This window comes from Bacillus sp. F9_6S_D1_P_5, from assembly GCF_054823925.1.
Window position 1 is genome coordinate 1 of sequence record NZ_JBTREW010000003.1, and the last position, 57,303, is coordinate 57,303.

The following is a 57,303-nucleotide window of genomic DNA, read 5'->3' on the forward strand; positions in this document are numbered from 1 at the left end:
GTACGTTGTTCAACTATAGAGCGAAGCTTTGCGGATGCCAAAGAGCTACATGGCTACCGCTATGCCCGGTTTCGAGGGCTGAAGTCTGTTCAAATACAAGCTTACCTCACCGCTGCTTGTCAAAACATGAAAAAAATAGCCCTCCATCTAACCAAAAAGGGGTTAGTGGCGGGCTATTTTTTTCATGTTTATGATTTTATATGGTTTTCTTTCATTAAAATCATAAATATTCCAGAGTGTTGGGAACCCTAAAGGGTTTCCCAACACTCTGAAAATAACCTCCTCTAGATGAGGAGGTTATTTCACATTCTCTCTTCTTTTCCCATACTCTTTTTCTTGCTTCGTTCCAAAACCGTCCCCATTTGCGACGATTTGATCTGTTGGAGCAACTATGCTTTCAGCAATTCTCCATTCTCCTCCTTGTTGAATAAACACTTGCATAAAATAATTCATACCATTTAACTGATACGAATTTTCTTTTTTCACTTCATAACGAGCTGCAACATAATACACTTGCACATTCTCAGCCTCAAACTTAGAAATATATTGTGATAATCTCGGGATATACTGTGACGCTTTTTGAAGTGGCAGTTGTTTTACTTTTACAAGAGAAGACTTTGTTACATTACTAATCGTATCTTCATGCCGAATGTTATCACTATGATGAAATAAAATAGCATTCTGCATTGAGCGAATCCATAGTTTTGAATATAAAACAGGTTGCTTATTTGAAATATGTTGTAATTCTTTTTGAACGACTTGAAGGGGCGTAGCGGCATCCGCGAATTGATTAAAGCAGAAAAAACTTCCAATCATAATGAAAAGCGTACAAATACGTTTCATAAATTTTCACTCCGATTCTTTTTAATTAAAGTATTGGAGTATCAAAATGTTTTTATTCAAAAGAAAAAGGATAGGAAAGCTTTCGCTTCCTATCCTCATTTATTATAATACGCGGCCAAATAGCTCTAATACCATTTCGATTTCTTGGTCGCTCCAACCTTTAAATCTCTCTTTATAATATTCTTTACGCACAGCTTCAAGTTTTTCAGTTACTTCTCTTCCGTGTTCTGTAATTTCTAGGTACACGATACGACGGTCTGAATTGGAACGCTTTCTTTCTACAAACCCTTTTCGTACGAGACGATCAGTAACAGCTGTAATATGACTGGAGGTTACGTTTACTTCACTCGCAATTTGCGAAGCCATCTGTGGACTGTTTAAAAATAAAGCGCGTAATACAGAAAATTCATTATATGGCATATGTTCTGCAAAACGTGTATTAATATCATTTTGTAATACACGTATCATCTTTCGAAATGATCCGGATAACTCTAAAATCAGTGTTTCTCTTTTTTCGTTCACTAGCCTCGTCCCTTTTTTATCATATTTACACATATTATAATCTATAAATACCCTCGTTGTATATGCTTTATTTCTCTAACATTCCCATTTATGTAACTTTTTCATACAAATTTCTTTTTTGTTCACACATATACATATAAATAAGGATGGTGATGGAACATGCAAGGTGGAATGAATCCTTATTTACACAACGTACGTACAACAAATACTGGTAAAGAAGCTACCATTACAGTGCAAGGTGAAGGTGTTGTAAAAGCAAAACCAAATGTTGTTATATTAACAATCGGTATTCGCACAGATCATAAAAATGTAAAACAGGCACAAGAGGAGAATGCAGTGCAATCAAAACAATTATTAGATGCACTGAAACAGCTAGGGATTGCCGAAAAAAATATAGAAACCATTTCATATACGATTACGCCACAGTACGAATATGTAAATGATAAAGCGTTGTTACAAGGATATCGTGTGGAACATTTGTATGAAATTACCGTTTTAAATGTACAAAAAGCAGGGGAAGTATATGATATAGCCGTTTCAAATGGAGCAAACTTAGCAAAAGGTTTACGTTTTCGAATATCTCACCCAAATAAATATTATGAGCAAGCTCTCATTCAAGCTCTACAACAAGCGGTAGAAAAAGCTCGTGCTATTGCGGGTACATACAATTTAAATATTAATCCTGTTCCACTCTCATTCGTTGAAGAATCTGCTCAATTACCACGAGAAGTTGCGTCCTTTGCTACTTTACATGCACAAGCAGCTCCTCCCATTCAATCGGGAGAATTAGAAATCATTTCAACAATACGAGCGATTTTTACGTATTTATAAATAATCTTATTTATAAGTAAACGTTATCATTTTCCTTGTTGTAAAAACATGATGTTCTGATATAATAAAGGACGGTGAGCTCTTACGAAAGAGATATCACGGGTGGGAGAGGGATATGAAAAAGAAGGTTTAACATGAAAGGAATACTTGAAAGAACATTTAAATTAGGTTTACACGAAACATCACCAAAACAAGAAGTTTTAGCTGGAGTTACGTCATTTTTCACGATTGTATATATTATGATTGTAAATGCGTCAATTTTATCCGATGCTGGCATTCCTCTTGAAGCTGGAATTTTAGCAACTGTTTTCAGTTCATTTGTCGGATGTCTGCTCATGGCATTTTGGGCAAATGCACCTGCTATTCTTGTCCCTGGTATGGGTGTAAATGCATTCTTCACGTACACTGCTGTGCATACGCTCGGATTATCTTGGCAGGAAGCATTAGCAGCTGTCTTCATCTCTGGTATTATTTTTGCAATTGCTGCGTTTACACCAATCGCTCGCGTGCTTTCAGTATCGATTCCAAAGTCATTAAAGGAAGCTATTACTGTCGGTATCGGATTATTTTTAGCATTTATCGGATTGCAAAAAGGTGGTTTAGTCGTTTCGAATCCAAATACTGCTGTTGCAATGGGTAAATTAAGTAACCCTGTCGTTCTTGCGACCGTGCTTACTCTTATCGTTGCACTTGTATTGTTTATTCGTAACGTACGTGGAAACTTTTTATGGACGATTGCAATAGGAACTGGTATTGCATGGCTATTTGGTCTTGTTGATACAAGTCAAATCGGAAATAGTTCATTCTCATTCGCTAATTACGGCGATGTGTTTGGAGCTATGTCATTTGGCAAACTTTCTTCCTTACCGTTTTGGATTGCAACATTCTCCTTAAGCATGGTGCTTATTTTTGAGAACATGGGACTTCTGCACGGTTTATTAGAAGATGACCGTAAATTCCCACGTGCTTACCAAGCCAATGCAATTTCAGCAATGACATGTGGTCTATTTGGCACAAGCCCTACCGTATCAACAGTAGAGAGTGCTGCAGGTATTACTGCAGGCGGAAAGACAGGTCTGACGTCTATCGTTACAGGGCTGTTATTCTTTGCATCACTATTTGCACTTCCGTTTGTCAAACTAATTCCTGATAGTGCCATTGCACCAATCTTAATTATTATTGGCGGCCTGATGATTACAAGCATTCAACAAATTCCTCTGAACGATTTTTCAGAAGGATTTCCAGCGTTCTTAATTATCGTCATGATCCCGCTCACATATAGTATCGCTGATGGAATTGCGTTCGGATTTATCGCTTATCCTATCTTAAAAATTGCTCTTGGAAAGCGTAAAGAAGTCGCACCGTCTATGTATATCGTTACATGCTTATTCTTAGCCATGTTCGTATTACATGCTATTGGTTAAGTAAAAACACCGAGGAATTTTCCTCGGTGTTTTTTACTTAAACCATCCTTTTTTATAAAACCAAGCCATCATGCCACCGCCAATTAGCGCCATTAGAAGTAGACAAATAAAATAACTATATTGTCCACCAAGCTCTGGCATATGCGTAAAGTTCATTCCATATACTCCCGCAATAAATGTTAATGGCATGAAAATAGTCGAGAATACAGTTAATGTTTTCATAATGTTATTCATATGATGTGAGTTTAATGAAAAATAGCTATCTCGAATATCTGCCGTTAACTCCCGGCTTGCTTCAATCATTTCTGTCAGTTTCAGCAAATGATCATGTATATCTTTAAAGTAAATCTCATGATCACTTATACCGTAAAAACGAGTCGAATTTAAAATACGATACAATAAATCACGCATCGGAATGATTGTGCGCCTTAGCTTCGATAAATCTGCACGTATATCAAATACTTCTTCTAGTACACTTCCTGCTGTCTCACCCGTTAAATTATCATCAATTGCATTTAAATGATCCTCAATGTAATATACAGGCGCAAAATAGTCATCTACAATTTGGTCAATAATAGTATGAGCTACATGCAAAGGACTGTTTTTAATACGCTTCTTTTCTCCAAGTGTTTTCCATACTCTTTCGATTGCATTGTTATGAGAAAAGTGGAAAGAAACAATATAACGATCACTAATAAATAAATCGATCTCATGCGGTTCTAATCCATCCTCACCAAATGCATGAAGAACTAAAAAGTTATATCCATCATAAAAATCAACTTTTGGCCTCTGTACATATTCTATACAGTCTTCAATTGCAAGGGGATGGAACTTAAAATGGTCTTGCAAAATGTATGTATACTCTTCTTTCGTTGGCTTATATAAATCTAGCCAATACCATACAATATGGTCTTTCTTTGTTTCCTCTAACGAAACATCATATAATACTTCATCTGCTTTTGTTATTGCACAAATTCTAATCATAATTTCACCCATTATTATTATAAACAAAAAATAGTAAAAAAAGCCAAGGAGAAATACTCCCTGGCCCTTCTTTATTATTCAGTAACGATGCCGTGCACTAATGTTGGTGCATCTACATGCTCTTTAGAGATCTTCATGTTCTCATAAATTTTTGCTTTTACATCTTCCACATTTTCACGGTTTGCGTAGATGGTAACAAGGGATTCACCTTTTTTCACGCTGTCCCCTACTTTTTTGCGAAGCATTAAGCCAACTGCTAAATCAATTTCAGATTCCTTCGTCGCACGTCCTGCTCCTAAAAGCATTGCTGCTGTTCCGATTTCATCTGCAACGATTTCTGATACATAACCGTCTTCCTTCGCTTCTACTTCAATTTTAAACTGTGCTTGTGGTAATTTAGAAGGATCATCAACAACAGATGCATCGCCGCCTTGCGCTGATAAGAACGTTTTAAATGATTCTAGCGCTTTACCGTTGTTCATTACTTCAATTAATTTCTCACGTGCATCTTCTAAAGATGAAGCTTGTCCAGCAAGGTATACCATTTGACTTCCAAGCGTTAAACATAACTCTTCTAAATCTTTTGGTCCTTTACCTTGTAATGTATCAATTGCTTCTTGTACCTCAAGTGCGTTACCAATCGCCTCACCCAGTGGTTGACTCATATCAGAAATAACAGCCATCGTATTACGGCCAACGTTATTACCAATGCGCACCATTGCTTCCGCTAAACGTTTTGCATCTTCATCTGTTTTCATAAATGCACCTGCTCCAGTTTTTACATCAAGAACAATTGCATCTGCACCAGCAGCAATTTTTTTACTCATAATTGAGCTTGCAATAAGCGGAATTGAGTTTACTGTTGCTGTTACATCACGAAGTGCATACAATTTTTTATCCGCAGGTGTTAAGTTTCCACTTTGACCAATAACTGCGATTTTGTTTTCATTCACAAGACGCATAAATTCAGCATTTTCGATTTCAACATGGAATCCTGGAACTGCTTCTAATTTATCGATTGTACCACCAGTATGTCCTAGACCACGTCCAGACATTTTTGCAACCGGTACACCTAAAGCGGCTACTAATGGACCTAATACAAGTGTTGTTGTATCACCAACGCCACCTGTTGAGTGCTTATCTACTTTTACTCCTTCAATAGCTGATAAGTCGATTGTATCACCGCTATTTACCATTGCCATCGTTAAATCAGCACGTTCTTGATCGTTCATATCTTGGAAGAAAATTGCCATTGCAAGTGAACTTACTTGATAATCAGGAATATCACCATTCGTATATCCTTCAACAATAAAGTTAATTTCTTCTGTCGTTAATGCATGTCCGTCACGTTTTTTTGCAATTAGGTCCACCATTCTCATTGTGAGGTCACCCCTTCATTTGTTTTACGATTGCTTTTACTAATGCTAAGAAATTAGCTTTAACACGTTCTGTCGTTTCGATTACTTCATCGTGGTGAAGCGGTTGATCTAAAATACCAGCTGCCATATTTGAAATACAAGAAATACCAAGTACTTTCATACCAGCATGACGCGCTACAATTACTTCCGGTACTGTTGACATACCAACTGCATCTCCGCCAAGTGTACGAAGCATACGAATTTCAGCAGGTGTTTCGTATACAGGACCTGTCATTCCAACGTATACACCTTCTTGTACTTTAATATTTAAGTCCGCTGCAACTTGTTTCGCCATTTCGCGAAGCTCTACTGTATATGATGTAGACATATCAGGGAAACGTACACCCATTTCAGAATCATTTGGTCCGATTAATGGATTTGTACCCATGAAGTTAATGTGATCTGAAATTAACATAAGATCGCCTGGTTCGAATGATGTATTTACACCACCAGCTGCATTTGTTACAACAACTGTTTCTACACCTAGTTCCTTCATAACACGAACTGGGAATGTTACTTTTTGCATGTCGTATCCTTCATAGAAATGGAAACGTCCTTGCATTGCTACTACTGTTACACCTTGAAGTGTACCAAATACTAGTTGGCCTGCATGACCTTCTACAGTTGATACAGGGAATTCAGGGATTTCACTGTAAGGTACTGTTACTGCGTTCTCGATTTCATCCGCTAATACACCTAGTCCAGATCCAAGGATTAGTCCTACTTGTGGTTTCTCTTGAAATTTCTCTTGTAAGTATGAAGCTGATTTTGTAATAAGTTCACGATTCATTTGTTTATCCCCCTATTTCTTTAGCTCGTTTAAGAAGCTTGTTCCGTATTCTGGCATTTTCACACCGAAGTTCTCTGCTACAGTTGCACCAATATCAGCAAATGTTTGACGAAGTGGTAACTCTTGTCCGCCTTCTTTCATGCTTGGGCTATATGCTAATAACGGTACATATTCACGTGTATGGTCAGTACCGTGGTGAACTGGATCGTTACCGTGGTCTGCTGTAATTAATAATAAATCATCTTCTTTTAGTTTTTCGAATACTTCTGGAAGACGTGCATCATATTCTTGCAATGCTTCTCCGTATCCTTGTGGGTCACGACGGTGACCAAATAGTGCATCAAAGTCAACTAAGTTTAAGAAGCTAAGACCTGTAAAGTCCATATTTAATGTATCTACAAGCTTATCCATTCCATCCATGTTCGACTTCGTACGAAGCGATTCAGTTACCCCTTCACCATCATAGATGTCAGAGATTTTACCGATAGCAATTACATCGTAGTCACTATCTTTTAATTCATTCATTACTGTACGGCCGAATGGTTTTAATGCATAATCATGACGGTTTGGTGTACGTGTGAATTTCCCTGGTTCTCCAACGAATGGACGAGCGATAACACGACCTACCATGTACTTCTCATCTAACGTTAATTCACGTGCAATTTTACAAATTTTATATAATTCATCAAGCGGCACTACTTCTTCGTGTGCTGCGATTTGCAGAACGCTATCAGCAGAAGTGTAAACGATTAAAGAACCTGTTTCCATTTGTTCTTGACCAAGCTCATCAAGAATCTCAGTTCCAGAAGCTGGTTTATTACCGATAATTTTACGACCTGTTTTTTCTTCTAATTCATCAAGTAATTCTTTCGGGAACCCTTCAGGGAACACTTGGAATGGTGTATCAATGTAAAGACCCATGATTTCCCAGTGTCCTGTCATTGTATCTTTACCAGTAGATTTCTCTTGCATTTTTGTATAATATCCAAGTGGTTTTTCTACTTTAGAGATGCCTTTCATTTCACGAATGTTACCAAGACCTAATTTCACCATGTTAGGCATTTGTAACCCATTCATATGTTCAGCAATGTGACCAATTGTGTCAGATCCTAAATCACCAAATTGTTCAGCATCTGGTGCTTCACCGATTCCAACAGAGTCCATTACGACTAGGAATATACGTTTATATTTATTCATAACTGCGACCTCCTATAAGTTCAGTTCTACTTCTTGTAGTATGTTCAAAACGCTATAAAGTGAAACTGTTCTCCATAAGAATTATCTTTCGTTCTCATTATCAAACAGTACTTCTTTAAATGATTTTCTAACCTATGTCGTTTACTTTGAAACGACTCAAAAACATTTCTAGTTTTTTCTAAGTCAGATGTCAGACATCTGATACTGATATCATAACATGTTTACGCTTTCTTTTTAATACATTTTCGTAGAATTTCTCATTTTCTTCACACTTCTATTGTAATCCATTATGCAAAGAAGTGCTAATGATTTTGTGATTTATTTCTTCATATAAAGTGAACTTTTAATCTCTCCTCAAATATCGAGATAAAAATAAAAAGCAGCTCTAAAGAGCTACTTTTTATTTTACTTCTACCGTTTCTTCTTTATGTTCATGCAGTTCACCTTTTTTAACGTGAACTTTCACTTTGTAAGAACCGTTTTCTTTGAAAGTATGTTTCGTTTCATACTCCCCTTTATTTCCTTCTTTCGCTGGAATAAATTCGTGTTTTTCAACACCATCTTTCCAAATCTCAAGTTGGACTTCAGCACCAGTTAATGCTTCTTCTTTTTGTTTTAAATGAACTTTCATTGTTGATTCAGCATTTGCTTTTATGTCACCAGCCATAAGATGGATCATTGTATCACTTTTATGATCGCCATGTCCTGCACCGTGATCACTATTTTCTTTTTTCGCATCTTCTACTTTCGCATTCCCTACAGCCACTTTTACTTCTGGCATAACATGCATTTCACGTGCATTTGTGTGAGCGATAATATGGTATACTCCATCCGTCTCGAACGTTTTCTCGACAGCATAAACACCTTTTCCTTTATGCTTACCATCTAACATCTCGTGCTTTTCGTCGCCAGCTTTCCAAATTTCAAACTTTACATCATCAGCATCCGTTACTTTTTCTTTTCCTTGTGTAACAAGTGCTTGTACTTCTGTTTTTTCACCAAGTTTAATTTCTTTCGGATTTGTTTGAACTGCTACTTTTACAGCTTCCAGTTTCTGTTCTTTTTTCGGTTCTTCCTTGTTTGTATTACAGCCAGCCAATGCTAGCATCGCGATAAATAAAGTCATAATAAGTTTTTTCATCATCATTTCCTCCTTCATACTTTATTTAGTATAGAGGAAATACATTGTAATATTCTAGTCTTCTGCTGAAAACAATGTACGAAATGTTTGTGAAGTTTCTGTGAAATACTTTAGCCTTTTGAATCTATGAAAAAAAGAGCATAGTAACTATGCTCTTGGATGAAACTGTTTATATACATCTTTTAATCTAGTTTTTGAAACATGCGTATAAATTTGTGTCGTTGAAATATCTGCATGTCCAAGCATTTCTTGCACAGCACGCAAGTCTGCTCCATTTTCTAATAAATGCGTAGCAAAAGAATGGCGCAACGTATGAGGTGTAAGCTCTTTTTCAATATTTGCTTCTTTCGCTAATCGTTTTAAAATTTTCCAAAAACCTTGTCTTGATAATCGATTCCCATGATGGTTTAAAAAGAGTGCATCTACTACTTTTTTACCCATCAATTCTCTTCTTCCCTTTTCAATATACTTTTGAATCGCTTCCGTCGCTAAACTTCCTAGTGGAATAATTCTTTCTTTATTCCCTTTCCCTATGCAACGAACGAACCCCATCGTTAAATGTACATCTTCTAAATTTAAGGCAATTAATTCTGAAACACGAAGTCCTGTTGCATACAGTAACTCTAGCATCGCTTTATCACGAACCCCAAAAGCACTCGTCATTTTTGGTGTCTGAAGTAACGCTTCTACTTCATCAACTGATAATACTTTCGGTAATTTCCGTTCTCCTTGAGGCGTCTCAATATGTACGGATGGATCGTGCTCTACCGCTCGTTCACGAAGTAAAAATTGGTGGAACGAACGAATCGATGCAATATGACGTGCTAATGTTTTCGAAGATTTCCCGTTTTCTTTTAAGTGCTGCAGAAAGTTAACAATGTGTAAGCGTGTCACTTCATGAAAACTTTTCGCTTGTTCTACATTTTGCAAATACTTTACATAACTTTTCAAATCACGTTCATAAGATACTACTGTATTTTTCGCTAGCCCTTTTTCGACAACCATATAATGAATAAAATCTTTTAATTGATCTTCCAATCTACACTACTCCCCATTTTCATAGAAAAACATCATTCTATTTACGAAAGCATCCTTTGCCGGCTCTTCATTCCCTGATACTTTTTCTACAGTCTCTTCTTTTGGCTTTTCATAACGATGATAGCTTTCATATTCTTCATTTATCCATAGTATAGCGAAATAAAACAAAATCGTACAACTTGTAAATAATAAAAATACTTTTATCCCATCAAAAGTTAATTTTAAAGCTCGGCGCATTGTAAATTCCTCCAAAATATAAGTTATTACAACATATGCCAAGCTTTCACCAATTTATACCTTATTTAAATAAAAAACCTCTTCCTAGTTAAATAGGAAAAGGTTATTTTTCATCCGTTTCATTTTCTTGACAATTTTTACAAATCCCATGGAATGTTAAACGATGATCCTTCACCTTAAAGCTCCAGTCATGTTCTACTTTCCTTTCCACTTCACCAAGTAAATCTTCTTGTATTTCTTGTACAGCACCACATTGTGTACAAATCAAATGATGGTGGAAACGCTGCGCACCTTCTTGGCGTAAGTCATAGCGTGAAACACCGTCTCCGAAGTTAATCTTATCGACAACTTTTAACTCAGATAATAGTTCTAAAGTTCGATAGACGGTTGCTAATCCGATCTCTGGCGACTTTTCTTTTACAAGGAGGTAAACATCTTCTGCGCTTAAATGATCTTCTTCATTTTCTAGCAGCACACGAACTGTTGCTTCACGTTGCGGTGTTAATTTGTAGCTCGCTGCATGTAATTGCTTCTTAATTCGTTCAATTCTTTCTTCCATTCGGTACTACTCCCTCCTCGCCACTCTTACACCATTATATCAGAAGAAGGGCTTCTGTCAAAAGAAAAACAATAAAAACAAATTGATAATTATTCTCATAAAGTATTTATTGTTTATTAATAGCCTCAACGACTTCTTTCATTAAAACTGGTGATGCATAAGCTTCTACACTAGAAGCAAGAGCTAACACCGCTCCAATGACAAGAAAGAAGCATGTGTAACGAATTAATAACGGTAATAGCGGCTCGGTTATTTTCCGAATAAATTGATGCCTAATCATGCGTAAGGAAAAGCTTGCCGCAATTGTTGTCATAACGAGAAATACTGGAATAATAATGAGGTTTTGTGGCAATACAGAAACGAATGCTAATAATAATCCATTCCATCCATGCTGACTGACTAAAAAACCTACTGTAAATCCGACAACTACTCCTTTTACAAATAATAAAATAAAAATAAGTGGCAAACCAATGATTGAAATCCCCAAAATCCAAATAAATCCAATGTATTTTAATTGCGAAAAGTAACTTTCTCGAAACATTTCGCTTGCAATAGCAAATTCTCCTTTAGAAACTTGTCCAAAAAAACGTTGTAAATAAAATGATAAATCTTGTTTTTGATTTAATTGTAGACTATTTACAAGTATGGCCCCAAATATGACTCCCATCAATAATAAAACAGCGTTAAATATATATAATGAAGAGTTTTCCTGTATGTGAGACATTACACGGTCTTGCCAAGTTTTTCTCCACATTTTTCTTCCCTCCGTTCACACTCTTACTAAAAATGTATGAAAGAAAGAAAAAAGTATGACGAATTAACATTGAAATTCCGCTCTACTTTGCTAAACTAAAAGTAGAGAATAGGAGGGATTTCTCTTGAAACCATTATTATTAGATTTTCCAACATTATTTCAAACTGAACGCTTACAAGTTCGTAAGCCATTTCCAGGTGATGGTGCAGAAGTGTATGAAGCAATCCAAGCTTCTCTAGAAGACTTAGTACCGTGGATGCCAATTAACGCTGAAACAGAAGAAAGTGCTGAAGAAATCGTTCGTAACGCTCACGGACAGTTTTTACTTCGTGAAACACTTGATTTTCACTTATACGATAAAGTATCGGGTACATTCATCGGAGCTATAACGCTCAAACCTGAAAACTGGGATATTCCAAAGTTTTCACTTCACTTCTGGCTGCATAGCGCTTATACAAAACAAGGCTATATGACTGAAGCGATTAAAGGCGCTATTCAATTTGCCTTTGATAAGCTAAGTGCTAGAAGAGTTGAAATTCGTGTTGATGCAACAAATACAAATGCATGTAACCTAGCAGAACGTTTAGAATTCATTCTAGAAGGTACAATGGAAAATGATTTCATAGCACCAGATGGTAGCTTACGTGATGCACGCGTATACGCAAAAATCAATTAAAAAACACTCGCCTTTGGCGAGTGTTTATTTTTGTAGTTGTAAATATTGTACTGCAAACATCGTCTTCGCATCATGAATACGAAGATCTTTCATAAGAGTAATCGCTTCTTCTAACGATACTTCCATCAATTCCACAAACTCATCTTCATCTAACGCAGCTTTATTTTCTTTCTTCGTCAAACCTGTCGCTTTATATACATATAAAATTTCATCTGCAAATCCTGGAGATGTATAGAAAGAAGTAATAAGCTCCATATTTTCACATACATATCCCGTTTCCTCTTCTAATTCACGAACTGCTGTCACTTCAGGTTTTTCACCAAGTTCTAACTTGCCGGCCGGAATTTCTATGATCGCCTTTTCAAGCGCTTTACGATACTGCTCAACAAGCACGATTTTCCCCTCATCAGTAATAGCAATAATAGCAACTGCACCAGGGTGATTTACAATTTCACGTTTACTCATTGCTCCATTTGGTAATACTACATCATCAACACGAACTTTTATAACTCTACCATCAAAAATCGGTTCAGTTTTTACTGTTCTCTCTGCAAGATTACTCATACTACTTCATCTCCCTGTTCTATTTCCTATTCTTTCCTCATACATTTTACCACAATGAAAGGAGCGTGATAGAAATGAAAGTTTATATTTTACCAAATCGCGTCACTTTAGTCGGAAAAGCATGGCAAATTCGCCATAAGCTAAAACAATATGGCAAAGAGTATACAACTGTACAAGAGTGGATTACAGCTAGTAAAAAGTAAAAGTTTGTCAACCTCTTTTCCCTTTCGTACAATAGGAGTAAGGAGGTTGACTTATGAAAAAACGTCAATTAGGAAACTCAGATTTATTTGTGACAGAAATGGGCCTTGGCTGTATGTCTCTTGGTACATCTGAAGCAGAAGCTATGCGTATTATCGATAAAGCAATCGATTTAGGAATCAATTTTTTTGATACAGCGGATTTATATGATTATGGATTAAACGAAGAATTTGTTGGCAAAGCATTAAAAGGGAAACGAGATCAGATTGTTCTTACAACGAAGGTTGGAAATCGATGGACAGAAGAAAAAAACGGTTGGTCTTGGGATCCTTCTAAAAATTACATAAAAGCTGAAGTGAAAGAAAGTTTACGTAGACTTCAAACTGATTATATTGATTTATATCAACTTCACGGCGGGACGATTGAAGATCCTATAGATGAAACGATTGAAGCATTTGAAGAATTAAAAAAAGAAGGTATCATTCGCCATTACGGTATTTCTTCTATACGTCCAAATGTCATCCGTGAGTATGCAAAACGTTCAAATATTGTTAGTGTACTAATGGAATATAGCCTTTTAAATCGTCGCCCCGAAGAATGGTTCCCACTTCTAAACGAACATCAAATTAGCGTCATTGCTCGTGGACCACTTGCAAAAGGAATTTTAACTGACAATAATGCAAGAAAGATAGAAAGGGTAAAAGAAAAGGATTACCTTTCTTATTCTTACGATGAATTATATGCGACACTCTCGGGTGTAAAAGAAATAACAAAAGAAAACTCCTTAACTGGAACAGCTATTCAATATTGCTTACATAACGAAACAGTTGCAGCTGTTATACCTGGTGCAAGCTCTATTGGGCAATTGCAAGAAAATGTACAGGCTAGTACACAAGTAGAGCTAACAACAGCAGAATATATACACATTCAGCAAATTGCTAAATGTGATACCTACGCTTTACATCGTTAAAAAGACGCTACCATACTGGTAGCGTCTTTTTATAGCGTATCATATTTATCAGGATTCGTTCCTACATGTAAATTACGATTTAACGTATTAATTTGAGTCATCTCTTCTTCCGTTAGTGAAAAATCAAAGATAGTAAAATTCTCCTTAATGCGAGATGGTGTAACAGATTTAGGAATCGTTACTACCCCGCTTTGAATATCCCATCTTAATATAACTTGCGCAGGTGTTTTATCATATTTAGTAGCAATGGCCTGAATAATCGGGTGCTCGAATACTTCTCCGCCTCTCATTAATGGGCTCCATGCTTCCATTTGAATTTGCTCACCTTGGCAGAAATTACGCAATTCAAATTGCGCTAACATCGGATGAAGTTCCACTTGGTTTACCATCGGCTTCACCTTACAATTTGGTAATAATAGTTCTAAGTGATGTTTATGAAAATTAGAAACACCAATTGCACGCACTTTACCTTCTTCATACAATTTTTCTAACGCTCGGTACGTATCGACATACTTCCCTCTTATTGGCCAATGTATTAAATATAAGTCTACATAGTCCATTTGTAATTTCTTTAAGCTTTTTTCAAACGCCGCAAGTGTTTCCTCGTATCCTTGATCGTCGTTCCAAACTTTTGTTGTAATAAATATGTCTTCTCTTGGAATCCCTGATTCACGAACCGCCTCTCCGACACCGCTTTCATTTTCATATACAGTTGCTGTATCAATCGAGCGGTATCCAACTTCTAACGCTGTTTTTACTGCTTGTTTTACTTCGTCGCCTTCTTTCGCTTTATAAACGCCTAGACCGATCATCGGCATTTTTACGCCATTATGAAGTGTAGTTGTTGGAATGTGCACAGTCGTCTCCCTTTCATTCTTACATTTTTTTATAAGCCACCACTTTATTTGAACAAGATTCAACCAAAAAGTCAAAACATATGTACAGTTTACATACTAATTTTATACACTAAAACGTGAACTCAATTATTCGCATTTCCTTCTCTCCATTCTTTCGCTTTTTCATCAACATTACGTACAAACTCAGTTTTCCCTTCCGAATATAACGTACCATCATATGTATACTTTTCAGCTAATTCTTTCTTTAAGGTTGCATATGCCTCAGCTTCTTCACAATGAGCCATCATGTAATCACGAAATGCTAAATGCCTTACTATTTCAGGATTTCCTCTTTCAAACACGTGTAAGTGATACGAGCGTTTTTCCTCAGTTCCATGAATAAAATAACGACGTCTTGAAATACCGTTTTCCCCTTTTGCGATATAGCCAAGCTCTATAAAACGTTCATTCCACCTATCTACTCTATCAATACTCTCTACTTCCATAATCATATCTATAATTGGTTTCGCTGCCAGTCCTGGCACTGATGTACTTCCAATATGATGGACTTTCACATTTTCTGGCATCGCGGCTTTTAATCTTTCGGCCTCCATGTGAAATTTTTCGTTCCAATGATTTTCATGCGGAACAACTACAATTTTTCTCATGTAAACTCCCCTTTTCTTACAAGCTCGTCAAAAAAATGACCAGTGCTATTCACTGATCATTTTTTGTATTATTTAAAGTCTTTCCAAGTAAGGCTACTTTCACTTAACAGTTCTTCAAATGATTTATTCTTTTCACGTTCTTTTTGTTCTTGGCGCTTTCTTTCCAGTTCAGCTGCCTCTTTTTCTTCTTCTCTCACTTGCAATTCTTTCTTCTTATTCTTTAATTGCTGCATGAGTGAATCATTTAATTGATCACCTAATGTAAGCGACTCTTTCTCTTGTTTATTCACTTGCGATTGTCTTTGCATTTGTCTTTGTTTCTTTTTCTTCATACTACTCACCTTTTACTTTTTTCTCCATTATAGTAGATACACAATGAACTCGACAATAAAAAAGGTTCTTTACTCTATTATTCACCTTTTGTAAACATGTTAATTTTTCGAAAAAACTAAATTTTTATATAGATATAATCCTATGAATCTATTAAAATTATGTCGTATGATGTCAGATTATAAAAAAAGGAGAAACCAATTATGTGGAAAAAAATCATTCCTGCTGTTGCCGTTTTAAGCACCATTACTTTTTCAACCGTATTTGCCGCTCCCCCATCCCAGACTCCAGCTGAACAAAACCGCTACATAGACGTACAAATGCTTGGTATTAATGATTTCCATGGACAACTAGATACTGTTAAAAAAATTAATAACAAAGAAGCTGGTGGCGCTGATTACTTAGCTACTTATTTAAAAGAACGTAAACAGCAAAACCCGAATACACTTCTCGTACATGCTGGCGATATTGTCGGAGCTAGTCCACCAGTTTCAGCGTTATTACAAGACGAACCAACGATTGAATTTTTAAATGACTTAAAATTTGATGTTGGTACAATCGGAAACCACGAGTTTGATGAAGGTATTGATGAAATGAAACGTCTCATTTACGGTGGATATCATGAGAAAACAGGCAATTTCAAAGGCGCAAACTTCCCTTATGTCGCTGCAAACTTCTATAACAAATCAACTGGCCGCTTATTTTTACCACCATTTACTGTAAAAATGGTAGATGGTGTTCCTGTAGGATTCATTGGCGTTGTTACAACTGATACACCAAATGTCGTGATGCCTACTATGCTTAAAAATGTACAGATCACCGACGAAGTAGAAGCAATTAATAAATCAACGCAACAATTAAAGCGTCTCGGTGTTAAATCCATCGTCGTCCTTGCCCATGTCGGTGGAACAACCGATGAGTCTGGCGTGACAAATGGCGACCTTACTCGAGTTGCAAATGAAACAGATCCGGAAGTTGATGTTATTTTCGGTGGACATAGTCACACGTATGTAAATGGTACTGTAAATAATAAACTAATCGTCCAAGCGAACTCTTACGGAACAGCTTTCTCAGACGTAGATGTAACAATTGATCGTAAAACAAAAGATATTGTAAATAAAAAGGCTGAAGTGATTACAACATATCATGAAGGTGTGGAACCTGATAAACAAGTAAAACAAAAAATAGATCAATATAAAGAAAAAATCGCACCACTTGTAAATGAAGTGGTAGGTAAATCCACAGCAGCTATTGACCGTAAACAAAATGATGCTGGTGAATCTACTCTTGGGAATGTAATTGCCGATGCACAGCGTCAAACGATGCAAGCTCAAATCGCACTTATGAACCCTGGTGGCATTCGAAATGACTTAGATGCTGGCGATATTACATGGGGCGAATTATACGGCATTCAACCTTTCGGAAACCAATTAATTAAAGTAGATTTAACAGGCCAAGATATTCGAGACATTTTAAATCAACAGTGGCAAAAAGGTACGACTCGTATGCTTCAAATTTCAGGTATTCAATATACTTGGGATGCCAATAAACCAAACGGTGAAAAGGTTACAAATATACGTTTAACAAACGGAGAAGAATTATCTCCATCTAAAACGTATAGCGTAGTTGCAAATGCTTTCTTAGCTTCTGGCGGTGACGGATTTGTATCATTTAAAAATGGGAAAAATGCAGAAACTGGTCCAAACGACTTTGAAGCGCTAGTCGATTACGTAAAACAATTAAAAGAACCAATTCAGCCCGTTATTGATGGAAGAATTCAAAAGGTAAATTAAGTAGTTTCCTAATATGCGATCCAGCTTTTTATTATAAAGGATACGCACTTATACTTACTTCACAATATTAGTAAAACCTAAAAAGGATACTCGTTCTTACAATGAACATAGTATCCTTTTCTTTAGTTATCAAAATGTGATGTGCTATTAAAATCATATTGTTGTAAAAATTGTTGTAGCGCCTCTTCTACAAGTTTAGATTTTTGAATTCCTTTCGATTCTGATAAAACGTCTAGTTTTGCTAATATTTCTTTATTAATAGAAAAGGTACGTTTCTTTTTCTCTGTACTTATACTCATAATGGGTGCAATTACTTCTTCTCTCTTTCTTAATAACTCATAAATACTTTGTAATTGCTCATAAATTAATAATTGATAATCTATTGTCGCATATTGAAGGGCTGTCGCTTCTTGGAGTTGTAAGTGACGTGGTTCTTCTCCATCCCCTACAAATATACGTTTCTTCTGTTCTCCATCATATTCGTACCCAATTACTCTTAGTTTCTTCGATAATGTATACGGGCTTATTTCAAGTCGTTTTGCTATAATAGCGATGGATTCACGTCTATTTAAACAATCTATAATTTCTCCAATCGTCACAATTTCCCTCCTCCCGTGTTGAAATGACACTAGTATGGTATGTTACAATGATTTTCTAACAGTATATGCAAAACGAATAGCCTGTGCGCTTCATACGATTTCAGAAAAGGAGGTTTTCAATATGCTTTTTCGTAGCTATACCCCACAGTTTTATAATGAAAATAAACAAATCATTCCTAATAGTATTGCTACGATGGAAAGCGTTATAATTAATGATCGAAAACAAACTCTCCTTATGCGCGGGCAAAACGTAGAGCAGCCTATTTTATTATGCTTTCATGGCGGACCGGGAATGGCACAAATTGGATTTATTCGGCATTTTCAAAAAGAATTGGAGAAACACTTCATCGTAATTAATTGGGATCAGCGCGGGGCAGGTAAATCCTTTTCAACGAAAGATTTCGGAGCAAATTTTACAATTGAACAATTCGTGTCCGATGCAAAAGAAGTGATTCAATATGTACTTAAAAAGTTCAATAAACAGAAACTATTTCTCGCTGGTCATTCTTGGGGAAGCATTATTGGGCTTAACATAGCACATCAATATCCACAGTATATCGAGGCTTACATCGGTATTGGACAGATTGTACATATGAAACAAAACGAAGAATTGCTATATCAGCATTTAATTCATTCTGCCAAAAAACATGATCATAAAAAAGCATTAGCTTCTCTTTTAAAATTAGGAAAACCACCATTTTTAGATACGAGACGTCTCATTATTCAAAGAAAGTGGCTTGGTACATTCGGAGGAGCAATCCAAAATGGATCTTCCTTTTCTTTCATACGAAAAGGCTTCTTTTCTCCCGAATATACGCTATTAGATTGGTTCAAGTTTCTGGCAGGAAATTTAAAATCTGGCGTTTTATGGGAAGAAATGCTAACAATTGATTTCTTTTCTTCTATTTCAAGTTTATCTATCCCGGTTTATTTTTGTTCTGGTCGCTATGATTATCAAACTCCTTATGCACTCGTTCAAGAATATTGTGATGTGATAGAAGCGCCCATAAAAAAGATGATTTGGTTCCCAAATTCAGCACATTCTCCCGATTTAGAAGAACCCGAATTATTCGCTCAATCTTTACAATCAATTAAACAAGAGCTAGCTTTTCAGCATTAGTAATAAAAGGCTCTTTTACATTTCATAGAAAACAAATTATAATAATATGTCGCAACTATGTATAAATATAGCAAGGCGCTTCATATTTACTTGCCTTAACACAATAAAATTTTGGGGAGATTACATTTATTATGAATGCTGTACTCGTCGCAGTAGCAGTTATGCTATTGCTTAGTTTGTTACGTGTCCAGGTCATTGTCGCCATCATTGTTGGAGCTTTAACAGGCGGAATTATCGGCGGACTCGGTATTTCAGAAACTATTAACACTTTTACAACTGGTCTTGGAAACAGTGCTCCAATCGCTTTAAGTTATGCAATGCTTGGCGGTTTCGCTATTTCCCTTTCCAAAACAGGACTTCCAGATGCCATGATTCAAACTGCATTAAAATGGATTGGCAATGAACAAGACACGAAAAAACAAGTTTATTCTAAAATACTTATTCTATTCATCATTTTAACGATGGCTTGTTTCTCACAAAATGTGATTCCTGTTCATATCGCTTTCATCCCCATCTTAATTCCAGCACTTTTAAAAGTATTAAATGAGCTGAAAGTGGATCGTAGACTTGTTACATGTATTATTACATTCGGATTGATTACTCCTTATATGTGGATTCCAGCAGGATTCGGAAAAATTTATCATGACGTATTGCAAACAAATGCTGCGCAAAGCGGTCTTACATTTGATGTCGCACTTATTCCAAAAGCAATGACTATTCCAGCTATCGGTATGATTATCGGATTATGTGTAGCGGTGTTCATTACGTACCGGAAACCTCGTACGTATGAAACAGAACAAATTCATACTACCGCAAATGAAATCGTTCCCTACACAAAAAGAAGCATTACTTTCGGATTATTATCTATCATCGCTACATTAACTGTTCAATTAGCAACAGAATCAATGATTTTCGGTGCTTTAGCGGGGATTATCGTCTTATCAGTAAGTGGTAGTCTACCTCTTAAAGAAGCAGATGCAATATTAACAAGCGGAATGCGCATGATGTCCTTTATCGGTTTTGTTATGATCGCAGCCGCTGGATTTGGCGCTGTCCTTCGAAAAACAGGACATGTTGAATCTCTTGTACAAACGAGTGCACATATAATTGGAAATAATAAACCGCTCGCTGCATTCCTTATGCTTGTGATTGGACTTCTCGTTACGATGGGAATTGGTTCATCCTTTTCAACCATCCCTATCTTAACAACAATTTTTGTCCCTCTTTGCATGCAGCTTGGATTTAGTCCAATGGCCACCATTGCAATTATCGGTACAGCCGGAGCGCTAGGCGATGCAGGATCTCCAGCATCAGATAGTACACTTGGACCAACATCTGGTTTAAATGCTGATGGTCAACACCATCATATATGGGATACATGTGTACCAACTTTTCTGCATTATAATATACCGTTACTTATATTCGGCTTTATTGCCGCTATTACATTATAAAAGGTGCGTTTTATACGCACCTTTTACTTTTTTATTTTCCGTTTTAATTGTTGCAACGCTATTTCCCCATTTTCTTCGACACAACTTTCAATTTGCAGGAATGACGGACCTACCCGCTCACTATCTATACTCCCGTTCAGCCCAATAATTTTCAATTTATCGGATATAGATATATTTAAATTTTTCGCTGCTCGAATTAACTCAAAAGTAATCTTATCACTTGAAGTTACAATTCCATCTATATACGGATAAGTTTGCAATAATGTAATAAACTGTTTATTCGTATACCCTTGTACACATACTTCTCGATAAGAGACTCCTTCCTCCCAAACAGCGTCTAGAAATCCTGATACGTGCTCTTCCATTTCTTCGCTATCTTCTCCCTCACCGAAATAAGCAAGAAAGTGACAGCCTTTTTCCTTTAATAAAGAAACCGCTCTTTGTCCACTTTCATAATAATTTGCATCGGATTTTTTTTCATCAATCACAACAAACGGAAGTGGCATTTCTCCTATACTTTTAAAAACGGATCTTGTCAAAATAACACCTGCAACGTTATTTTCCTTCAACATAGTTATGTATCTATCTTTATTCTCTATATTACAAATAATGGTTTGATATCCTTCTTTATATGCTATTTCCTCAATACAATGTAGCAAAGTGATGTTTGATGGTTCATATAAATTATCTACAAGTAATGCAATTATCGTTGAATTCTCTTTAAATAATGGCTTTGCTGTACTATTTGGCCTATAATGTAATTCCTCAATTGCTTCCTTTACTTGTTTTACTGTGTCCTCATGAACGTATCCTTTTTCATTAATAACTCGTGAAACGGTTGCGACTGAAACACCTGCCAATTTTGCAACATCACGTATAGTTGCCACATCGTCACCCCTTAATATGGTAATAGATTACAATTTTACGGTAACCTAAATTACAATATTCGTCAAGGTTAATAACTTATATTTCTGAAAATTGTTACATCATTACACTAAACTATATTCCAATTGAATTTCATGTAAAATCGGGATATTATCATACCCAATAAGCGGAATTTCTTTCTTTATTTTTCGTGCCTCTTCCACCGCATTCACATATAAATTTGTCATCAAAAAATTACGTTTTTGGTAAAAACGTAACGCATTCATATTGTCATTCGTTGTAATGAGCCAAACCCGACCGCACCGCTCTTCTTCTGCCATTTTTAATACACAATCTACAAGTTTTGTCCCTATTCCTTTTCTTTCTTCAAAGCTATCTAACGATACAATTTCGCACGTATTTCCGGTCACTTCATACGTTATAATTCCGATTATTCTGTCATCCGAGAGCGCAACAAATCCGGGCAACTCTTCTAATTGATGCCCCTTCCCACGTGAAACCATCAATGAACTCCCCCAGTTCTCACACATGAACATTCGGATTGTTTCTTTCATCGATGGCGTAATTTTTTGTATATACACCATTTCCTATTTCTCCCCTTTTCTATCATTGTGATACAATGTAAGTGTATCACATGTAACGGTATTTGGAGGATGAGGTAAAGTATGAAACGTTTTTTTGCAGCATTGTTTACTATACTAGGTGCAATAACTGCCCTTGGGATTTTCTTTACAAATAAAGTGATGTACTTAAAGAAAAAAACAGAGGAAGAAGTACTCGAAAGAGAAACGAAAAAACATTTTCGTATAGAAGATTTTGATGCTCTTCATAAAGAAGAAATTCATATTCCTTCGCAATTCGGATATGATCTTCATGGATATTACATTCCTGCTGGCCATTCCAACAAATTTATGGTTTTCTGTCACGGTGTAACTGTAAATAAAATGAACTCTGTAAAATATGCAAGGTTATTTTTAAACAGAGGGTATAATGTCGTTATTTACGATCATCGTCGTCATGGTAAAACTGGCGGAAAAACAACAAGCTATGGATACTATGAAAAACATGATTTAAAATCCGTAGTTGACTGGCTAAAAAGTCGTTTTGGAACAAATATAACACTCGGTATTCATGGTGAATCTATGGGAGCTGCAACACTTCTTCAATACGCAGGACTTGTAGAAGATGGTGCTGATTTCTATATTGCAGATTGTCCTTTTTCTGATTTTTACGGGCAATTACAACACCGTTTAAAGGTTGAATTCCATTTACCTAAATGGCCTTTATTACCTTTAGCAAATGCTTTTTTGAAAGTGCGTGACGGTTATACGATTCGTGAAGTTTCACCAATCGATTGTATAAAAAACATTAACAATCCCGTCCTCTTTATTCATAGTAAAGATGATGATTATATTTTAGCCGATATGACGAAAGCACTATATGAAGCAAAAGAAAACAATAAACAACTTTATATTGCAGAACACGGTGCACACGCTTGCTCTTATAACGAAAATAAAGAAGAATATGAAGCAGCCGTTGATCAATTTTTAAACTCATATGTAAAAGAAACAAAAAACAGGCTTGCATAAGCCTGTTTTTTTATTGCGCTAAAACGTCTGTAACTTGTTCCATATTTTCAGAAATCCATTGCATTGCATCATCTAACGTTGGAAATTCTGTCGTTTGAAATGTCACCTCATCTTGAAGTAACCAAACATCCTTTGACTCTTGTCCTACACCTGCAATGGACCAGTGTAACAAACTATATGGATGATTATCATTCAAAAATGATGCCCACGTGCGCTCATTTGCAATATTTCGTAATGTACGTAATTGTTTATCCATCTTTCGTCACCTTACTCTAGTCAGTTATAAAAAACATTATAACACTCTCTTCTCTCCCAAAGAAAGTGCTCTTTTCATATTGTCAAGTACTTCTCTTGATTATATGATGAAATTAAGCGTTTGGGAAGGAGGGATAGCGTTGGCTAAAGTACAAATTAAAGTAAATGATAATGGCTCTTTTCGCGTTACAGGGGACGTGGAATTAGTTGATTCACAAGGGAATGTATTCCCAGCAAAACCGGCATTTTCTTTATGCCGTTGTGGTTTATCAAAAAATATGCCTTATTGCGATGCTTCGCATAAAGGTAAATTCGAATCTGTTGTTAGAGCACCAGAAGCAGAATAATTTCACATGTGACATGCACATTTTTTTTGTGCATGTTTTTCTTTTTTATAACTCCGCTATACCCCTTCTCCTTACAACATTTCTCATACTTTTGACTCTATGCCAGGCCACCCATATTTTCACACAATTCTTCACATTCGAATATTTTTCACTAGCCTTTTTTCTTTTTTGTGCTATAATTTGAGCAAACAACATCCTTCGGGGTCGGGTGAAATTCCCAACCGGCGGTGATGAAGTGCAAACTTCTAAGTCCGTGACCCGTTTTCAACTCGAAAACGGTGGATCTAGTGAAACTCTAGGGCCGACAGTATAGTCTGGATGGGAGAAGGATATGTTTTCTAGTAATTTTATATAGCGAATACACTTTTATTTCAGTATGCATATGTTTATAGATTCAATTCAAATCTATATATATGTTTTATTTTGTATACTTTTCTTTCTATACTGAAATAAAAAGAGACGACTAGCGTTTGAAAAATTTGATATTTTGCTAGGTTTTTTCCTTATGCCCAAATATCAATCATCGTTAGGTTTCTTTCCTATACTTTCGTATTCGAACTATATTTCTAGAAATCACGTCTCCCAAACCTCAAGGATATTAAATCCTTGAGGTTTTTTGATTTTTTCAGGAGAGGTGAAGAGAATGACAGATCAAGAATATATGAGGATTGCCCTGCAGTTAGCAGAAGGAACTTCCGGACAAACAAGTCCAAATCCTATGGTTGGTGCTGTTGTTGTAAAAGACGGAAACATCGTCGGTATGGGAGCTCATTTACGTGCTGGTGAAGAACACGCAGAAGTTCATGCTCTTCATATGGCTGGTGAAAAAGCAAAAGGAGCTACCGTGTATGTAACACTTGAACCGTGTAGCCATTTTGGAAAAACACCACCTTGCTGTGAATCGCTCATCAAAAAAGAAGTTAAGCGCGTTGTAATTGCTACTCTTGATTGTAATCCGCTCGTTTCTGGCAATGGAAAAAGGAGATTAGAAGAAGCTGGCATCGAAGTAACGACTGGTGTTCTTGAAGCAAAAGCAGTTCTATTAAATCGCTACTTTTTTCACTACATGAAAACGAAACGTCCATTTGTAACAATAAAAACAGCAATGAGCTTAGACGGAAAAACAGCGACTGTCACTGGTGACAGTAAGTGGATTACAGGAGAAGAAGCACGAGCTGATGTTCACCAATATCGCCATACACATGATGCAATTCTCGTTGGAGTGAATACAGTTATAGCTGATAATCCACATTTAACAACAAGAATTCCTAACGGGGGTAAACATCCTATACGCGTTATTTTAGATACTCATTTACGAACACCACCATCTTCTCATGTCATAACAGATGGTTTAGCACCGACTTGGATTTTTGTCGGTAAGGATGTAAATAAAGAGAAAATAGCTTCTTATGAATCTGAAAATATAGTGATATTCCAAATGAAAACGAAGCAAATTGAAATTGAGGACCTCCTTTTCTTGCTTGGAGAGAAGCAAATTCTTTCTCTATTCGTTGAAGGAGGACAATCGATTCATGCAAGTTTCTTACAAACAAAGTATTTCAATGAAATTGTAACTTATATAAGTCCAAAATTAATTGGCGGGAAAGATGCCCCTACTTTATTTGGCGGAAATGGTTTTTCAACATTACAAGATGCACTTTCCTTGGAAATTCAAGAGATGAAACAAATTGGCGATGATATAAAAATTGTTGCGAATACCCGAAGTGAGGTGACGGAATGTTTACAGGAATTGTAGAAGAATTAGGAACGATTGCAAACATGCAACAAAGCGGAGAAGCAATGAAGTTAACGATCCATGCAAATAAAATTGTATCCGATGTCCACTTAGGTGATAGTATCGCGGTTAACGGTATTTGCTTAACTGTAACGAGTTTCACAACAACTTCATTCACGGTGGATGCAATGCCTGAAACGATGCAATCAACATCACTTCGCATGCTTAAACCGCACTGTAAAGTAAATTTAGAACGTGCAATGGCTGCAAACGGACGATTCGGTGGACATTTCGTTTCAGGACATATTGATGGCATCGGAACGATAGTAAGCAAAAAACAACACTATAATGCCGTCTATTACAAAATAGCTATTGCTGATGAATTATTGCGCTATTGTTTGCATAAAGGATCCGTTGCTGTTGATGGAACAAGTTTAACAATATTTGATATAGACGAATCTTCCATTACAATCTCACTCATCCCGCACACTGTAAGTGAATCTGTTCTCGGAGAAAAAAATGCCGGTGACATCGTAAATATTGAGTGTGACATGATTGGTAAATATATCGAACGCTTTATTTCTAAACCTGTAAAACGAACAGGTTCAATGACCGAAAGCTTTTTACAAGAAAACGGATTTTTATAAGGGGGAAGCATGATGTTTCATCGTATTGAAGAAGCTCTAGAAGATTTAAAACAAGGGAAAGTCGTAATCGTATGTGATGATGAAAACCGTGAAAATGAAGGCGATTTTATCGCTTTAGCAGAGTATATTACGCCAGAAACAATTAACTTTATGATTACACATGGGCGCGGCCTCGTTTGTGTACCGATTACGGAAGAGTACGCAGAGCGTCTACAATTAGAACCAATGGTAGCTCATAATACAGATTCGCATCATACTGCATTTACAGTGAGCATTGATCATGTTTCTACAACAACTGGGATTAGCGCTCACGAACGTGCAACTACGATACGAGAGTTGTTAAATCCTGCATCAAGAGGTGCTGATTTCAATCGTCCTGGACATATCTTTCCATTAATTGCGAAAGAAGGAGGTGTTCTGCGCCGTGCTGGTCATACAGAAGCTGCTGTCGATTTAGCACAGCTTTGCGGAGCAGAACCAGCTGGCGTCATTTGCGAAATTATTAATGAGGACGGTACGATGGCACGCGTACCTGATTTACTACAGTGTGCAAAACAATTTGATATAAAAATGATTACAATAGAAGATTTAATTGCTTATCGCCGCCACCATGAAACATTAGTGACGCGAGAAGTGGAAATTACATTACCTACAGATTTCGGTACTTTCCATGCAATTGGCTATTCTAATTCATTAGACTCGAAAGAGCATATCGCACTCGTAAAAGGTGATATTTCAACGGGAGATCCTGTACTTGTACGCGTTCATTCAGAGTGCTTAACAGGAGATGTATTTGGCTCGTGCCGCTGTGATTGTGGACCACAACTCCATGCTGCCCTTGCTCAAATTGAGCGTGAAGGAAAAGGCGTTCTTCTTTATATGAGACAAGAAGGACGAGGCATCGGGCTTCTGAATAAGCTTCGCGCTTATAAGTTACAAGAGGAAGGCTTCGATACTGTAGAAGCAAATGAAAAGCTTGGATTCCCAGCGGATTTGCGTGATTATGGTATCGGCGCTCAAATTTTAAAAGATTTAGGTTTACAACATTTACGATTATTAACGAATAATCCGCGAAAAATTGCTGGCTTACAAGGTTACGATTTAGAAGTAATCGAGCGTGTCCCATTGCAAATGCCAACAAAAGAAGAGAATAAAACATATTTACAAACGAAAGTAAACAAATTAGGACATTTACTAAACTTATAATTAAAGGAGAGATTTATTATGGTATTCGAAGGTCATTTAGTTGGTACAGGATTAAAAGTTGGGGTTGTTGTTGGACGTTTTAATGAATTTATTACAAGTAAGTTACTCGGCGGGGCTTTAGACGGATTAAAGCGTCACGGTGTAGAAGAAGCTGATATCGATGTCGCTTGGGTGCCTGGCGCATTCGAAATTCCTTTAATCGCTAAAAAGATGGCGAATAGCGGGAAGTATGATGCTGTCATTACGTTAGGTACTGTAATTCGCGGCGCGACAACACATTATGATTACGTTTGTAATGAAGTTGCAAAAGGAGTTGCCTCTTTATCACTACAAACAGACATCCCAGTTATTTTCGGTGTATTAACGACTGAAACAATCGAGCAAGCGATTGAACGCGCAGGCACGAAAGCTGGTAATAAAGGCTATGAATCCGCCGTTGCTGCAATTGAAATGGCTCACTTATCAAAACAATGGGCATAAAAAAAGAGGCTGCGGCCTCTTTTTTTATTTCTTTACTTTTTTCCGTACATCTTTTATTAATTCATCCATTGTTTTTCCTTCTGTTTGTATACGAAGCGTTTGTGCTGTTCTCCATACGTTCTCTCTTTTCTTCGCTTCTTCTATAATAGTAATTTCTTTTCGTACTTCCTTTAAATCTTTTCCTTCTGTTTTCAATCCAAAATGTTCAGCTTTCGTTCGAAAATGTTGTTCAATTCGTTGTTGCATCTCTTTTTGTTCAGGATTTTCGGCGGCCTTAACTGGATCAGCACTTATCGCTTTTAGTAAAATTAGACAAGTCATAATCGCTAATATATATTTGTGCATGTAAAATCCTCCAACCCAATATAAATTACATATTTACTATGTACAATTGGTGCTTGGAAAATTCGTCCACCAAAATTCTTTTTTTCGCTTAAAAGCCAATAGTATCAAGCTTTCACAACTATTTATTACATTTTATTTACAAAAAAAGCAAACTCTTTTACAAGTTTGCTTTTTTCTATCTTATAGTGCACATTCCTCAATCTCAAATCCTAAATCTTCAATCATACCCCAGTCTGCAGTTGGTTCTTGTCCAACTGTCGTTAAGTAGTCTCCAACAAAAATAGAGTTTGCTGCAAATAAACCCATTGGCTGTACAGAACGTAAATTGATTTCACGCCCTCCTGAAATACGAATTTCTTTCGTTGGGTTTACAAAGCGCATCATCGCCAGCACTTTTAAACATTCTACTGGAGTTAACTCCTTTTGCCCTTCAAGCGGAGTACCCTTTACAGCAACAAGGAAATTACATGGAATTGAATCTGCATCTATACGTTGTAATTCGAATGCAATTTCTGCACGCTCTTCTATTGTTTCTCCCATTCCGAATATTGCCCCAGAGCATGGTGAAATACCCGCTTGTTTCGCTTTTTGAACTGTATCAACACGATCGTCATACGTATGAGTGGAGCAAATGCTTTCGTAATTATTCGCATGTGTATTTAAGTTGTGGTTATAACGATGTACACCCGCTTCCGCTAAACGTCCTGCTTGATCTTCGTTTAAGAAACCTAAACAACAACAAATCTTCAAATCTGTCGTTTCACGAATCTCCTTCACCGCTCCAATTACGTGATTCACCTCTTTATCCGTCGGACGACGACCAGATGCCACAATACAATATGTACCCGCTTTACGGCGAATTGCTTCATGCGCTCCTTCTACAATCTTTTCCTGCGTTAGCCATGCATATTTATCAATTGGTGCTTCTGAAATAATAGACTGTGAACAATATCCGCAATCTTCAGGACATAAGCCAGATTTCGTATTAATAATCATATTTAATTTTACTTTCTTACCAAAGTGATGATGGCGAATGATGTAAGCAGCATTCATAATTTCTAAAACTTCTGTATCATCAGCTTCTAATATCGCTATTGCATCCTCTTTCGTAATCATTTTCTCTTCTACTACGTCATATGCAAGTTTTTTCCAATCCCTTTTTGTTTGTACTTGTTTCATTTCATCTCTTCCCCTCTTTTGTTATATGTATAAATAAAGCGTGATACGTCACCATTATCCCTTCATTTTCCGTGAAGTCTCTTTCGTATATGCGAAGCATCGCACGAAGGAGTGAGGGACTTTGACAATATGATTCTTCATTACTATTGGTTGCTCCTACTTTTCGAATAGAATGTAGAAACTCCCTAACTTCTGTAAATCTCTCTATGTAACATGTTTCAGAAACATGTACATCCCCTGTTCCTATCTCACAAATATGGCGCAATTGATTTTTCGAATAAAAACGTTGCCCAATCGATGTTTCATTTTGTATATTTTTTTCTTCTTTCGCCCGCTGGAACGAAGTATGCAATTCTTGAAATGTTTCCTGTCCAAACGTTGAAAAGAGTAATATCCCATCTATAGATAAATGATGAGATAAATTTCTTATCACTTGTTTTAAATCATTTAGCCATTGAAATGTGGCATTTGAAATAATGACATCATACGTTTCTTCTAGTCGTAATCGTTCGATATCCTCACAGTAAAACGTTACATCGTTCACATTTTGTCTAGTTTTCGCAACTGCAATCATACTTTCAGCAAAATCAATAGCTGTAATATGCGCTTTCGGAAATAAGTTTGATAATTGCTCTGTAACATATCCTGTCCCACACCCAAGTTCTAAAATACGTATCGATGCATTTGCACTATATCGCCGATTCAATGTAGACAGTAATGAATGTGCCATCTTTTTTTGTACATTTGCATATTGATCGTAGGATACAGCTGCCACGTTAAACCGTTTTTGTAGTAACGTTTTGTTGATCATGTCGTATCCCCTCTACAAATTGAATTATCTCATTTACACAATATTCAAAATTCGTTACGCATAATGCGTGTCCAGCCTCATTTACTACCTTGAGCGTTGCATTCTCATTCTCAGCCATACTATGCGCTGCAGACAATGGACATATTACATCTTGCTCTCCGTGAATAAGTAGTATAGGTACTTTAATTTCTTTCAGTTCTTCCCTCATATCTGTTTCTATTAAATAATCTAAACCTAATTGTAAAGACTGAATAGAATCACCTTTAAATTGTTTTATTATATCTTCAAACCTTTTATTCTCTTTCAGCTCATCTTTCGTAAACATATTTTCATAAAACCGCTTGAGCGTTTCTTCTTTCTTTCTCACCAAATTCTTTTTCAGCCGTTCTACATGTAAAGTATTCCATCCGCTCGTATAGTCGCTCGTATTTGTAAATTTGGCAGTACCACCAATTAATACGATACCTTTTGCCTTAACCTTTTTATGAGCTTGAACTGCCGCTAATGCACCTAGTGACCAACCAACTAAAATTACATTTTCATCCTTTGCTACCTCTATTATTCGCCCCGCGAATTCACTTTGTTCTTTCACATTACGCCAATTGATACATTGAACAGAATATCCTTTAAAATACGGCAGAACTAAAGTCCAAACACCTTCTTCCATTCCCCACCCAGGAATAAAAATAATCTTTAGCTCTTTCATACTAAAAACCCCTCTTCTTTACCAATGCGTATAATATGCTGAATAGCCCAGTTCAAATCAGCTATTGTATGTTGGGACGTAACCGCAAAACGGACCCGTGAACTATTAACTGGAACCGTTGGTGGACGAATTGCAATTGCTGCAATACCTACCTCTTGCAACCTTTTACTAAACCGTAAAGCTGTTTCATTTGAACCGACTACAATCGGTACAATATGAGTTGAGCTATTCCCAATATCAAAACCAGCTTCTCGTAAACAGTTTCTGAAATATGCCCCATTCTCTGCAAGTTTCTCTCTTCTTTCATTATCTTCTTTCACAATTTCAATTGCTTTTTGTACCGCTCCTAATGTTCCTGGCGGTAATGCAGTAGTAAAAATCAAGCTTCTCATCATATTTTGTAAATACTCTATATAAATTGCATCGCCTGTCAAATACGCACCATAACACCCTAAAGCCTTGCTAAACGTCCCCATATGTATATCAATTTTTTGAGCAATATCTTTTTCTATATGGGACAATCCTGCCCCATCCATTCCATATATTCCACTCGCATGTGCTTCATCAACTATAATCATTGCTCCGTATTTCTCTTTAATTTGCACTAGCTCTCTTAAATGTGCAGTATCACCATCCATACTAAAAACAGTATCCGTTACGATTAATTTCTTCTTTTTGGGCGGCGCTACTTGCAACAGCTTCTCTAAATGATCTAAATCATTATGACGATATCTTTTATGCTCTGCCCCGCTTAATATAATTCCATCAACGATGCTTGCATGATTTAATTTGTCACTAAACACAATATCGTGACGACTGGCTAATGAAGAAATCACTCCAACATTTGCGGTATATCCACTATTTACAACTAAGGCTTTTTCAGTGCCTTTCCAATCGCATATACTTCTCTCAACCTCTTCATACAGTGAGTAATTTCCTACAACGAGCCTTGATGCTGTCGCCCCAGTTCCATATTTTCTTGTGCATGCAATAGCAGCTTCTTTTAACCTTTCATCTCCAGCTAACCCTAAATAATTATTTGATGCTAAATTTAGCATCCTTTTCTCATCTCGAATAAGCCATGTCTCTTCTGCTTGTTCTGTTACATGCAAATTGCGATACTGCCCATGCTCATTTAATTGTTGCAATTTAGATTGAAGATGTGTGCGCCACATTTGATTCATTTCGGATAAGCCCCTCTAATTTTGAAATCATTATATATTCTTTAGCAGATTCCAAGACTTCTTCTTTTGTAAACTCACCTTCAAAGAATGGTAATAAACCTAAAACTGGTACCCCACTTAACTCTTCAATCATTTCTTTATTTTCTTGTACTCTTTCCATTTCGCATTCTTTGCAGCCAGATAAAATGACACCTGCTACTGTTAAACCATGTGCCTTTGCATAAGCAACCGTTAAAACTGTATGATTTACTGTTCCTAATGTAGGACGTGCTACTACAATGAGAGGAAGCTGTAATTCTTTTGCGAAATCAATTACTAAAGCGTCCTCTGTATACGGAACAGCTAATCCACCTGCTCCTTCTACAAGCAGACTATTAAACTCTTTCAATCGTTCATTATAGTGATGAATAATGTCTTTTAACGTTACCGTCCTTCCAGCTCTTTTCATGGCAAGTCTCGGAGCAAGCGGCTCTTCAATAGAATACGGGCAAATTTCATCTTCTTTTGTCGGTACACCTGATAATGCCTTTAACCTTGCTGCATCTCCCTCTGGATTGGATGCAACATGTCCACTTTGCAACGGTTTATATACCCCGATGTTATATCCCAATTCTCTAAATACACCGGCTAATGCACCGGCAACGACAGTTTTCCCCACTTCAGTATCCGTTGCTGTTATAAAAAAACCGCTCATTATTCTCCCTCCGTAACATCCGAGATTGCTTTATACAAAATACGCAACATATCATCAATCTCATTGATTGTAGAAGCAAGAGGTGGCATAAATACAATCGTATTACCGAGCGGTCGCAAGATCATGCCTAGCTCTCTTGAGCGTTTACATACTTGAACACCGACTCTCTCTGTCCATTCAAACGCTTCTTTCGTTTCCTTATTCTTCACAAGTTCAATTCCAACCATTAATCCGCACTGACGAATATCCCCTACATGTTTATATGCAAAGAGTTCTTCTAATTGCGTCGCCACATATTCTGTTTTACGTGCCACTTCTTCTATTAAATTTGTTTTCTCATATAGTTCTAAATTCGCAATTGCTACCGCACACCCTAACGGATTCCCTGTATAACTATGACCGTGGAAAAACGTTTTTTGTTCTTCATAGCCTCCTAAAAAGGCATTATAAATTTCATCTGTCGTTACAGTGATTGCAACTGGTAAATATCCGCCCGTTAAACCTTTTCCGGCTGTTAAAATGTCCGGCGTTACATTTTCATGTTCACATGCAAACATTTTCCCGGTACGCCCAAATCCAGTCGCTACCTCATCTGTAATAAATAAAACGTTATATTTTGTACATAAATTACGTAGCCCTTTTAAGTATCCTTTTGGCATTGTAATCATACCGCCAGCACCTTGCATTAAAGGCTCTACAATAATCGCCGCAATTTCTTCATGTTTGTCTTTCAGCAACTCTTCCATTTCTTCTAAATGTTTTTTTACAATTTCCTCCTTATTATTTCCATAAGGAGAACGATATGTATATGGATAAGGCATTTTAATTGCTTCAAATAAAAGTGAACTATACACTTGGTGAAACAAGTCTATTGCTCCTACTGAAACAGCTCCAATTGTATCACCGTGATACGCTTCTTTTAATGTAACAAATCTTTGTTTCTTCGGTTTTCCTCTATGCTGCCAATATTGAAAGGCCATCTTAATTGCAATTTCAACAGCGCTAGAACCAGAGTCTGAATAAAATACTTTCTTCAACCCTTCTGGTACAACTTCAATTATTTTTTCTGCTAATAAAATAGATGGAACGTTAGCAAGCCCTAGCATAGTAGAATGGGCAATTTTATTTAATTGTTCACGAATTGCCTCATCTAGTTCCGGTACTTGATGCCCATGAACATTTAACCAAATAGACGAAACACCGTCCCAATATTCATTTCCATTTACATCGTATAGCTTTCTTCCCTCTCCACGTTCAATAATGACAGGATCTTCTTCTAAATAGTCCTTCATTTGTGTAAATGGGTGCCATACATAAGCTTTGCTTTTCTCCGATAATTCTTCATATGTATAAGATGGTTTGTCAGTCGTACTCTTACTAAAAGTCACAATTTTCACCCCTAATGTTAACTAGTTTATAAATATAGTTAACATTAAATCTAAATGACTGTCAATTATTTTTAAATCAAGTAGTTCTTAAAAAAGAACAACTTATCATACGATAAGTTGTTCTACTTTCCATGTTGTATCTTTCCAATTTCTAAAATAATCTCTTCATCTTTTTTTCCTTCTGTATCAATTCCAAGTTGTTTTGCATGTTCAATCAATAAATCATGGCGCTTCTCAAATCTTACGGTATTTACTTCTTTCGTAACCTCTTCTTTTGTTTTTCCTTCCGTAGAAACCCCTAGTTTCTCAGCTGCTTTTTCCATCGACTTCTTCTCTTCAGTTTCTTTCTCTTTCTTCACTTCTGACTGCTGCATTTGCTTTTGCTTCGCCTGCTCTGATTCAGCTGCAAAAGTCGTGTAAATTCCAGCACTTCCGCCAATGACTAGTAAGGTGGTAAAAAGAATTATTTTTTTCTTCACTCTTTCCTCCCCTTTCAAATTCATTATAACGTACATTTTTCGGTGTTAAAACCTATCTCCTTTATTTCCCTAAAAAAATATTAAACATTTTTATTGACATGTATGATGAATATATGATAAAAATTTAACTAACATCATATGAATCGGCATTGATAGGATTTAGTAGTATTTCGATTTCTGATTTCAGAGAGCTGGTGGTCGGTGCGAACCAGTACAGAGCGAATTATGAATTACCCCCTGGAGCTTCTTTTGCGAAACGTAAGGAGTAGTGAAAGACGGTTATAGACCGTTATATCTAAAGAGTGGTGAAACGAAACTGTTTCACAATTTAGGGTGGTACCGCGAATTTTTCGTCCCTGCATATATTGCAGGGGCGTTTTTATTTTATTAGCGCATATCATACGACCCTTTATTTTGTGATACATTCATTTCACAAGCTAGGGTGGTACCGCGATTTCTTCGTCCCTGCATATTTATATGCAGGGACGTTTTTTTATCCAATCATTTCCGTATCATATTGAAGGATCAACAATTACCGGTAATTTGTCACAAAATTCTAAAATTTAGAAGGAAATAAACAATATTGGCGAATTTTATATAAAAAAGAGCTATTTTAGATTACTTAGGAGGGAAAAACAATGGTTTCAAAAATTGAATCTGTTCTTTTAACATTATTTATCTTTTTCTGTATTGGCTTTAGTGTTATTCAATTAGAAGTTTCACCACACATCCCAATTTTATTTGGTATCGTGCTTTTATTAGCATTTGGATTTATGAAAAAAATCTCTTGGTCTACTATGGAAAAAGGGATGATTAGTAGTATTTCAGCTGGTATTCCATCTATCTTTATTTTCTTACTTGTAGGCGTATTAATTAGTGTTTGGATCGCTGCTGGAACAATTCCAACTTTAATGGTATACGGCTTCCAGCTTGTATCTCCTAAAATTTTCGTTCCAACTGTTTTTGTTGTCTGTGCAATCGTTGGAACAAGTATCGGTAGTGCCTTTACAACTGCTGCAACTGTAGGACTTGCCTTTATGGGTATGGGTAGTGCTCTCGGATACGATCCAGCTCTAATCGCTGGTGCAATTATTTCTGGTGCATTCTTTGGAGATAAAATGTCTCCTTTATCTGATACAACAAACTTAGCTCCTGCTGTAACAGGTGTAGATCTATTTGAGCATATTCGTAACATGCTTTGGACAACAGTTCCGGCTTTCATTATTGCTTTTATCGCATTTTTCATTTTAGGAAGCGGTACGAGTGGAGACGTTGACTTTACAAACTTTATTAGCACATTAGAAAAAAACGCAACGATTTCTATTGTTACACTTATTCCAATTTTATTACTGTTCCTATTCGCATTTAAAAAAGTTCCAGCAGTTCCAACATTGCTTGCTGGAATTGTAGTAGGAATTATTATTCTCTTTATTTTTAAACCTAGCACTTCTTTAGCTGATTTAATGAAAATTATGCAAGACGGCTACGTTTCTAAAACTGGTATAAAAGACATTGATAGCTTACTATCTCGCGGTGGTCTACAAAGTATGATGATGTCGATTGCCCTTATTTTCCTAGCTCTTTGTATGGGAGGATTATTACAAGGGATGGGTATTATTACGCAGCTGATGAATATCATCTCTAGCTTCGTAAAAAATAGCACACGCTTAATTATTTCTACTGCTTCAACTGCAATTGGTGTAAACTTCTTACTTGGGGAGCAATACTTATCCATCGTTTTAACAGGACAAGCATTTGCTAATAAATACGATGAAGTCGGTTTAGAACGTAGAAATTTATCACGCGTACTAGAAGATGCAGGTACAGTTATTAACCCGCTCGTACCATGGGGAGTAAGTGGTGTATTCTTATCGAACGTCCTTGGCGTTCCGACATTTGATTACCTTCCATTCGCAATTTTCTGTTTAGCTTGCCCAGTCTTAACAATTATTGTTGGTTTCACTGGATTTGGCCTTTCATGGAAGAAAGAAAAAGCAGTAACAATTTCATAATATACTAAAAAGGATTACCTGAATCGGTAATCCTTTTTATATTTCTCGACTATCTATTTGCTTTCTTTCTTCTAAATAACAGAAGTAATCCCGCTCCAACAAACGCTAAACCTGCCCCAATTGTAGAAACAACACTTGTACCTGTTTTCGGTAAATCACGTTCTTCTTTCTTTTCACTTACAGTTGTTGTTTCTTTTGAGTTTTCATTACCCGTCGTAGTTTGTCCAGATCCTGCATTATTTCCATTATTACCCTCATTTGTTGGTGGTGTCGTTGGATTTCCTCCATTATTTCCTTCACCTGTTGGCGGTGTCGTTGAATTTCCTCCATTATTTCCTTCACCTGTTGGTGGTGTTGTTGGATTTTCTCCATTATTTCCTTCACCTGTTGGTGGTGTTGTTGGATTCTCTCCACCAGTTTCTTTACCCTCATCGTTCTTCTTCGTTATATCAATTGCATATTTAGCAAATTCATTTTCAGACGGTCCAACATATGATATTTTTCCATCTTTCTTTATATACTTTTGTGCATTTGGTGAAGAATCGAATGTTGTATTTAATTTTTCCGCAACAATTGGTTTAAACGTCCAATTTTTATCTGCTGCTGGATCAATAACTGGTGTTTCTTGCATATACTTCACAATGATTTGACGTGTTTCATCTTGTGATTGGTATACAACTTCCCCTTTACTTACACCTGGGAACGTTTGGCTACTTCCACGATAGTTATTTGTAGCGACGATGAACTCTTGATTATCAGCTACTGGCTTACCTGCATATGTCATATTTATAATACGATTCGTATTTGCATTTACAACTTTACCATCTTTATCGTATTTCGCCGGTTGTGTTACATCAATTTCGTATTTTAAGCCATCTAAAATATCGAAGTTATATGTAGGATAGCCTATATTTACTAACGGCTGTTCTTCTGTTTTCTTTGGATCGATTTGATTAAACTGACCTGCAGACATTTCAAGCCATTCTTTCACTTGTGCCCCATTTACTTTTACAGCATATAACGTATTTGGATATACATATAAATCTGCAACGTTTTTAATTGCTAACGTTCCAGCTGGAATATCCGTATAATATGTAGCACCGTTTCGGCCACCTGCTTTAAATGGTGCACCTGCCGATAAAACTGGAATTCCTTTATATTTACTATACTGTCCATTTTCAGCAAATAACTTTTCTACATACCATTTTTGTGCATTTGTCACAAGTTGTACAGAAGGATCATCTTGTACTAATGAGAAATAACTATTAATTGGCGCTGTCGTTTTTCCTACAGCTGTATTCACATAATCAATTGTCGCTTGATGATCATCTTTAATTTCATTAACTAATGTTTGATCAGATTTTACTAACGGGTTCCCTTTACTATCAGCAATCGGACGAAGTTGCGGCTTCGATTGTTCTTTTTGTACTTCCCATTTTCCGTTTACCTTTTTCAATTGCATATCAATAATACCTAAGTTACTTCCAAAGACACCAGGCATTACAACTGGAACACCATTAAATACATCCTTCATTTCAGTATGTGAATGCCCCATTAATACTGCATCTACACCAGGAACTTCTGTTAAATAATACGACGCATTTTCCATGCCAACGTTGTATCCATTCTTATCAACACCGGAATGCGCTAGCGCAACGATAACATCTGCACCTTCTGCTTTCATTTTTGGTACCATTTTCTTCGCTGTTTCAACTATATCTTTTGCTTTCACTTTTCCTTCTAAATTTGCTTTATCCCAGTTCATAACTTGAGGTGGAACAAATCCCATTACACCAATTTTCACTTTTTGTTTTTGCCCTGATTCATCTTCTACTTCTTTTTCAAAAACATGATATGGTTTAAAGTAATTTTGGTCGTTCTCTTCATTATTATCTTTATCATCTTTATAGACGTTCGAGTTAATAACCGGGAACTCTGTTTTACTAATTACTTTGTTTAAATAGTCTAAACCGTAGTTAAATTCATGATTCCCAAGAGAGATGACGTCATACTTCATTAAATTCATTAAACGATACAATGGATGTGTATAACTAGGATCCACAGGCTTCTTCGGATCATTTATTTTATTCGCTACATAATCTCCAAGTGGTGTCCCTTGTAATGCATCCCCATCATCAAATAGGACAGAGTTCTTCGCTTCTTCACGTGCTTTATTAACAAGTGTTGCTGTTTGCACGAGACCTACTTTATTATCGGTTTTTGTTTGATAATAATCGTAATTCATTAAGTTAACGTGAATATCTGATGTTTCTAGAATTCGTAAGTTAACCGTACTCTCCCCAGTTTGCTCATCCGCATGAGCTGTTGCTGGCAATACTTGCGGCGCTATTACACCTATAGCAAGAGTTGCTCCAGCTAGCATTTTTTTTGACTTTTTCACAAAAAATCCCCCTTATACAATTACCAAAGAATAATGAAATGAATTTCTATCAGTCTCTAAACACATACCTTTTTTCTTCTATTAGATACACGATTTTCATTTCATCCTGCGCTAACGAGTAGTCCCCTTAAACGATTAATTGATGAAGACTAGCAATTAACGGGAGATAAAGCTCCCACTATGTAGAATTTTACCTTATCTGACATTATCATATATAATGTCCTTTCGTATCGTCAATATTTTTTGACATACTTCTACAAATTTTCTGTAAAGTTATTGTAAACTTTTCATAAACATATAATATGCCCTTACATTGTTAATACTGCTGAATATGATACAATTACCAATTACAAGGAGGATGAATTTATGAAAAAAGTCATCTTAACAATTGTTTGTCTCCTCCTTCTAATCATTTCTTATTCTTATTTTGAAAAGAACGATGAGACAAAACAAAATGAACCCGCAGAAAAAACAGAAAAAACATCTACTCCAAGTTGGATTGATAAGCAAACAAACGATTCCTTTTATCATCTCGTACTAGGTGATTCGCTCGCCAAAGGATATGGATCGACACAAGGTGGATTTGCTGAATTAGCCTCTACACAAATAGAAGCACAAATTCATAAACCAATTACTGTAGAAAACCTTGGGATAAACGGTATTACAACAGATCGTCTCGCTAAAAAAGTTCAATCAGAAGATGTAAAACAAAAAATAAGAGTAGCAAATATCATTACAATTAATATTGGGGGAAATAATTTATTTCGCTTAAATCGCGATGTCGGTGTTATAGACGGTATTAAAATGTTAAATAAAGAAAAGGCTCATTTTGAAGCGGATGTAAAAAGTATTGTAAAGACAGTTCGAGATGAAAATCCGGATGCTTTACTCATTCTTTCTGAACTCTATAACCCGTTACAACTCGATGACTCCATCGCAAGTTATGCAGATATGTTTTTAGACGGCTGGAATGAATCCGTTTATTCCATTGCAAAAGCAAATCAACCATCTATCGTTTTACCAATTCGCAACTTAATATCTAATGATAAGAAAGAATTACTCTTTGACCAAGTACACCCTAATGACAAAGGCTATACGATTATTGCCGATTCATTTACAAAAAAAGTGTTGGCCTACAAATATTAAAATTTCCATGAAACAATTCTATTTTTATAACATGTCTTTTTTGTTACAATGAGAGTGGAAGGGGGCCTTTATATGGAATCACGCGAGTGGGAACGTATTGTTGATCATCTTCTTTCGCTAGTGCCTCTTTTTTATCGCAAATTTATGCTTCCTGGAGAATTTTCTTCTCAAAGACATATGCCGCCATCACATACACAAGTATTGCTACTTCTGCATGAAAATGGCACATTAGCAGTTTCCGAAATCGGCAAGCGGCTAGCGATTTCAAGGCCTAACATGACACCTCTATTAAACAAACTGATTCAAGAAGAATTAATAGAGCGTCATTATAGCGAAAAAGATCGACGGGTCATTTTAATTTCCCTAACAGCTGAAGGGAAATTGTTAGTAAATCAATATCAACAATTCATTTTAGACAAATTAAAAGAAAATTTCCAAACATTATCTGAGGAAGAACGTGAAAAACTCATTCACTCTCTTCAAACCATTCAAAATTTAATTTTGAAAACGAACGCATAAAGCTGCTTCTAAATAGAAGCAGCTTTATGATTCGTAATAATTACCATAGTATACATTTGAATACGGCCACGTCGTTAAATATGGTTTTTGTTCTTGCGTAGGCTGTTGCTGTGGTATTTGTGATAATTGCTGTACTTGTTGTTGTCGATATAATTCGTATTGTCTATTCATATCAGAAACCGGATAATAATTTACATATGGATATACTTGCGGTACGTAATAATAATACATTCATTCTCTCCCCCTTTTTCTTAAACATATTCAAAAGAGAAAATGAGTGTGACACTCTTTATATTTGCACGAGCGGTTCTCTCACTCGTTTCTTTCTGTTCTTCAAACGTAACTTACGGTTCTTTTCATATAAATAATGCACAACGAAATATGAAACTACACCAAATACAACTCCTAAAATCGTCATTCCAATTAATACATACACTTCACTCTGTAATAAACCCTTCAATATCGTAAAAATATGACTCGAAAACAAATCAGATATCGTAAATGGTTCATGATGTATTTTTTGCACATGAAATGGATAAATCATTTTTCCTAACGCATAAGCAAACGGGAATAAAAATACTGGTAGAAACGATATTTTTCCAATAATATTACCAATAACCGCAGCAGGAAAAGATCCCTTTACTAATCGAACGATCGGATAAAATATTACATATACGAGCGATGCCGTATATATGACCAACATCTCTAAACCAAAACCAATCGCAAACCCTAACGATACTTTCTTTGCGCCTTCTGGCGACCGAAGCAACTTATAATATTGAAACTTTAATATTCTCCACATCCGCTGAAAAAACGAATATGTTTTCTTAGTTGTTTTCACCCTCATCATCTCTTTAACTATATTTTTATACCTAGTATGCCCTTACACACTCCGAAAAACAAATTTCAGTTTCTCTTTTATTATAGATGATATCAAATGGTTAACTAAATATACATATGACATTTCACTATAAAAAAATACGTGTCTCAACTTATTTCTACGCTGAAACCAAAAAAGCACTTGTTGCCTTTAATCGACAATCAAGTACTTTCAGTTCATATTGTTTTTAAGTTGCACTAGATTTTATCTTAATCTTAAAACTTGTATATCTTGACAATTAATATCCATTTTCTTTTCTGTTCACTTCAAATATATTTTGCTTTAGCTGTATTAGTATTTATGTTTTTATAGCTGTACAGTAACAGACACTTAAAAAACATGACTGTATAAACTACCCCTTTAAAGCTAATATCTCTTCTCTATTATAGTCGATCATTGCTAAAAAGCACTCGTCAAAATTCTCAAATCTATCTATTTCTTCACCCGCAAACCAAATTATCTCTCCTGGTCTAGAAGAATTAGGTAAACATAAAACAAATAAATCCCTATCAAATTCCGAAACTGCTATTGGTAATAGCTCCTGTCTTAAAACACCGCTTTCTTCTAAAACAACATCATCTATAGCTTCTAATAGTACCTGAGCATAATCCATTATAGCCGATTCCTTTAATTGCTCCGTACCAAATAAATCCACCGTTTGATAAAAACCTGCCCATCCATTGGCATATTGAAGAAATTCTCGATACATTAAATCAAGTTTATATCCCAATTCTTGTTCAATAATGCGAATAGATTTTTCATTTGCTCCCACCTCCGGAAAATGGTGTGGCCATATTTTTTCTACATCTTGTTTCATTAGCTCCTGCTTCACTAAAATCATTGTAGCTATCTTATCTTTCCAATTATTCATCGTCTACTCCTCCTCTACAAACTTAAATTTTGTAGGTTTATAACCAATTTGATATTTATTAGCCTGTCCACCTATGCTCATATTAACTTTTGGGTCAAGGTCTAACCAACTATGAGGATCCGGTTTTCCCATCCAAGTTGTATCAGGAACATGACCAACATGTCCCTTGTATGCTTCTCCATTATCAGCAGCTCGCTTGCCTTCTAGTCTTGCCGCACGTGAAGCTTCTTGTCTTAATTTCCCTTTAGTTGATACCCTTCCTGGTAACCTAGGCACAAATAGTTATACAAAAAATTTAGTAGCTGTTTCTCTAATAGATATCCTCCCTCTATCCATATAATTAAGTACATTCAGTATATACTCAAAGTAATGTCTTTTTACCCTATTTACTTTCTCTTCTAAAAAGAATTTAACCATAAAAAACACCCCAATTGTTATTCGTATCTAACAATTGGGGTGCACATCATTTAAGAAAGCTCTTCTACATTTTTAAATAAACTTACTAATAATGCTTTTTGCGCATGCAATCGATTGCCAGCTTGCTCAAAGACGATAGACTGTGGTCCATCTATAATTTCTCCTGTTACTTCCTCTTCACGATGGGCAGGTAAACAGTGTAAGAAACGATATGTTTGCTTCGCATGCGTAACAAGTTCTTTATTGATTTGGTATGGTTGAAATAAAGTATATTTCTCTTCTTCGCCCTCTTGCCCCATGCTCATCCAAACGTCAGTATAAATGAAATCTGCTTCATTCACCGCTAGTTCAGGGTTATGCAAAATTTCAATTTTCGCTCCTGTTTCTTCAGCAATCGTTAACGCTTTTTTTATAATTTCCTCATTTGGTTCATACCCTACAGGTGTTGCAACAGTCATATGCATCCCGACTTTCGCACTCGCTAGCAACAATGAATGACATACATTATTTCCGTCACCTACGTAAGCCAATTTTATTCCTTCAAATGTATTTACTTCTTCATATATTGTCATTAAGTCTGCCAATGCTTGACAAGGATGATGATCATCCGTTAAACCGTTAATTACAGGTATACTCGATTCTTTTGCAAGCTCTTCTACATCCGCATGTGAGAATGTACGTATCATGATTCCGTCAATGTAATGAGATAATACTTTCGCAGTATCTGAAACAGTTTCCCCTCTTCCAATCTGCATCTCTTTTCCACTTAAAAACATACCATGTCCTCCGAGCTGTACCATTCCTGCTTCAAAAGATACGCGAGTACGAGTTGAATGTTTATCAAAGATAAGCCCTAATATTTTTCCTTGTAATAAAGGCTCCTGCTTATTCTTTTTTAAATAGATAGCGAACTCAATTAATGAAATGATTTCTTCTTGCGTCAATTCTTCTAATGTTAAAAGATCTTTCGTATTTAATTTTGGTACTTGTACAGTTGACATGGAACTTCCCCCTTATATAATTGATATGTTTTTTGTACAAACTACTTTTTTTATCATATATACTGCCTGTTCTAACTCTTCATTCGTTATAATGAGTGGTGGTAATAGTCTTATAACATTAGGTCCTGCTTGTAATACAAGAAGCCCTTCTTTCTCTAGTTGTTCTATAAAACTTGAAACCTCATGCGTACACTCAATTCCAATCATAAGCCCCTTACCACGTATATTTTGAATACATTCGACATGTCGTAATTCCTCTTGCAACTTCTGTAATACGTACTCGCCCTTTTCCTTTACTTCTTTTAAAAACGATGGTTTCTTAGTTATTTGCAATACTTCTTTCGCTGCAGCCATTGCAATATAATTTCCACCAAACGTTGAACCGTGTGATCCTGCAGTAAACGATGTTCCAAGTTCTTTCCGGCCAATCATTGCTCCAACTGGAATGCCATTTCCAAGTGCCTTAGCGGTAGTAACGATATGAGGTGTTATTCCCATTTGTTCGTAAGCAAATAATGTCCCTGTTCTTCCGATCCCTGTTTGTACTTCATCTATAATAAATAAGGAACCGAACTTATTACATAATGCTTCAATCGCTTGCAAAAAAGATAGATCAGCAGGTATGACTCCTCCCTCTCCTTGAACAACTTCTACCATTACCGCCGCAACTTCTTCATTCATTACTTCCTCTAATGCTTTTATATCGTTAAAGGGGATATGTAAAAAAGACGGAAGGAGTGGACCAAATCCTTCTTTCACTTTATTTTGCCCCGTCGCACTCATCGTTCCGAATGTTCTACCGTGAAAAGACTGCTTGCATGTTACGACGAGAGACTTTTCAGTATGCTTACGGGCTAACTTCAAAGCTGCTTCATTCGCCTCTGCCCCGCTATTACAGAAGAACACATAATCTAATGCAATATTTTCTGTTAATAATGACGCGACTTCTTCTTGTAAGCTGTTTGTAAACAGGTTAGATATATGCCATATTTCATGCAGTTGCTCTTGTACAGCTTTCATAACAGTAGGGTGACAATGACCTAAATTACATACGCCAATTCCTGATGTGAAATCTAAATATTGCTTACCATTCTCATCAACGACTTTCGTTCCACTTCCCTTTACAAGCTCAATATTTCTTCTCCCATACGTTTGAAAAAGATGACTTGTCATACGATACTTACTCCTTTCGTTACCGTCGTTCCAATACACTCTCCCGTAACTTCAGTAAAATCTTTTGTACCGTTCACAATACTTATCTTTTGCACTCCCATTTTTAATGACGCTAGTGCCGCCTGTACTTTCGGAATCATCCCACCGGTAATAACTCCTTTTTCTATTAAATTCACAATTTCAAATTCATCCGTTTTCTTTAGTAACTTTCCTTCATGTAATACCCCATCTACATCTGTAATAAAAATGAGTTCTTTTGCAGATAATGCGGCCGCAATTCCAGCTGCGGCGGTATCTGCATTTATGTTATAAATCTCATTATCATTTATGCCGACCGGAGCAATAACAGGAATATAATTCATATTTATTAATCCTTTTAGTAAGGCCGTTTCGACATAACTTACTTCTCCCACATATCCTATCTCCTCACTGACAGGTTGAACTTGAAGTAACTTGCCATCACACCCTGAGCAACCTACCGCAAGTAAATTATGCCTTTGCAACTTCATTACAAACTTTTTATTCGTACTTCCGCATAGCACCATTTGAACAATATCCATAACTTCTTTTGGTGTTACTCGTAATCCATCTCTTTTTTCTACTTTGATGTTACAATCTTTTAATTGGGCATCAATTTCTGGACCGCCACCATGGACAATCACTACTTTATACTTCTGTTGCAATTTCTTTATGCAATCAAAAAACACATCATTTAATTGATCCAACATACTACCGCCGCATTTCACTACAATATAATCGCTCATCTTCCCTCTCCTTATGTACGATAACAAGCGTTTATTTTCACATATTCATAGCTTAAGTCACAGCCCCAAGCTGATCCTGTCTCTTCTCCTAAATGTAAATACACATTAATCATAATTTCATGTTCTTTTAATTTCATTTTCATTTCCCCTTCAGAAAACATTTGAGGTTCACTATTTTTCAGCACCGTAATAGATTGAAGAGTAATATCAATTGTATTTGGGTTAATCGTGACTTCACTTTGTCCAATACTGCTAATAATTCGCCCCCAGTTTGGATCTTCACCATGTATTGCTGTTTTCACAAGACTCGAACCGACTATTTGCTTTGCAATTTTCTTTGCCTCTTCATTCGTTCGAGCTCCTAACACATTTACTTCTATTAACTTCGTAGCGCCCTCACCATCTTGTGCGATTTTTTTCGCTAAATCTTCACATACCTTCTGTAAAGCAAATACGAAAGTTTCCCAATCTGCATGTTCCATATTGATTGGTTTCGTTTCTGATAATCCACTTGCCATAACGATGACCATATCATTCGTAGAAGTATCTCCATCTACCGTAATTTGATTAAATGTACGATTCGTTATTTGTGATAACGCTGTTTGTAATACGTCATGCTCTATATGAGCGTCTGTCGTAATAAAACTTAACATCGTCGCCATATTTGGATGAATCATCCCTGAACCTTTCGCAACACCAGCAATCGTCACTTTCTTCTCATCAATCATCATCTCATAGCAAGTTTCTTTCGTTATAAGATCCGTCGTTAAGATTGCTTCAGAAAAAGAATGAGCTTCATTTTCTTCTTTCGTTGGGATAAGAGTCGTAATCCCCTTTCGGATTATATCCATCGGCAACGGAACACCAATTACACCTGTTGAAGCTACTGCAACGTAATGTTCTTTCACGGCAAAATGTTCCGCCCCTAATGCACGCATCTCGTAAGCATCTTGTAATCCTTGCATCCCTGTACAAGCATTTGCATTTCCACTATTGACGATAATTGCCTGCAATTTCCCCTCAGCTGTTATACTGTCTTTCGTTACTTGCAGGGGAGCTGCTTGTATTTGATTCGTTGTATAAACGGCAGCACATGATGCTGGCACTTCACAAATGATTACACCTAAATCCTTTTTGTCTTTTTTCAAACCATTTGCAGTACCGATTGCCGAAAAGCCTTTTGGCGTTACAATTGAACCATTTTCTAATTTTGTAATAGACTCTACTTTAATCATCATGTCCCCCTTATAGATAAAGCGGTATATATTGTAAACCTGTTGTTTCTTCTAGGCCCGCTACAATATTTGCATTTTGAACCGCTTGCCCAGCCGCACCTTTCATCATATTGTCTATAACAGAAACGACTGTTACCCTTCCTGTTCTTTCATCGTATGCTATCCCCATATCACAATAATTTGAGCCCCTCACTTCTTTCGGACTTGGAAACTCTCCTTGCATGCGAATTCGAATAAAAGCCGATTGTTCATACGTTTCTTCATATAACTTTTGAAGTTGCTCTATTTCCATTTCTCGTTTTACTTTCGCATAAAGTGTAATCATAATCCCCCGTGATATCGGTATTAAATGTGTACTAAACGTGATTGGCTTCGTTTCCCTATTCCACTCTGCAAGCATTTGTTCGATCTCAGGAACGTGTTGATGCTCATTTACTTTATAAATACGCAAGTTATCATATAACTCAGGAAAGTGAGTCATTGTTGTTGGTGTTTTGCCTGCTCCAGATACTCCTGATTTCGCATCAATAATAATGGAATCCTCTTCAATTGTGCCGCTACGAACTAACGGTAATACCGCTAATAATGCAGCTGTAGCAAAACATCCTGGGTTTGCAATTAAATTTGCATTTTGAATCTCAGACCTTTTCCATTCACTTAACCCATATACAGCTTCACTAAGAACTTCTTCTTTTGCAGCTGCCCTTTTATACCACTGTTTATATATGAAAGGATCTTTCATACGAAAGTCTCCAGATAGGTCAATTACTTTTAAGCCTACTGCTAATAATTCCGGAGTTAACTCTGTTGATACTCCTGCTGGGGTTGCTAAAAATACAATTTCTGCTTTCTTCTTTATTTCCTCTGCATCAATTTCTTGTAGCGTATGAACAAGAACATTTTGAAAATGCGGATATACATTTGTTATACACTCGCCAACTTGCGAAAAAGAATGAAGAGATGCTATCGAAAAATATGGATGTTGCTCTAATAACCGAATTAATTCAATACCTCCATACCCAGTTGCTCCAATAATTGCGACTTTCATACGCTCCTCCTCATATCGATTCTTTAAATTAAGTATGATTATAATATTGTATATTTATAGAGTCAATTAAATATTTATAAATTTTTCAAACTTAAAAAACTTAATTTTACTAGAAAAATAATATACACACCCGAATTTTTATACACAAATAATGTATAGTAGTTTTTTCATTTCACTTCAAGTACAATAAAACAATACATACGTACATACAGGCGGGGAAAACATGAATGAAAAATTAATTGAGAAAATGATGATAAAAAGTTTTCAACAATATCAATGTAATCCTATGTCAAATGAGGATCAGGAAATGCTAATTAAACATATTCAAACGATAATTCATTCAAATACTGAAATTGATGTATACGAGGCAGTTGAGGATATTGTTTACGATTATGTGACTGGAAAATAAAAAATAGGAGATTTCCATATGGAAATCTCCTATTTTTTACTTAATGATTTGCCTGCAACACGCTCAAATAAACCTGGGAATAGAGCATACAGTTTTGGACCAATACCCATCCACTTCGGTAAGTTTACTTCACGCTTTTTCGTTTGCATCGATTTTACGATTTGCTCTGCAACATATGTTGGTTTTAACATGTATCGTCCCATATTTTTCACATATGTACCGGATTGATCAGCTATTTCAAAAAAGTTCGTATCTATCGGACCTGGATTAATCGCTGTTACGAAAACATTTGTACTAGATAACTCCATGCGTAAACTATTCGTAAATCCTAATACTGCATGTTTCGTTGCAGCATAGGCACTCGATTTCGGAGTTGCAATTTTCCCAGCAAGTGAAGCAATATTAATAATATGCCCTTCGTTTCTTTTCACCATATAAGGTAGTACCGCTTTCGTACAAGCTACTAATCCAAATACATTTACTTGGAACATATCTTTCACTTCATCCATTGACGCATCTTCAAACGTTTTAAAAATACCAAATCCCGCATTGTTTACTAATATATCAATACGTCCTACTTCTTGTAATACCTTTGAAAAAACAGATTGTACTTCCGTCTCTTCGCTTACATCTAATACATAGTAATAGCAAGGCGTATTATAAGTTTCTTTAATTTTGTGTGCTAACGCTTTTAATTTCTCTTCTGTTCTAGCCATTAATACTGGAGTCGCACCCAGCTCTGCAACTTGCATTGCAACTTGCTCTCCAATTCCACTAGAAGCACCTGTAATGACGATTACTTTATTTTGTAAACGTCCCGTCATTGCTGTCACCTACTTTGCATAATAAATCAATTGTTGCGAAGATTCATCAATCATCACTTGTTGATTATATGCTAAAAAGTCTAATTGTCCAACAGTTTCTGAAATAGTAAGTGGCAATTGCTCCTTATATAATACCGGAAATAGTTTTACACATACTTCAAATGCTGTCATTGGTTTTTCCTTTAATAGCTCAAGCACTTTAAACGCACGTGTTTCTTGCTTTTGTAATCTCGTTTCAATAAGTTGTTTCACATTTAGAACATCTTCTCCATGTCCTGATAAAATGCGTGAAATATTCATTTCACTTAAACGCTTTAACGTTTGATTATATTGTAATAACGGGCGCGCTCTTTCTGTTTGTCCTTCATATGGTGGTTCTAATATTGGATTCGAAGAAATATGACTAATGAGAGCATCCCCTCCAATTAGTATTCCATCCGATTCTCTATATAATGAAATATGAGTGGAAGCATGACCTGGTGTTTCAATTACTGTAAATCCAGGCATTGAATCAATACGATCTCCCTCTCTCACAGTATGCGTTAACGATCTATTACAAGAATATTTCAGTGTCTTTGTCGTCAATAACGCCTCGTCTTTCAAAAATGCTGCTGGAACACCAAATTGCAAAGCAGTCTCTCTAAAAAACTCATGATACCACTTTAAAAATTCTGGATTTTGTGTGATCCAAGGTTCGTTCCAAGGATGCCCAATAATGTTCGTCTTCTCAGAAAATATATTTAAAAGCCCACAATGATCCGCATGATGATGTGTAATGACTACTGTTTCAATATCTTCTATCGTATATCCTAATGTACCTAATTGCCTTTCTAACGCATTTCTTGCCTCTTCTGTATTCGTCCCTGTATCAATTAATGTTAACGTCTCCCCCTCAACTAAAAACACATTCACAGTTTCAACTGCAAATGGCACAGGAATCTCCATTCGGTGAATCGCCGTCATGCTTAGCCCCCCTGTCTCTTTCCGGTTCAAAAATGAATACTTCTTCAGTTTACAACTTCTATATATATTTGTCATTATTTTCAGATAAAAAGAGGTGTTTCCTATAAAAAAACGAATGTATGTACATTTATAAGAATTTCTAACCAAATTTAAAGGAGGAACATCATGTCTATTCAAAACATTTCCTTTCTCGGTGCAGGCTCTATTGCTGAAGCTATTATTGGTGGCTTGTTACATGCAAATGTTGTAAAAGGCGAACAAATTACTGTAAGTAATCGCTCTAACGAGACAAGGTTGCAGGAGCTACATAACAAATACGGAGTCAAAGGTACACACAATAAAAAAGAACTACTTACTAATACAAATATTCTTTTTCTAGCAATGAAACCGAAGGATGTTGCAGAAGCGCTTACCCCTTTTAAAGAAGACATACATAATAACCTGCTTATTATTTCGTTATTAGCAGGTGTTTCTACTCACTCTATTAGAAACCTACTTCAAAAAGACGTTCCGATTATTCGTGCAATGCCAAATACATCTGCAGCTATTTTAAAATCAGCTACTGCTATCTCACCTTCAAAACATGCAACAGCGGAACATATTCAAACTGCCATAGCTTTATTTGAAACGATCGGTCTCGTCTCTGTTGTAGAGGAAGAAGATATGCATGCTGTCACTGCATTATCTGGAAGTGGGCCTGCTTATATTTATTACGTAGTAGAAGCGATGGAAGAAGCTGCAAAAAAAATCGGTTTAAAAGAAGATGTTGCAAAGTCACTTATTCTTCAAACGATGATTGGTGCTGCTGAGATGCTAAAAGCAAGTGAAAAACACCCTTCTATTTTGCGAAAGGAAATTACTTCTCCTGGTGGAACGACCGAAGCAGGTATTGAAGTATTACAAGAACATAAATTTCAACAAGCACTTATTTCTTGTATTACACAGGCTACACAACGATCACATAATCTTGGGAAAACATTAGAACAACTAACAAAAGAACAATAAAAAAATGGAGCTCAATCTTACTTGAGCTCCATTTTTTTATCAACATATATTGTTTAGTTATTAGTCTTCCCAAAAATCTCTTCTTGCAGACGGCGACCAGTCGGTGTTGCTGCAAGTCCACCTTCAGCTGTTTCACGAAGTGCTACTGGCATCGTTTGTCCGATTCTAAACATTGCCTCAATTACTTCATCACATGGAATTGTACTCGTTACACCAGCTAATGCTAAATCAGCTGAAATCATCGCATTTGAAGCGCCCGCTGCATTACGTTTTACGCAAGGTACTTCTACAAGCCCTGCAACAGGATCACATACTAAACCAAGCATGTTCTTTAATGAAATCGCCATCGCTGTAGCTGCTTGATCTTGCGTTCCACCAGCCATCTCAACTGCAGCTGCAGCTGCCATACCACTTGCTGAACCAACCTCGGCTTGGCATCCTCCTGCCGCACCAGAAATACAAGCGTTATTCGCAACAACCATGCCGAAAGCTCCTGCTGTAAATAAGAATTCAATCATTTCTTCACGTGTAGGCTGCAATTTTTCTCTTAGTGCAAATAGTACACCTGGCACTGTTCCAGCAGACCCTGCTGTCGGCGTTGCACAAATAATTCCCATCGCTGCGTTTACTTCATTTGTTGCAACAGCTTTACTCACTGCGTCCAAAATCGTATCTCCAGATAAGCCTTTTCCGCTCTTCATATACGCTTGAACTTTTACAGCATCTCCACCAGTTAAACCAGTTGGTGATTTCACTCCGCGAATACCACGTTCTACTGCTTGCTCCATTACGACTAAGTTCTTTTCCATACCAGCAATTACTTCTTCACGTGAAATACTTCTTGTTTCCATTTCACATTGAATCATAATTTCTGCGATTTTTACATTTTGTTCTTTAGCTTGCGCCACTAGTTCCGCTGCGTTCCGAAACATGGTGTGTCCCCCCTGCAATTATTCCATAATAGTTACTTGACAAATATTTTGTTGCGCGTTTATTTCTTCAATCACTTCATTTGCTAATAATTCATCTGTTTCGATGACCATAAGCGCTCTTCTTCCTTTTTCTTTACGAGAAACACTCATTGTACTAATGTTAATCTCGTGTTTCGCAAGGATTGAAGCTACTGCTGCAATAGCACCGAAGCGATCGTTATTTACAATAAGTAGTGCTGGACTCGTGCCTGTTAATTGAAGATCGAATCCGTTTAATTCTACAACTTCAATTTTACCGCCACCAATTGAGCAAGCAACAACTTCAATTTCTTCTTCACCTTTATACAAACGGATTCTCGCTGTATTTGGGTGAGGTGCATTTGCATCTTCTTCAATGAATTCCACTTCAATTTCGCGCTCTTTTGCTATGTCTAGCGCCTCTGGAATACGTAAATCATCTGTTTCAAACCCTAATATCCCACCGATCAGTGCTACATCTGTACCATGCCCACGATACGTCTTTGCAAATGATCCATATAATGAAATGCTTACTCTTTCTGGTTCATGACGAAACAGCTGGCGAGCAACTTGCCCCATTCTTGCTGCGCCTGCTGTATGTGAACTTGATGGACCAATCATAACTGGGCCAATAATATCAAATACTGAGCGATACTTCATCATAACTCCCCCTAAACCTCTATGAAAAAATTTTTTACTATTCTATTAAGCTACCAAATCGGTTGCTTTTCCAGTTGTACTACGAATTTATTTCGCTGTACGAATTGAATTATTTTTGAATAATAGTGAAACAATATACCCTGAAATAATACTAGTTACCATAATAAATAAGAAACTTCGCATTACCTTCATTAAAAAATAATATAAGCTAATCCACAATAAAGTCTGGTAGCAACCCAAAGTTTAACACAGAACCACTTACAAGGATAGCATAAACAAGTGAAACTTTAATTAGTAGGGATTTTGTCCATCCCACTGATTATTAGCCCACAAATAGCGGATAAATTATAATCTGCCCTCATTATAGCTTGTTTTTAATAAAACGCTTACTTTTGTTGAATTTTAAAAGTTCTGAATAAAGATCTGTTTTTACCATTTGTACTACTCGTATGTCGTCTGACTTATATAACAGTTTTTCTAAACCATCGGTACTATGTATTTTTATCCTATTTCTTCACATCATTAAAACTTTCTGTTTCATCCCATATAAGTATAAAATGATAACAGTTTTATTTTTAATTTTTTTTAGAAATAAAAAAATGGCAACCTCTTGTCGCCATTTTTTCATACCATTATTATCTTTCCACTGGAAATGATTTCAAATCCGTAGCTATTTCCGTATTAGAAAATAGCTCTCTTGCCTCTTTCAATAATTCCTTATATGTATCTCCTTGATAACGAGAACTAATATGAGTCAATATTAAACGTTTTGCATTTGCCTGAAGTGCAATACTCGCAGCTTGCTTAGATGTGGAATGAAAATAATCATACGCTTGTTGTTCATCTTCTGCCGCGAAAGTTGCTTCATGAACAAGTACGTCAGCGTCTTGTGCTAGCTCTCTACTCGCTTCACAATATCTTGTATCACCTAAAATGGTAATAACTCTTCCCTTTTGAGGTGGGCCGATAAAATCTTTTCCGTTTAGTATCGTACCATTTTCTAATTCAACTACTTCTCCATCTTTTAAACGTTTAAAGAGTGGACCTGGTTTCACACCCATCTCCAGTAATTTATCGACTAAAAGGGCACCTTGTATATCTTTCTCTATAATACGATACCCAAAACATTCAATACCATGTGACAACCTTTTCGTTTCCACATGAAATTCATTATCTTCAAACACAGTACCTTCTTCTGTTATCTCAACAATTTCAAGTGGGTATTTTACATGTGTCGTACTTACTGATAATGCTACTTCAATAAATTGTTTAATTCCTTTTGGTCCGTACACCGTTAAAGGTGTAGTCCCTCCTTGAAATGAACGGCTTCCTAATAAACCAGGCAAGCCAAAAATATGATCACCATGTAAATGCGTAATAAATATTTTTTCAATGCGGCGTGGGCGTACTGATGTATGTAATATTTGATGTTGCGTCGCCTCGCCACAATCAAATAACCAAGTCTGTCCTCGTTCTTCTAACAATTGCAAAGCAATTGCTGAAACATTCCTTCCTTTCGAAGGAACACCTGCACCAGTTCCTAAAAATACAAATTCCACTTTCTTTCCTCCAGCTCTTTATATAATCTACCTTTCATCTTACGGAATGTTATTTCAAATGGCAAATCGAATTTACATAACCAATCATCTAGACAACTATATAAAACGAACGTTATACTCGAAAAACTTAGCCATCGTTCGTGTTTTGTGTTAAAATGATTATACTACATTTTAAGGGAGCGTTTTATTATGAAAGAAGCATTTCGTTTACAAACTGATTTTTCATCTTCATTTGATCGCTGGGTAAGTTCTTTCGTGTCAGATCACCCAGCACAATTAGAATGGACGACTTTGAAAGAATTAATCCATGAATATACAACAACACATACAAATGATTCGTTACCAACATATATTTCTTCAGCTTTAACATATTACGCACAACGCGTTTCAACAACAAACAGTTCAGAAATTGTTATTTTTGAAAATCATACAATCTCTTAACCTATCATAAAAAGCACTGGTTACAGTGCTTTTTTATTTATACTTATTTAACAAATAATCATATTCCGTCCAAAAATCTGTATACATACTTCGATCAAACGCATCTAAAATTATCTTTTCACTTGATTTATTCAATAACTCTTTTGCTTGTAGTGCAAAAGAAACCATTTGTTTTCTATAAAAACTTTATAGTAAAAAATTTCATAATTAATTTTAAAAATAAAAGGTGCCATGATATTTACAGCTTCATGAAACCTTCTACATAAACTTATTTTCTAATTTTTGCTGAAAAGACTTTTCTTGCTTACGTAATAATTGACTACCTCGTTGTAAAATCGGCATTCCATACTTATCATTAATTTGATCGATGACAGCAAGTAGCGGCTCTTCTTTCGCATCTTCTTCAAATGAAAACAAATCTAATTGTTTCACCGATTCTGTCTTCCACTCTATTTCAGTAGCTGTCACACCTAGTAAACGAACGGAATCACCGTCCCAATGTTGCTTCCATAAACGAGATGCAGCCTGAAAAATATCTCGTTCTTCCCAAATGGCATTTTTCAATTGCTTACTCCGCGTTACTGTGCGCCTATCATGATATTTAATCATAATTTGAATATTATAGCTGACGAGGGTTCGCTTTTGTAATCTTTTACTCACTGACTTGGATAGCCGTTCTAGCATATCAAGTAATTCTTTCTCTTCATCCATATCCTTTGAAAAAGTCATCGAATTACCGACACTTTTATGTTGTCCCATTTGACTCGGATCAACTTCCCTATCATCCACACCTTTTGCCCGCCTTTGTAAATCAACACCATGCTTTCCAATTTTAGCGCGAATGATATGTTCGTTCCCTTTTGCTAACTGCTCAATTGTTTGTATATGAATATCGTTTAATTTTTCAGCTGTTTTTTCTCCAATTCCATGCATCGCTCCAACCGGAAGTGGCCAAATCATTTCTGGAATATCTCGTTTTCGAAGCACAGTAATCCCGAGGGGCTTTTTCATATCAGAAGCTGTTTTTGCTAGGAAAAGGTTTGGAGCAATTCCAATGCTACAGGGTAGCTGTAACTCTGCTAATAATGCTTGTTGAATCATCTTTGCTATTTCAAGAGGCGAACCGAGTGCGTAGCAATCTGTAATATCTAAATATCCCTCATCTATAGAGACTGGTTGTATTTTTTCCGTAAAACGGGAAAGGATTTGAAACATTTGAAATGAAGCTTCACGATATAATGTAAAATTAGGACGCCTTACAACTAATTGCGGGCATAACCTTTTCGCTTCCCAAAGAGGCATCGTCGTACGTATCCCAAATTCCCTCGCCTCATAACTACATGTTATGATGATTCCTTTTCTTTCTTTTTCATTTCCAGCAACCGCTAACGGCTTTCCTTGTAATGATGGGTCATGAGCAATTTCAACAGATGCGAAGAAACAATTCATATCTATATGTAAAATAACACGACCATTTTTCGGATACATTTCTCGCATAGTACTCACTCCTTCAAAGAACATTTGTTCCTTCATTATACCAAATTCATGCACAATATAATAAATTACTTATTCTTTTTATCCTTACTTTTGCTATACTTAATATGAGTATGGATATTTTTGTAAAAGGAGTGATTTATTATGAAATCACACAGTAAACTCAACTATACATTTCTCATTATTATATTAATCATCTTAATTAACTATTTACTACTCCCTATTTTTGATATTAACGTAGCCGGGATCCTTCCAAGTCTACTAGGCATTGCAACAACTGCTATACTGCCATGGATTTTCTTATATTGGCTTATCCGCCTTGTAAAAGCAATCGAATCAAAATAAAAAGCGTGTAAATCAATTATGATTTACACGCTTTTTCTATTACATTATTTCGCTACTTCTTCAATAATTGCGACAACTAATTCTGCTGTTTTCGCTAATTCCTCAACAGGGATCTTTTCGTTTGTTGTATGAATTTCTTCATAACCAACCGCTAAGTTAACTGTTGGAATACCGTGTCCTGCAATTACGTTTGCATCACTTCCGCCACCACTTTGGTGAAGGGAAGGTGTACGACCAATTTTTTCTGCTGCACGTTTTGCAACCTCTACAACGTGGTCGCCATCAGCAAATTTAAATCCTGGGTACATAA

At 36.3% G+C, this 57,303-nt stretch carries 66 protein-coding genes, 1 riboswitch and 1 other annotated feature (1 of these 68 only partly in view); of the genes, 22 read left to right on the forward strand and 44 right to left on the reverse strand.

Annotation, left to right across the window (positions count from 1 at the left end; genetic code table 11):
• Positions 1-252, forward strand: a 252-nt coding sequence (locus ACUXEY_RS04630; protein ID WP_461300195.1) for a transposase, incomplete at its 5' end; no start/stop codon positions are given.
• A gap of 45 nt (positions 253-297) precedes the next feature.
• Here the strand turns inward: ACUXEY_RS04630 and ACUXEY_RS04635 are convergent.
• Together ACUXEY_RS04635 and ACUXEY_RS04640 are read right to left on the reverse strand one after the other, a co-directional pair.
• Positions 298-843, reverse strand: a complete 546-nt coding sequence (locus ACUXEY_RS04635) for a hypothetical protein (protein WP_098815579.1) — start codon at positions 841-843, stop codon at positions 298-300.
• 102 nt (positions 844-945) lie between these two features.
• Complete coding sequence (locus ACUXEY_RS04640; RefSeq protein ID WP_461300196.1) at positions 946-1,365, reverse strand: MarR family winged helix-turn-helix transcriptional regulator; 420 nt, start codon at positions 1,363-1,365, stop codon at positions 946-948.
• Between the two features lie 159 nt (positions 1,366-1,524).
• On the opposite strand from ACUXEY_RS04640, the gene ACUXEY_RS04645 reads away from it, so the two are divergent.
• Both ACUXEY_RS04645 and ACUXEY_RS04650 read left to right on the forward strand, forming a co-directional pair.
• Complete coding sequence (locus ACUXEY_RS04645) at positions 1,525-2,196, forward strand: SIMPL domain-containing protein (RefSeq protein ID WP_166701904.1); 672 nt, start codon at positions 1,525-1,527, stop codon at positions 2,194-2,196.
• A 134-nt stretch (positions 2,197-2,330) separates the two neighbouring features.
• Positions 2,331-3,620: an NCS2 family permease gene (locus ACUXEY_RS04650; protein ID WP_166701903.1), complete on the forward strand. Its 1,290-nt coding sequence runs from the start codon at positions 2,331-2,333 to the stop codon at positions 3,618-3,620.
• Positions 3,621-3,653: 33 nt separating this feature from the next.
• On the opposite strand, the gene corA is transcribed toward ACUXEY_RS04650, so the two are convergent.
• The 9 genes from corA to spoIIM form a co-directional block, all read right to left on the reverse strand.
• Complete coding sequence (gene corA, locus ACUXEY_RS04655; protein ID WP_353768839.1) at positions 3,654-4,616, reverse strand: magnesium/cobalt transporter CorA; 963 nt, start codon at positions 4,614-4,616, stop codon at positions 3,654-3,656.
• Between the two features lie 62 nt (positions 4,617-4,678).
• Complete coding sequence (locus tag ACUXEY_RS04660; protein WP_166701901.1) at positions 4,679-5,983, reverse strand: pyrimidine-nucleoside phosphorylase; 1,305 nt, start codon at positions 5,981-5,983, stop codon at positions 4,679-4,681.
• A gap of 7 nt (positions 5,984-5,990) precedes the next feature.
• Positions 5,991-6,812: a purine-nucleoside phosphorylase gene (locus tag ACUXEY_RS04665; RefSeq protein WP_429599830.1), complete on the reverse strand. Its 822-nt coding sequence runs from the start codon at positions 6,810-6,812 to the stop codon at positions 5,991-5,993.
• 12 nt (positions 6,813-6,824) lie between these two features.
• Positions 6,825-8,009, reverse strand: a complete 1,185-nt coding sequence (gene deoB / locus ACUXEY_RS04670; RefSeq protein WP_166701899.1) for a phosphopentomutase — start codon at positions 8,007-8,009, stop codon at positions 6,825-6,827.
• Positions 8,010-8,409: 400 nt separating this feature from the next.
• Positions 8,410-9,153 (reverse strand): FixH family protein, encoded by a 744-nt coding sequence (locus ACUXEY_RS04675; protein ID WP_166701898.1) that lies wholly within the window; start codon positions 9,151-9,153, stop codon positions 8,410-8,412.
• A 144-nt stretch (positions 9,154-9,297) separates the two neighbouring features.
• Positions 9,298-10,188, reverse strand: a complete 891-nt coding sequence (gene xerD, locus ACUXEY_RS04680) for a site-specific tyrosine recombinase XerD (protein WP_000390084.1) — start codon at positions 10,186-10,188, stop codon at positions 9,298-9,300.
• Between the two features lie 6 nt (positions 10,189-10,194).
• Entirely contained in the window at positions 10,195-10,425 is a 231-nt protein-coding gene (locus ACUXEY_RS04685) for a YqzK family protein (protein ID WP_001250432.1), read from the reverse strand.
• 103 nt (positions 10,426-10,528) lie between these two features.
• A complete protein-coding gene (fur, locus tag ACUXEY_RS04690; RefSeq protein ID WP_000392655.1) occupies positions 10,529-10,984 on the reverse strand; it encodes a ferric iron uptake transcriptional regulator in 456 nt (151 codons plus the stop codon).
• A 106-nt stretch (positions 10,985-11,090) separates the two neighbouring features.
• Positions 11,091-11,708, reverse strand: coding sequence for a stage II sporulation protein M (gene spoIIM, locus ACUXEY_RS04695; RefSeq protein ID WP_226544967.1), 618 nt, complete (start codon positions 11,706-11,708; stop codon positions 11,091-11,093).
• Between the two features lie 154 nt (positions 11,709-11,862).
• Between spoIIM and ACUXEY_RS04700 the strand changes: the two genes are divergently transcribed.
• The gene (locus ACUXEY_RS04700) at positions 11,863-12,414 is read left to right on the forward strand and encodes a GNAT family N-acetyltransferase (RefSeq protein ID WP_048530917.1); all 552 of its coding nucleotides are present in this window, start codon (positions 11,863-11,865) and stop codon (positions 12,412-12,414) included.
• A 24-nt stretch (positions 12,415-12,438) separates the two neighbouring features.
• Here ACUXEY_RS04700 and ACUXEY_RS04705 read toward each other — a convergent pair whose 3' ends face one another.
• Positions 12,439-12,978, reverse strand: coding sequence for an NUDIX hydrolase (locus ACUXEY_RS04705; protein ID WP_166701897.1), 540 nt, complete (start codon positions 12,976-12,978; stop codon positions 12,439-12,441).
• Between the two features lie 74 nt (positions 12,979-13,052).
• Between ACUXEY_RS04705 and mciZ the strand changes: the two genes are divergently transcribed.
• Together mciZ and lolS are read left to right on the forward strand one after the other, a co-directional pair.
• A complete protein-coding gene (gene mciZ / locus ACUXEY_RS04710) occupies positions 13,053-13,181 on the forward strand; it encodes a Z-ring formation inhibitor MciZ (protein WP_000870298.1) in 129 nt (42 codons plus the stop codon).
• 53 nt (positions 13,182-13,234) lie between these two features.
• Positions 13,235-14,149: an aldo/keto reductase gene (gene lolS / locus ACUXEY_RS04715; protein WP_461300197.1), complete on the forward strand. Its 915-nt coding sequence runs from the start codon at positions 13,235-13,237 to the stop codon at positions 14,147-14,149.
• A gap of 29 nt (positions 14,150-14,178) precedes the next feature.
• Here the strand turns inward: lolS and ACUXEY_RS04720 are convergent, their stop codons facing one another.
• The 3 genes from ACUXEY_RS04720 to ACUXEY_RS04730 all read right to left on the reverse strand — a co-directional run bounded on the left by ACUXEY_RS04720 (position 14,179) and on the right by ACUXEY_RS04730 (position 15,985).
• Positions 14,179-15,006, reverse strand: coding sequence for an aldo/keto reductase (locus ACUXEY_RS04720; protein WP_098903914.1), 828 nt, complete (start codon positions 15,004-15,006; stop codon positions 14,179-14,181).
• 122 nt (positions 15,007-15,128) lie between these two features.
• On the reverse strand, positions 15,129-15,653 hold the full coding sequence (locus ACUXEY_RS04725) for a GrpB family protein (protein ID WP_087956851.1): 525 nt from the start codon (positions 15,651-15,653) through the stop codon (positions 15,129-15,131).
• A 68-nt stretch (positions 15,654-15,721) separates the two neighbouring features.
• On the reverse strand, positions 15,722-15,985 hold the full coding sequence (locus ACUXEY_RS04730) for a YqkE family protein (RefSeq protein WP_142286696.1): 264 nt from the start codon (positions 15,983-15,985) through the stop codon (positions 15,722-15,724).
• A gap of 201 nt (positions 15,986-16,186) precedes the next feature.
• Between ACUXEY_RS04730 and ACUXEY_RS04735 the strand changes: the two genes are divergently transcribed.
• Positions 16,187-17,776 (forward strand): bifunctional metallophosphatase/5'-nucleotidase, encoded by a 1,590-nt coding sequence (locus tag ACUXEY_RS04735; protein ID WP_461300198.1) that lies wholly within the window; start codon positions 16,187-16,189, stop codon positions 17,774-17,776.
• Positions 17,777-17,898: 122 nt separating this feature from the next.
• Here ACUXEY_RS04735 and ACUXEY_RS04740 read toward each other — a convergent pair whose 3' ends face one another.
• The gene (locus ACUXEY_RS04740) at positions 17,899-18,375 is read right to left on the reverse strand and encodes a ribbon-helix-helix domain-containing protein (protein WP_461300199.1); all 477 of its coding nucleotides are present in this window, start codon (positions 18,373-18,375) and stop codon (positions 17,899-17,901) included.
• Between the two features lie 121 nt (positions 18,376-18,496).
• Between ACUXEY_RS04740 and ACUXEY_RS04745 the strand changes: the two genes are divergently transcribed.
• Both ACUXEY_RS04745 and ACUXEY_RS04750 read left to right on the forward strand, forming a co-directional pair.
• Complete coding sequence (locus tag ACUXEY_RS04745; RefSeq protein ID WP_461300200.1) at positions 18,497-19,495, forward strand: alpha/beta fold hydrolase; 999 nt, start codon at positions 18,497-18,499, stop codon at positions 19,493-19,495.
• 131 nt (positions 19,496-19,626) lie between these two features.
• A complete protein-coding gene (locus ACUXEY_RS04750; protein ID WP_000994827.1) occupies positions 19,627-20,946 on the forward strand; it encodes a Na+/H+ antiporter family protein in 1,320 nt (439 codons plus the stop codon).
• A 23-nt stretch (positions 20,947-20,969) separates the two neighbouring features.
• Here the strand turns inward: ACUXEY_RS04750 and ACUXEY_RS04755 are convergent, their stop codons facing one another.
• The gene (locus tag ACUXEY_RS04755; RefSeq protein WP_461300201.1) at positions 20,970-21,833 is read right to left on the reverse strand and encodes a LacI family DNA-binding transcriptional regulator; all 864 of its coding nucleotides are present in this window, start codon (positions 21,831-21,833) and stop codon (positions 20,970-20,972) included.
• A 102-nt stretch (positions 21,834-21,935) separates the two neighbouring features.
• Complete coding sequence (locus ACUXEY_RS04760) at positions 21,936-22,415, reverse strand: GNAT family N-acetyltransferase (RefSeq protein ID WP_461300202.1); 480 nt, start codon at positions 22,413-22,415, stop codon at positions 21,936-21,938.
• 81 nt (positions 22,416-22,496) lie between these two features.
• Here ACUXEY_RS04760 and ACUXEY_RS04765 point away from each other — a divergent pair, with 81 nt between their 5' ends.
• On the forward strand, positions 22,497-23,420 hold the full coding sequence (locus tag ACUXEY_RS04765) for an alpha/beta hydrolase (protein WP_029439839.1): 924 nt from the start codon (positions 22,497-22,499) through the stop codon (positions 23,418-23,420).
• A 10-nt stretch (positions 23,421-23,430) separates the two neighbouring features.
• Here ACUXEY_RS04765 and ACUXEY_RS04770 read toward each other — a convergent pair whose 3' ends face one another.
• Positions 23,431-23,676, reverse strand: a complete 246-nt coding sequence (locus ACUXEY_RS04770) for a DUF2552 family protein (RefSeq protein ID WP_000360810.1) — start codon at positions 23,674-23,676, stop codon at positions 23,431-23,433.
• Between the two features lie 139 nt (positions 23,677-23,815).
• Between ACUXEY_RS04770 and ACUXEY_RS04775 the strand changes: the two genes are divergently transcribed.
• The 5 genes from ACUXEY_RS04775 to ribH all read left to right on the forward strand — a co-directional run bounded on the left by ACUXEY_RS04775 (position 23,816) and on the right by ribH (position 28,090).
• Positions 23,816-24,022: a CDGSH iron-sulfur domain-containing protein gene (locus ACUXEY_RS04775; RefSeq protein WP_001151582.1), complete on the forward strand. Its 207-nt coding sequence runs from the start codon at positions 23,816-23,818 to the stop codon at positions 24,020-24,022.
• A gap of 190 nt (positions 24,023-24,212) precedes the next feature.
• A riboswitch (FMN riboswitch) is annotated at positions 24,213-24,356 on the forward strand.
• Positions 24,357-24,665: 309 nt separating this feature from the next.
• A complete protein-coding gene (ribD, locus tag ACUXEY_RS04780; protein ID WP_461300203.1) occupies positions 24,666-25,778 on the forward strand; it encodes a bifunctional diaminohydroxyphosphoribosylaminopyrimidine deaminase/5-amino-6-(5-phosphoribosylamino)uracil reductase RibD in 1,113 nt (370 codons plus the stop codon).
• On the forward strand, positions 25,760-26,404 hold the full coding sequence (gene ribE, locus ACUXEY_RS04785) for a riboflavin synthase (RefSeq protein ID WP_166701889.1): 645 nt from the start codon (positions 25,760-25,762) through the stop codon (positions 26,402-26,404). Before ribD ends, ribE begins: the two co-directional genes overlap by 19 nt.
• Before the next feature lie 12 nt (positions 26,405-26,416).
• The gene (gene ribBA, locus ACUXEY_RS04790) at positions 26,417-27,610 is read left to right on the forward strand and encodes a bifunctional 3,4-dihydroxy-2-butanone 4-phosphate synthase/GTP cyclohydrolase II (protein WP_461300204.1); all 1,194 of its coding nucleotides are present in this window, start codon (positions 26,417-26,419) and stop codon (positions 27,608-27,610) included.
• 18 nt (positions 27,611-27,628) lie between these two features.
• On the forward strand, positions 27,629-28,090 hold the full coding sequence (gene ribH, locus ACUXEY_RS04795; RefSeq protein ID WP_000230889.1) for a 6,7-dimethyl-8-ribityllumazine synthase: 462 nt from the start codon (positions 27,629-27,631) through the stop codon (positions 28,088-28,090).
• Between the two features lie 24 nt (positions 28,091-28,114).
• Here ribH and ACUXEY_RS04800 read toward each other — a convergent pair whose 3' ends face one another.
• The 8 genes from ACUXEY_RS04800 to ACUXEY_RS04835 all read right to left on the reverse strand — a co-directional run bounded on the left by ACUXEY_RS04800 (position 28,115) and on the right by ACUXEY_RS04835 (position 34,876).
• A complete protein-coding gene (locus ACUXEY_RS04800; RefSeq protein WP_000549778.1) occupies positions 28,115-28,435 on the reverse strand; it encodes a hypothetical protein in 321 nt (106 codons plus the stop codon).
• Positions 28,436-28,615: 180 nt separating this feature from the next.
• On the reverse strand, positions 28,616-29,614 hold the full coding sequence (bioB, locus tag ACUXEY_RS04805) for a biotin synthase (RefSeq protein ID WP_461300205.1): 999 nt from the start codon (positions 29,612-29,614) through the stop codon (positions 28,616-28,618).
• Position 29,615: 1 nt separating this feature from the next.
• Positions 29,616-30,425 (reverse strand): malonyl-ACP O-methyltransferase BioC, encoded by an 810-nt coding sequence (gene bioC / locus ACUXEY_RS04810; RefSeq protein WP_461300206.1) that lies wholly within the window; start codon positions 30,423-30,425, stop codon positions 29,616-29,618.
• A complete protein-coding gene (locus ACUXEY_RS04815) occupies positions 30,391-31,131 on the reverse strand; it encodes an alpha/beta fold hydrolase (protein WP_461300207.1) in 741 nt (246 codons plus the stop codon). Before ACUXEY_RS04815 ends, bioC begins: the two co-directional genes overlap by 35 nt.
• Positions 31,128-32,315: an 8-amino-7-oxononanoate synthase gene (gene bioF / locus ACUXEY_RS04820; protein WP_461300208.1), complete on the reverse strand. Its 1,188-nt coding sequence runs from the start codon at positions 32,313-32,315 to the stop codon at positions 31,128-31,130. The genes ACUXEY_RS04815 and bioF overlap by 4 nt, the downstream gene beginning before the upstream one ends.
• The gene (gene bioD / locus ACUXEY_RS04825) at positions 32,281-33,009 is read right to left on the reverse strand and encodes an ATP-dependent dethiobiotin synthetase BioD (protein ID WP_075308128.1); all 729 of its coding nucleotides are present in this window, start codon (positions 33,007-33,009) and stop codon (positions 32,281-32,283) included. The genes bioF and bioD overlap by 35 nt, the downstream gene beginning before the upstream one ends.
• On the reverse strand, positions 33,009-34,397 hold the full coding sequence (gene bioA, locus ACUXEY_RS04830) for an adenosylmethionine--8-amino-7-oxononanoate transaminase (protein ID WP_461300209.1): 1,389 nt from the start codon (positions 34,395-34,397) through the stop codon (positions 33,009-33,011). The genes bioD and bioA overlap by 1 nt, the downstream gene beginning before the upstream one ends.
• 122 nt (positions 34,398-34,519) lie before the next feature.
• Positions 34,520-34,876, reverse strand: a complete 357-nt coding sequence (locus tag ACUXEY_RS04835) for a hypothetical protein (RefSeq protein ID WP_166701881.1) — start codon at positions 34,874-34,876, stop codon at positions 34,520-34,522.
• 140 nt (positions 34,877-35,016) lie between these two features.
• Positions 35,017-35,237 (forward strand) — a binding site (T-box leader).
• 277 nt (positions 35,238-35,514) lie between these two features.
• On the opposite strand from ACUXEY_RS04835, the gene nhaC reads away from it, so the two are divergent.
• A complete protein-coding gene (gene nhaC, locus ACUXEY_RS04840; RefSeq protein ID WP_151633008.1) occupies positions 35,515-36,888 on the forward strand; it encodes a Na+/H+ antiporter NhaC in 1,374 nt (457 codons plus the stop codon).
• Between the two features lie 49 nt (positions 36,889-36,937).
• On the opposite strand, the gene cpdB is transcribed toward nhaC, so the two are convergent.
• Complete coding sequence (gene cpdB / locus ACUXEY_RS04845) at positions 36,938-39,289, reverse strand: bifunctional 2',3'-cyclic-nucleotide 2'-phosphodiesterase/3'-nucleotidase (RefSeq protein ID WP_461300210.1); 2,352 nt, start codon at positions 39,287-39,289, stop codon at positions 36,938-36,940.
• Positions 39,290-39,655: 366 nt separating this feature from the next.
• Here cpdB and ACUXEY_RS04850 point away from each other — a divergent pair, with 366 nt between their 5' ends.
• Positions 39,656-40,435 carry a GDSL-type esterase/lipase family protein gene (locus tag ACUXEY_RS04850; protein WP_461300211.1) on the forward strand — a complete coding sequence of 260 codons (780 nt, stop codon included), beginning with the start codon at positions 39,656-39,658 and terminating at the stop codon, positions 40,433-40,435.
• 72 nt (positions 40,436-40,507) lie between these two features.
• The gene (locus ACUXEY_RS04855; protein WP_000445817.1) at positions 40,508-40,954 is read left to right on the forward strand and encodes a MarR family winged helix-turn-helix transcriptional regulator; all 447 of its coding nucleotides are present in this window, start codon (positions 40,508-40,510) and stop codon (positions 40,952-40,954) included.
• 24 nt (positions 40,955-40,978) lie between these two features.
• On the opposite strand, the gene ACUXEY_RS04860 is transcribed toward ACUXEY_RS04855, so the two are convergent.
• From ACUXEY_RS04860 to argC, 9 genes are all read right to left on the reverse strand, one after another.
• Positions 40,979-41,185 carry a hypothetical protein gene (locus tag ACUXEY_RS04860; protein WP_166701878.1) on the reverse strand — a complete coding sequence of 69 codons (207 nt, stop codon included), beginning with the start codon at positions 41,183-41,185 and terminating at the stop codon, positions 40,979-40,981.
• Positions 41,186-41,243: 58 nt separating this feature from the next.
• Positions 41,244-41,804 (reverse strand): DUF2062 domain-containing protein, encoded by a 561-nt coding sequence (locus ACUXEY_RS04865; RefSeq protein WP_461300212.1) that lies wholly within the window; start codon positions 41,802-41,804, stop codon positions 41,244-41,246.
• Positions 41,805-42,186: 382 nt separating this feature from the next.
• Positions 42,187-42,705, reverse strand: a complete 519-nt coding sequence (locus tag ACUXEY_RS04870; protein WP_461300213.1) for an SMI1/KNR4 family protein — start codon at positions 42,703-42,705, stop codon at positions 42,187-42,189.
• Between the two features lie 3 nt (positions 42,706-42,708).
• Positions 42,709-42,981 carry a hypothetical protein gene (locus ACUXEY_RS04875; protein WP_088314293.1) on the reverse strand — a complete coding sequence of 91 codons (273 nt, stop codon included), beginning with the start codon at positions 42,979-42,981 and terminating at the stop codon, positions 42,709-42,711.
• 191 nt (positions 42,982-43,172) lie between these two features.
• Positions 43,173-44,123 carry an ornithine carbamoyltransferase gene (argF, locus tag ACUXEY_RS04880; RefSeq protein ID WP_166701871.1) on the reverse strand — a complete coding sequence of 317 codons (951 nt, stop codon included), beginning with the start codon at positions 44,121-44,123 and terminating at the stop codon, positions 43,173-43,175.
• Positions 44,124-44,135: 12 nt separating this feature from the next.
• Entirely contained in the window at positions 44,136-45,296 is a 1,161-nt protein-coding gene (locus ACUXEY_RS04885) for an acetylornithine transaminase (RefSeq protein ID WP_461300214.1), read from the reverse strand.
• Positions 45,293-46,060: an acetylglutamate kinase gene (argB, locus tag ACUXEY_RS04890; RefSeq protein WP_088064373.1), complete on the reverse strand. Its 768-nt coding sequence runs from the start codon at positions 46,058-46,060 to the stop codon at positions 45,293-45,295. The genes ACUXEY_RS04885 and argB overlap by 4 nt, the downstream gene beginning before the upstream one ends.
• A gap of 11 nt (positions 46,061-46,071) precedes the next feature.
• Complete coding sequence (gene argJ, locus ACUXEY_RS04895) at positions 46,072-47,295, reverse strand: bifunctional glutamate N-acetyltransferase/amino-acid acetyltransferase ArgJ (protein ID WP_461300215.1); 1,224 nt, start codon at positions 47,293-47,295, stop codon at positions 46,072-46,074.
• 10 nt (positions 47,296-47,305) lie between these two features.
• The gene (argC, locus tag ACUXEY_RS04900) at positions 47,306-48,343 is read right to left on the reverse strand and encodes an N-acetyl-gamma-glutamyl-phosphate reductase (protein ID WP_461300216.1); all 1,038 of its coding nucleotides are present in this window, start codon (positions 48,341-48,343) and stop codon (positions 47,306-47,308) included.
• Between the two features lie 223 nt (positions 48,344-48,566).
• Here argC and ACUXEY_RS04905 point away from each other — a divergent pair, with 223 nt between their 5' ends.
• Complete coding sequence (locus ACUXEY_RS04905; RefSeq protein WP_429599929.1) at positions 48,567-48,752, forward strand: YqzH family protein; 186 nt, start codon at positions 48,567-48,569, stop codon at positions 48,750-48,752.
• 29 nt (positions 48,753-48,781) lie between these two features.
• On the opposite strand, the gene ACUXEY_RS04910 is transcribed toward ACUXEY_RS04905, so the two are convergent.
• Both ACUXEY_RS04910 and ACUXEY_RS04915 read right to left on the reverse strand, forming a co-directional pair.
• Positions 48,782-49,576, reverse strand: coding sequence for an SDR family oxidoreductase (locus ACUXEY_RS04910; RefSeq protein ID WP_461300217.1), 795 nt, complete (start codon positions 49,574-49,576; stop codon positions 48,782-48,784).
• Between the two features lie 9 nt (positions 49,577-49,585).
• Positions 49,586-50,539: an MBL fold metallo-hydrolase gene (locus ACUXEY_RS04915; RefSeq protein ID WP_048530999.1), complete on the reverse strand. Its 954-nt coding sequence runs from the start codon at positions 50,537-50,539 to the stop codon at positions 49,586-49,588.
• A gap of 165 nt (positions 50,540-50,704) precedes the next feature.
• Here ACUXEY_RS04915 and proI point away from each other — a divergent pair, with 165 nt between their 5' ends.
• Positions 50,705-51,544, forward strand: a complete 840-nt coding sequence (gene proI, locus ACUXEY_RS04920) for a pyrroline-5-carboxylate reductase ProI (RefSeq protein ID WP_461300218.1) — start codon at positions 50,705-50,707, stop codon at positions 51,542-51,544.
• A gap of 53 nt (positions 51,545-51,597) precedes the next feature.
• On the opposite strand, the gene sdaAA is transcribed toward proI, so the two are convergent.
• The 3 genes from sdaAA to rnz form a co-directional block, all read right to left on the reverse strand.
• Positions 51,598-52,476: an L-serine ammonia-lyase, iron-sulfur-dependent, subunit alpha gene (gene sdaAA, locus ACUXEY_RS04925; RefSeq protein ID WP_166701863.1), complete on the reverse strand. Its 879-nt coding sequence runs from the start codon at positions 52,474-52,476 to the stop codon at positions 51,598-51,600.
• Positions 52,477-52,494: 18 nt separating this feature from the next.
• Positions 52,495-53,154: an L-serine ammonia-lyase, iron-sulfur-dependent subunit beta gene (sdaAB, locus tag ACUXEY_RS04930; protein ID WP_166702112.1), complete on the reverse strand. Its 660-nt coding sequence runs from the start codon at positions 53,152-53,154 to the stop codon at positions 52,495-52,497.
• Positions 53,155-53,789: 635 nt separating this feature from the next.
• On the reverse strand, positions 53,790-54,713 hold the full coding sequence (gene rnz / locus ACUXEY_RS04935; RefSeq protein WP_048531005.1) for a ribonuclease Z: 924 nt from the start codon (positions 54,711-54,713) through the stop codon (positions 53,790-53,792).
• Positions 54,714-54,902: 189 nt separating this feature from the next.
• On the opposite strand from rnz, the gene ACUXEY_RS04940 reads away from it, so the two are divergent.
• A complete protein-coding gene (locus ACUXEY_RS04940) occupies positions 54,903-55,154 on the forward strand; it encodes a DUF3932 family protein (protein WP_097950618.1) in 252 nt (83 codons plus the stop codon).
• A gap of 258 nt (positions 55,155-55,412) precedes the next feature.
• On the opposite strand, the gene ACUXEY_RS04945 is transcribed toward ACUXEY_RS04940, so the two are convergent.
• A complete protein-coding gene (locus ACUXEY_RS04945) occupies positions 55,413-56,651 on the reverse strand; it encodes a DNA polymerase IV (RefSeq protein WP_461300219.1) in 1,239 nt (412 codons plus the stop codon).
• Positions 56,652-56,792: 141 nt separating this feature from the next.
• Here ACUXEY_RS04945 and ACUXEY_RS04950 point away from each other — a divergent pair, with 141 nt between their 5' ends.
• The gene (locus tag ACUXEY_RS04950; RefSeq protein WP_166701859.1) at positions 56,793-56,993 is read left to right on the forward strand and encodes a hypothetical protein; all 201 of its coding nucleotides are present in this window, start codon (positions 56,793-56,795) and stop codon (positions 56,991-56,993) included.
• A 44-nt stretch (positions 56,994-57,037) separates the two neighbouring features.
• Here the strand turns inward: ACUXEY_RS04950 and ACUXEY_RS04955 are convergent, their stop codons facing one another.
• Positions 57,038-57,303 carry the 3' end of a tripeptidase T gene (locus ACUXEY_RS04955; RefSeq protein ID WP_429599941.1) on the reverse strand. It continues 853 nt past the right edge of the window, so 266 of the gene's 1,119 nt are visible here — the last part of the coding sequence; the start codon falls outside the window, past its right edge; it ends in the stop codon at positions 57,038-57,040.

Coding starts and splice junctions, on each gene's coding strand:
- ACUXEY_RS04635 (WP_098815579.1), bottom strand. CDS start 843: ATGAAACGTATTTGTACGCTTTTCATTATGATTGGAAGTTTTTTCTGC.
- ACUXEY_RS04645 (WP_166701904.1), top strand. CDS start 1,525: ATGCAAGGTGGAATGAATCCTTATTTACACAACGTACGTACAACAAAT.
- ACUXEY_RS04650 (WP_166701903.1), top strand. CDS start 2,331: ATGAAAGGAATACTTGAAAGAACATTTAAATTAGGTTTACACGAAACA.
- corA (WP_353768839.1), bottom strand. CDS start 4,616: ATGGGTGAAATTATGATTAGAATTTGTGCAATAACAAAAGCAGATGAA.
- ACUXEY_RS04660 (WP_166701901.1), bottom strand. CDS start 5,983: ATGAGAATGGTGGACCTAATTGCAAAAAAACGTGACGGACATGCATTA.
- ACUXEY_RS04665 (WP_429599830.1), bottom strand. CDS start 6,812: ATGAATCGTGAACTTATTACAAAATCAGCTTCATACTTACAAGAGAAA.
- deoB (WP_166701899.1), bottom strand. CDS start 8,009: ATGAATAAATATAAACGTATATTCCTAGTCGTAATGGACTCTGTTGGA.
- ACUXEY_RS04675 (WP_166701898.1), bottom strand. CDS start 9,153: ATGATGAAAAAACTTATTATGACTTTATTTATCGCGATGCTAGCATTG.
- ACUXEY_RS04685 (WP_001250432.1), bottom strand. CDS start 10,425: ATGCGCCGAGCTTTAAAATTAACTTTTGATGGGATAAAAGTATTTTTA.
- fur (WP_000392655.1), bottom strand. CDS start 10,984: ATGGAAGAAAGAATTGAACGAATTAAGAAGCAATTACATGCAGCGAGC.
- spoIIM (WP_226544967.1), bottom strand. CDS start 11,708: ATGTCTCACATACAGGAAAACTCTTCATTATATATATTTAACGCTGTT.
- ACUXEY_RS04705 (WP_166701897.1), bottom strand. CDS start 12,978: ATGAGTAATCTTGCAGAGAGAACAGTAAAAACTGAACCGATTTTTGAT.
- mciZ (WP_000870298.1), top strand. CDS start 13,053: ATGAAAGTTTATATTTTACCAAATCGCGTCACTTTAGTCGGAAAAGCA.
- lolS (WP_461300197.1), top strand. CDS start 13,235: ATGAAAAAACGTCAATTAGGAAACTCAGATTTATTTGTGACAGAAATG.
- ACUXEY_RS04725 (WP_087956851.1), bottom strand. CDS start 15,653: ATGAGAAAAATTGTAGTTGTTCCGCATGAAAATCATTGGAACGAAAAA.
- ACUXEY_RS04730 (WP_142286696.1), bottom strand. CDS start 15,985: ATGAAGAAAAAGAAACAAAGACAAATGCAAAGACAATCGCAAGTGAAT.
- ACUXEY_RS04735 (WP_461300198.1), top strand. CDS start 16,187: ATGTGGAAAAAAATCATTCCTGCTGTTGCCGTTTTAAGCACCATTACT.
- ACUXEY_RS04745 (WP_461300200.1), top strand. CDS start 18,497: ATGCTTTTTCGTAGCTATACCCCACAGTTTTATAATGAAAATAAACAA.
- ACUXEY_RS04750 (WP_000994827.1), top strand. CDS start 19,627: ATGAATGCTGTACTCGTCGCAGTAGCAGTTATGCTATTGCTTAGTTTG.
- ACUXEY_RS04760 (WP_461300202.1), bottom strand. CDS start 22,415: ATGGTGTATATACAAAAAATTACGCCATCGATGAAAGAAACAATCCGA.
- ACUXEY_RS04765 (WP_029439839.1), top strand. CDS start 22,497: ATGAAACGTTTTTTTGCAGCATTGTTTACTATACTAGGTGCAATAACT.
- ACUXEY_RS04770 (WP_000360810.1), bottom strand. CDS start 23,676: ATGGATAAACAATTACGTACATTACGAAATATTGCAAATGAGCGCACG.
- ribD (WP_461300203.1), top strand. CDS start 24,666: ATGACAGATCAAGAATATATGAGGATTGCCCTGCAGTTAGCAGAAGGA.
- ribE (WP_166701889.1), top strand. CDS start 25,760: ATGTTTACAGGAATTGTAGAAGAATTAGGAACGATTGCAAACATGCAA.
- ribBA (WP_461300204.1), top strand. CDS start 26,417: ATGTTTCATCGTATTGAAGAAGCTCTAGAAGATTTAAAACAAGGGAAA.
- ribH (WP_000230889.1), top strand. CDS start 27,629: ATGGTATTCGAAGGTCATTTAGTTGGTACAGGATTAAAAGTTGGGGTT.
- ACUXEY_RS04800 (WP_000549778.1), bottom strand. CDS start 28,435: ATGCACAAATATATATTAGCGATTATGACTTGTCTAATTTTACTAAAA.
- bioB (WP_461300205.1), bottom strand. CDS start 29,614: ATGAAACAAGTACAAACAAAAAGGGATTGGAAAAAACTTGCATATGAC.
- bioC (WP_461300206.1), bottom strand. CDS start 30,425: ATGATCAACAAAACGTTACTACAAAAACGGTTTAACGTGGCAGCTGTA.
- ACUXEY_RS04815 (WP_461300207.1), bottom strand. CDS start 31,131: ATGAAAGAGCTAAAGATTATTTTTATTCCTGGGTGGGGAATGGAAGAA.
- bioF (WP_461300208.1), bottom strand. CDS start 32,315: ATGAATCAAATGTGGCGCACACATCTTCAATCTAAATTGCAACAATTA.
- bioD (WP_075308128.1), bottom strand. CDS start 33,009: ATGAGCGGTTTTTTTATAACAGCAACGGATACTGAAGTGGGGAAAACT.
- nhaC (WP_151633008.1), top strand. CDS start 35,515: ATGGTTTCAAAAATTGAATCTGTTCTTTTAACATTATTTATCTTTTTC.
- ACUXEY_RS04850 (WP_461300211.1), top strand. CDS start 39,656: ATGAAAAAAGTCATCTTAACAATTGTTTGTCTCCTCCTTCTAATCATT.
- ACUXEY_RS04855 (WP_000445817.1), top strand. CDS start 40,508: ATGGAATCACGCGAGTGGGAACGTATTGTTGATCATCTTCTTTCGCTA.
- ACUXEY_RS04860 (WP_166701878.1), bottom strand. CDS start 41,185: ATGTATTATTATTACGTACCGCAAGTATATCCATATGTAAATTATTAT.
- ACUXEY_RS04865 (WP_461300212.1), bottom strand. CDS start 41,804: ATGATGAGGGTGAAAACAACTAAGAAAACATATTCGTTTTTTCAGCGG.
- ACUXEY_RS04870 (WP_461300213.1), bottom strand. CDS start 42,705: ATGAATAATTGGAAAGATAAGATAGCTACAATGATTTTAGTGAAGCAG.
- argF (WP_166701871.1), bottom strand. CDS start 44,123: ATGTCAACTGTACAAGTACCAAAATTAAATACGAAAGATCTTTTAACA.
- ACUXEY_RS04885 (WP_461300214.1), bottom strand. CDS start 45,296: ATGACAAGTCATCTTTTTCAAACGTATGGGAGAAGAAATATTGAGCTT.
- argB (WP_088064373.1), bottom strand. CDS start 46,060: ATGAGCGATTATATTGTAGTGAAATGCGGCGGTAGTATGTTGGATCAA.
- argJ (WP_461300215.1), bottom strand. CDS start 47,295: ATGATTAAAGTAGAGTCTATTACAAAATTAGAAAATGGTTCAATTGTA.
- argC (WP_461300216.1), bottom strand. CDS start 48,343: ATGAAAGTCGCAATTATTGGAGCAACTGGGTATGGAGGTATTGAATTA.
- ACUXEY_RS04905 (WP_429599929.1), top strand. CDS start 48,567: ATGAATGAAAAATTAATTGAGAAAATGATGATAAAAAGTTTTCAACAA.
- ACUXEY_RS04910 (WP_461300217.1), bottom strand. CDS start 49,576: ATGACGGGACGTTTACAAAATAAAGTAATCGTCATTACAGGTGCTTCT.
- ACUXEY_RS04915 (WP_048530999.1), bottom strand. CDS start 50,539: ATGACGGCGATTCACCGAATGGAGATTCCTGTGCCATTTGCAGTTGAA.
- proI (WP_461300218.1), top strand. CDS start 50,705: ATGTCTATTCAAAACATTTCCTTTCTCGGTGCAGGCTCTATTGCTGAA.
- sdaAA (WP_166701863.1), bottom strand. CDS start 52,476: ATGTTTCGGAACGCAGCGGAACTAGTGGCGCAAGCTAAAGAACAAAAT.
- sdaAB (WP_166702112.1), bottom strand. CDS start 53,154: ATGAAGTATCGCTCAGTATTTGATATTATTGGCCCAGTTATGATTGGT.
- ACUXEY_RS04940 (WP_097950618.1), top strand. CDS start 54,903: ATGAAAGAAGCATTTCGTTTACAAACTGATTTTTCATCTTCATTTGAT.
- ACUXEY_RS04945 (WP_461300219.1), bottom strand. CDS start 56,651: ATGCGAGAAATGTATCCGAAAAATGGTCGTGTTATTTTACATATAGAT.
- ACUXEY_RS04950 (WP_166701859.1), top strand. CDS start 56,793: ATGAAATCACACAGTAAACTCAACTATACATTTCTCATTATTATATTA.